Origin of the sequence: Arenimonas sp. (assembly GCF_035312645.1) — a bacterium.
Taxonomy (GTDB): domain Bacteria; phylum Pseudomonadota; class Gammaproteobacteria; order Xanthomonadales; family Xanthomonadaceae; genus Arenimonas.
In genome coordinates this window covers 57672-100736 of the sequence record NZ_DATGBO010000042.1, presented here as the reverse complement: position 1 = coordinate 100736, position 43065 = coordinate 57672, and the positions used below count along the sequence as shown (strand labels likewise).

40 protein-coding genes (1 of these 40 cut by a window edge) are annotated in these 43065 nt (G+C 64.9%); 19 read left to right on the top strand and 21 right to left on the bottom strand.

Annotation, left to right across the window (positions count from 1 at the left end):
* The 3 genes from VKM35_RS03745 to rsmG form a co-directional block, all read right to left on the bottom strand.
* Positions 1-872, bottom strand: an 872-nt coding sequence (locus VKM35_RS03745; protein WP_324318497.1) for a ParB/RepB/Spo0J family partition protein, incomplete at its 3' end; no start/stop codon positions are given.
* Positions 872-1654, bottom strand: a complete 783-nt coding sequence (locus VKM35_RS03740; protein WP_324318495.1) for a ParA family protein — start codon at positions 1652-1654, stop codon at positions 872-874. The genes VKM35_RS03745 and VKM35_RS03740, both read right to left, overlap by 1 nt.
* 109 nt (positions 1655-1763) lie before the next feature.
* Positions 1764-2399 carry a 16S rRNA (guanine(527)-N(7))-methyltransferase RsmG gene (rsmG, locus tag VKM35_RS03735; RefSeq protein WP_324318493.1) on the bottom strand — a complete coding sequence of 212 codons (636 nt, stop codon included), beginning with the start codon at positions 2397-2399 and terminating at the stop codon, positions 1764-1766.
* Between the two features lie 108 nt (positions 2400-2507).
* On the opposite strand from rsmG, the gene VKM35_RS03730 reads away from it, so the two are divergent.
* Entirely contained in the window at positions 2508-3479 is a 972-nt protein-coding gene (locus tag VKM35_RS03730) for an NAD-dependent epimerase/dehydratase family protein (RefSeq protein WP_324318491.1), read from the top strand.
* A 3-nt stretch (positions 3480-3482) separates the two neighbouring features.
* On the opposite strand, the gene VKM35_RS03725 is transcribed toward VKM35_RS03730, so the two are convergent.
* Genes VKM35_RS03725 through VKM35_RS03710 form a run of 4 tightly spaced genes read right to left on the bottom strand, consistent with a single transcriptional unit; the run spans position 3483 to position 9472 of the window.
* Complete coding sequence (locus tag VKM35_RS03725; RefSeq protein WP_324318489.1) at positions 3483-4037, bottom strand: DUF4166 domain-containing protein; 555 nt, start codon at positions 4035-4037, stop codon at positions 3483-3485.
* A gap of 43 nt (positions 4038-4080) precedes the next feature.
* Positions 4081-7035, bottom strand: a complete 2955-nt coding sequence (locus tag VKM35_RS03720; protein WP_324318487.1) for a bifunctional diguanylate cyclase/phosphodiesterase — start codon at positions 7033-7035, stop codon at positions 4081-4083.
* A gap of 11 nt (positions 7036-7046) precedes the next feature.
* The gene (gene nikE, locus VKM35_RS03715) at positions 7047-8630 is read right to left on the bottom strand and encodes an ABC transporter ATP-binding protein (RefSeq protein WP_324318485.1); all 1584 of its coding nucleotides are present in this window, start codon (positions 8628-8630) and stop codon (positions 7047-7049) included.
* A complete protein-coding gene (locus VKM35_RS03710; RefSeq protein WP_324318483.1) occupies positions 8627-9472 on the bottom strand; it encodes an ABC transporter permease in 846 nt (281 codons plus the stop codon). The genes nikE and VKM35_RS03710 overlap by 4 nt, the downstream gene beginning before the upstream one ends.
* A gap of 46 nt (positions 9473-9518) precedes the next feature.
* On the opposite strand from VKM35_RS03710, the gene hemB reads away from it, so the two are divergent.
* From hemB to VKM35_RS03685, 5 genes are all read left to right on the top strand, one after another.
* Entirely contained in the window at positions 9519-10505 is a 987-nt protein-coding gene (gene hemB / locus VKM35_RS03705; protein WP_324318481.1) for a porphobilinogen synthase, read from the top strand.
* Between the two features lie 134 nt (positions 10506-10639).
* Entirely contained in the window at positions 10640-11482 is an 843-nt protein-coding gene (gene aroE / locus VKM35_RS03700) for a shikimate dehydrogenase (RefSeq protein ID WP_324318479.1), read from the top strand.
* A gap of 25 nt (positions 11483-11507) precedes the next feature.
* Positions 11508-11840 carry a DUF952 domain-containing protein gene (locus tag VKM35_RS03695; protein WP_324318477.1) on the top strand — a complete coding sequence of 111 codons (333 nt, stop codon included), beginning with the start codon at positions 11508-11510 and terminating at the stop codon, positions 11838-11840.
* 127 nt (positions 11841-11967) lie between these two features.
* Entirely contained in the window at positions 11968-12441 is a 474-nt protein-coding gene (locus VKM35_RS03690) for a hypothetical protein (protein ID WP_324318475.1), read from the top strand.
* A gap of 150 nt (positions 12442-12591) precedes the next feature.
* On the top strand, positions 12592-13095 hold the full coding sequence (locus tag VKM35_RS03685) for a hypothetical protein (RefSeq protein WP_324318473.1): 504 nt from the start codon (positions 12592-12594) through the stop codon (positions 13093-13095).
* Positions 13096-13190: 95 nt separating this feature from the next.
* Here the strand turns inward: VKM35_RS03685 and VKM35_RS03680 are convergent, their stop codons facing one another.
* The 7 genes from VKM35_RS03680 to VKM35_RS03650 are packed head-to-tail and all read right to left on the bottom strand — an operon-like array spanning position 13191 to position 20386.
* Entirely contained in the window at positions 13191-14495 is a 1305-nt protein-coding gene (locus tag VKM35_RS03680) for a DUF58 domain-containing protein (RefSeq protein ID WP_324318471.1), read from the bottom strand.
* Complete coding sequence (locus VKM35_RS03675; RefSeq protein WP_324318469.1) at positions 14492-15478, bottom strand: MoxR family ATPase; 987 nt, start codon at positions 15476-15478, stop codon at positions 14492-14494. Before VKM35_RS03675 ends, VKM35_RS03680 begins: the two co-directional genes overlap by 4 nt.
* The gene (locus tag VKM35_RS03670) at positions 15475-16611 is read right to left on the bottom strand and encodes a DUF4350 domain-containing protein (protein ID WP_324318467.1); all 1137 of its coding nucleotides are present in this window, start codon (positions 16609-16611) and stop codon (positions 15475-15477) included. The genes VKM35_RS03675 and VKM35_RS03670 overlap by 4 nt, the downstream gene beginning before the upstream one ends.
* Positions 16608-18182 carry a DUF4129 domain-containing protein gene (locus VKM35_RS03665; RefSeq protein ID WP_324318465.1) on the bottom strand — a complete coding sequence of 525 codons (1575 nt, stop codon included), beginning with the start codon at positions 18180-18182 and terminating at the stop codon, positions 16608-16610. The genes VKM35_RS03670 and VKM35_RS03665 overlap by 4 nt, the downstream gene beginning before the upstream one ends.
* Positions 18172-19176: a stage II sporulation protein M gene (locus VKM35_RS03660; RefSeq protein WP_324318463.1), complete on the bottom strand. Its 1005-nt coding sequence runs from the start codon at positions 19174-19176 to the stop codon at positions 18172-18174. Before VKM35_RS03660 ends, VKM35_RS03665 begins: the two co-directional genes overlap by 11 nt.
* Positions 19173-19871, bottom strand: a complete 699-nt coding sequence (locus tag VKM35_RS03655; protein WP_324318461.1) for an RDD family protein — start codon at positions 19869-19871, stop codon at positions 19173-19175. The genes VKM35_RS03660 and VKM35_RS03655 overlap by 4 nt, the downstream gene beginning before the upstream one ends.
* Positions 19871-20386: an RDD family protein gene (locus VKM35_RS03650; RefSeq protein ID WP_324318459.1), complete on the bottom strand. Its 516-nt coding sequence runs from the start codon at positions 20384-20386 to the stop codon at positions 19871-19873. The genes VKM35_RS03655 and VKM35_RS03650 overlap by 1 nt, the downstream gene beginning before the upstream one ends.
* Positions 20387-20530: 144 nt before the next feature.
* Between VKM35_RS03650 and VKM35_RS03645 the strand changes: the two genes are divergently transcribed.
* Genes VKM35_RS03645 through VKM35_RS03635 form a run of 3 tightly spaced genes read left to right on the top strand, consistent with a single transcriptional unit; the run spans position 20531 to position 21747 of the window.
* Entirely contained in the window at positions 20531-20812 is a 282-nt protein-coding gene (locus VKM35_RS03645) for a YkgJ family cysteine cluster protein (protein ID WP_324318456.1), read from the top strand.
* 56 nt (positions 20813-20868) lie between these two features.
* On the top strand, positions 20869-21114 hold the full coding sequence (locus tag VKM35_RS03640) for a hypothetical protein (RefSeq protein WP_324318454.1): 246 nt from the start codon (positions 20869-20871) through the stop codon (positions 21112-21114).
* Positions 21115-21120: 6 nt separating this feature from the next.
* Positions 21121-21747, top strand: coding sequence for a hypothetical protein (locus VKM35_RS03635; protein WP_324318452.1), 627 nt, complete (start codon positions 21121-21123; stop codon positions 21745-21747).
* 6 nt (positions 21748-21753) lie between these two features.
* Here the strand turns inward: VKM35_RS03635 and VKM35_RS03630 are convergent, their stop codons facing one another.
* Positions 21754-22287, bottom strand: coding sequence for a gamma carbonic anhydrase family protein (locus VKM35_RS03630; RefSeq protein ID WP_324318450.1), 534 nt, complete (start codon positions 22285-22287; stop codon positions 21754-21756).
* Positions 22288-22446: 159 nt separating this feature from the next.
* Here VKM35_RS03630 and VKM35_RS03625 point away from each other — a divergent pair, with 159 nt between their 5' ends.
* From VKM35_RS03625 to VKM35_RS03605, 5 genes are all read left to right on the top strand, one after another.
* A complete protein-coding gene (locus VKM35_RS03625) occupies positions 22447-23865 on the top strand; it encodes a coniferyl aldehyde dehydrogenase (RefSeq protein WP_324318448.1) in 1419 nt (472 codons plus the stop codon).
* Positions 23866-23916: 51 nt separating this feature from the next.
* Complete coding sequence (locus VKM35_RS03620; protein WP_324318446.1) at positions 23917-24312, top strand: DUF6491 family protein; 396 nt, start codon at positions 23917-23919, stop codon at positions 24310-24312.
* A gap of 127 nt (positions 24313-24439) precedes the next feature.
* A complete protein-coding gene (locus VKM35_RS03615) occupies positions 24440-24820 on the top strand; it encodes a DUF6491 family protein (RefSeq protein WP_324318444.1) in 381 nt (126 codons plus the stop codon).
* A 50-nt stretch (positions 24821-24870) separates the two neighbouring features.
* Positions 24871-26967 (top strand): M3 family metallopeptidase, encoded by a 2097-nt coding sequence (locus tag VKM35_RS03610; RefSeq protein WP_324318442.1) that lies wholly within the window; start codon positions 24871-24873, stop codon positions 26965-26967.
* Positions 26968-27070: 103 nt separating this feature from the next.
* Complete coding sequence (locus VKM35_RS03605) at positions 27071-28471, top strand: MFS transporter (protein WP_324318440.1); 1401 nt, start codon at positions 27071-27073, stop codon at positions 28469-28471.
* A gap of 3 nt (positions 28472-28474) precedes the next feature.
* Here the strand turns inward: VKM35_RS03605 and ltaE are convergent, their stop codons facing one another.
* The gene (gene ltaE / locus VKM35_RS03600; RefSeq protein WP_324318439.1) at positions 28475-29488 is read right to left on the bottom strand and encodes a low-specificity L-threonine aldolase; all 1014 of its coding nucleotides are present in this window, start codon (positions 29486-29488) and stop codon (positions 28475-28477) included.
* Between the two features lie 119 nt (positions 29489-29607).
* Here ltaE and xth point away from each other — a divergent pair, with 119 nt between their 5' ends.
* On the top strand, positions 29608-30375 hold the full coding sequence (xth, locus tag VKM35_RS03595; RefSeq protein ID WP_324318437.1) for an exodeoxyribonuclease III: 768 nt from the start codon (positions 29608-29610) through the stop codon (positions 30373-30375).
* A gap of 114 nt (positions 30376-30489) precedes the next feature.
* Here the strand turns inward: xth and VKM35_RS03590 are convergent, their stop codons facing one another.
* Complete coding sequence (locus VKM35_RS03590) at positions 30490-31455, bottom strand: pteridine-dependent deoxygenase (RefSeq protein WP_324318435.1); 966 nt, start codon at positions 31453-31455, stop codon at positions 30490-30492.
* 75 nt (positions 31456-31530) lie between these two features.
* On the opposite strand from VKM35_RS03590, the gene hemF reads away from it, so the two are divergent.
* On the top strand, positions 31531-32439 hold the full coding sequence (hemF, locus tag VKM35_RS03585) for an oxygen-dependent coproporphyrinogen oxidase (RefSeq protein WP_324318432.1): 909 nt from the start codon (positions 31531-31533) through the stop codon (positions 32437-32439).
* A 332-nt stretch (positions 32440-32771) separates the two neighbouring features.
* Here hemF and polA read toward each other — a convergent pair whose 3' ends face one another.
* Entirely contained in the window at positions 32772-35528 is a 2757-nt protein-coding gene (gene polA / locus VKM35_RS03580) for a DNA polymerase I (RefSeq protein WP_324318430.1), read from the bottom strand.
* A 124-nt stretch (positions 35529-35652) separates the two neighbouring features.
* On the opposite strand from polA, the gene VKM35_RS03575 reads away from it, so the two are divergent.
* Both VKM35_RS03575 and VKM35_RS03570 read left to right on the top strand, forming a co-directional pair.
* Positions 35653-36102, top strand: coding sequence for a GNAT family N-acetyltransferase (locus tag VKM35_RS03575; protein WP_324318428.1), 450 nt, complete (start codon positions 35653-35655; stop codon positions 36100-36102).
* A gap of 375 nt (positions 36103-36477) precedes the next feature.
* Positions 36478-38328, top strand: a complete 1851-nt coding sequence (locus tag VKM35_RS03570) for a serine/threonine-protein kinase (RefSeq protein WP_324318427.1) — start codon at positions 36478-36480, stop codon at positions 38326-38328.
* Positions 38329-38373: 45 nt separating this feature from the next.
* Here VKM35_RS03570 and uvrD read toward each other — a convergent pair whose 3' ends face one another.
* The 3 genes from uvrD to VKM35_RS03555 all read right to left on the bottom strand — a co-directional run bounded on the left by uvrD (position 38374) and on the right by VKM35_RS03555 (position 42527).
* Positions 38374-40539 carry a DNA helicase II gene (gene uvrD / locus VKM35_RS03565; protein ID WP_324318425.1) on the bottom strand — a complete coding sequence of 722 codons (2166 nt, stop codon included), beginning with the start codon at positions 40537-40539 and terminating at the stop codon, positions 38374-38376.
* A 120-nt stretch (positions 40540-40659) separates the two neighbouring features.
* Positions 40660-41718, bottom strand: coding sequence for a saccharopine dehydrogenase family protein (locus VKM35_RS03560; RefSeq protein ID WP_324318423.1), 1059 nt, complete (start codon positions 41716-41718; stop codon positions 40660-40662).
* 8 nt (positions 41719-41726) lie between these two features.
* The gene (locus tag VKM35_RS03555; RefSeq protein ID WP_324318421.1) at positions 41727-42527 is read right to left on the bottom strand and encodes an SDR family NAD(P)-dependent oxidoreductase; all 801 of its coding nucleotides are present in this window, start codon (positions 42525-42527) and stop codon (positions 41727-41729) included.
* A gap of 80 nt (positions 42528-42607) precedes the next feature.
* On the opposite strand from VKM35_RS03555, the gene VKM35_RS03550 reads away from it, so the two are divergent.
* Positions 42608-43065, top strand: partial view of a glucose 1-dehydrogenase gene (locus tag VKM35_RS03550; RefSeq protein ID WP_324318419.1) — the 5' portion only. It continues 307 nt past the right edge of the window; the window shows 458 of its 765 coding nt (coding positions 1-458); the start codon lies at positions 42608-42610; its stop codon lies off the right edge, out of view.

Here is a 43065-nt window from a genome sequence, read left to right as displayed (position 1 = left end):
CTCTCCAGGATGCCTTCGAGCGCTTCCAGCCCGTGATAGGCGATCACGAGCTTGCCGCGTCCGCCGCGGCCATGCTGCACGGCGACTTTCGCGCCGAGGCGCTCGCCGAGTTCGCGCTCGAGCAGGGCGATGTCGGCGTCGGCTTTCTTGGCGGGAACGGCGGCTTTCTTGCTCGGAATCTTGCCCTGCGCGAGCTGCTGCGCACGACGCTCCACTTCGCGCACGGACAAACCGTTTTCCGCCGCGTCCTTCGCCAACGCAATCGCCGCCTGCGGCACCAGTGTCAACAAGGCGCGGGCATGGCCCATCTCGAGTTTCTTGTCTTCGAGCAGTTTGCGGATTTCCTCGGGCAACTCGAGCAGACGCAGCAAGTTCGACACCGCCGCGCGCGAACGGCCGACCGCTTCCGCTGCCTGCTGGTGCGTGAGCGAGAATTCGTCGATCAGTCGCGACAACGCCAGGGCTTCTTCCAGCGGATTGAGGTCTTCGCGCTGGATGTTCTCGATCAGCGCCATCGCGATCACCGCGCGGTCGTCGACCTCGCGCAGCACCACCGGGATTTCCGTCAGCCCGGCCTGTTTCGCAGCGCGCCAACGGCGCTCGCCGGCGATGATTTCGTATTTGTGCTTGCCGATCTCGCGCACGACGATCGGCTGGATCACGCCCTGCGCCTTGATCGATTCAGCGAGCTCGGCCAAGCGCTCCGGATCCATGCCGGTACGCGGCTGGTACTTGCCCGGCTGCATCAGATCGATCGCCAACGTGCGCATCGCGTCGGAACGGATTTCTTCCGGCGTTGCGGCAGCCGCCGCCTTGCTGGTGCCGAGCAGGGCATCGAGCCCCCGGCCCAGGCCGCGCTTCTTCAAGGACATTACGCGGTCTCCTTACTTGCTTTCTTTTCGCGCCGGATGATTTCTCCGGCCAGGCCCATGTACGCGATGCCGCCGCGCGAGGCCTTGTCGTAACCGACGATGCTTTGGCCGTGGCTGGGTGCCTCGGCGACGCGCACGTTGCGCGGGATGATCGAGCGGAACACCTTGTCGCCGAAATGCGTGGTGAGCTCGCCCGATACCGCGTTGGCGAGGTTGTTGCGCACGTCGAACATGGTGCGGACGATGCCTTCGATCTGCAGCGTCGGATTGAGTCGCTGCTTGAGCGCATCGATGGTGTTGACCAGCGCCGACAAGCCTTCAAGCGCGAAATATTCGCATTGCATCGGCACGATCACGCCGTCGGCCGCGGCCAGCGCATTGAGCGTGAGCAGGGACAGCGAGGGCGGGCAGTCGATCAGGATGTATTGATAGTTGCTGCGGATCGGCGCCAACGCGGCCTTCAGCCGCTGCTCGCGCTCGGTTTCGTCCATCAGCTGGATTTCGGCGGCGGTGAGGTCGATGTTGCCCGGCAGCAGATCGTAGCCCTCGGCGGTTTTCACGATCGCGGTGGCGGCGTCGCATTCGCGCAGCAGCACTTCGCAGGTGGAATTTTCCAGGTCGCGCTTGTCCACGCCCGAGGCCATGGTGGCATTGCCCTGCGGATCGAGGTCGATCAGCAACACCTTGCGTGGTGTGGCTGCGAGTGCAGCGGCCAGGTTGACGGCCGTCGTCGTCTTTCCGACGCCGCCCTTCTGGTTGGCAATGGCGATGATGCGACCCATGAACGGTTCCTTGCAGGCGGGGCTCGGGTCTGGCCTGGCCGAGCCCGAGCGGGCAATTATGCCGGTTCGGGTCGGCTTTGGATGGCCCGGATCGCGACCGGCGACCCGATCACGGGTTTTTCCGTGACACCACCACCAGATGACGTTCGCCATCGAGGCCCGGCACGGTCAGCTTGTGGACCGCGGCCAACGCCCATCCCGCTGGCAATTCCGCGACCTCCTCGTCGACGCGCGGCCCTTTCATCGCCAGCAGCTGGCCATCGGCCGCGAGCAGATGGCCGCCGACCGCGAGAATTCCGGCGAGCCGGTCGAGCGCGCGCGCAGTGATCAGATCGAAGGCGCCGGGCTCATCGACCTCCTCGGCGCGCGACTCCAGCACGCGGGCATTGTCCAGTTGCAGCTGACGCACGGCCTCGCGCAGGAAACGCGCCTTCTTGCCATTGCTCTCGACCAGCGCGACCTGCAATTCCGGTTTGGCGATCGCCAGCGGAATGCCCGGCAGACCCGGGCCGGTGCCGAGATCGGCGAGCCGGCCGGGTTCGACATGCGCATGCATCGCCAACGAATCGAGCAGATGCTTGACCAGCATTTCGCGCGGATCGCGGATCGCCGTGAGGTTGTAGGCCTTGTTCCAGCGATCGAGCAGGGCCAGGTAATCGAGCAGGCGCGGCGCCAGTGTCGTCGGCAGTGCCAGCGCATCGAGACCGGATTCAAGCTGGGGCTGCAGGTGGGCGAGGGAATTCATGACGGTATTGTCCACTGGCGCGTGAGCGGTCGCCAGCAAGCTGGCTCCTACAACGTCGATCCGTAGGAGCCAGCTTGCTGGCGACAAGACCTACGGTAAGCTGCGGCCATGACGACTGTCCTGCTTACCGGTGCCAGCGGCTTCCTGGGTCAGCACGTACTGCGCGAACTGGTCGCGGCCGGTGCCGAGGTGCGCGCGCTGTCGCGCCGCGAGGAAACCGATGCGGTGATCGGCGCGCTGGGCGGCACGCCGGTGCGCGCCGATGTCACCGATGTCGCGTCATTGACCGCGGCGATGACCGGCGTCGACGCGGTGTTCCATACCGCCGCCGACACCAACACCTGGCGCCCGCACAACGACGCGCAGACGCGCACCAATGTCGGCGGCGCGGAAAATCTGCTGGCTGCGGCGAAAGCAGCCAGCGTGCGCAGTTTCATGCACACCTCCAGCGTCTCGGCGTATTCGCATCTGGTGCACGGCATGCTGCGCGAAGACGTGGCGCAGCGCGGCGGCGACAGCTGGATCAACTACGAGCGCACGAAATTCCTCGCCGAACAGGCGGTGCGCGCCGCAGGCATCCCCTTCATCATCTTCCAGCCCTCGCACATCCTCGGCCCGGGCGATACCCGCAACTGGTCGCGGCTGATCGCGATGATCGACCAGAATCGTCTGCCCGGCGTGCCACCGGGATCGGGCGCCTTCGCCGACGTGCGTGAGATCGCCAAGGCGCAGGTGCGTGCCTGGCAGCGCGAAAAATTCGGCGAGGCCTATCTGCTCGGCGGCGAACACGCGAGCTTTCTCGAACTGGTCACCCTGATCGGCGGGCAGCTCGGTCGCAAGACACCGAAGCGCGCGCTGCCGCTGCCATTGCTGAAAATCTTCGCGCAATTCAAATACCGCGTCTCGCTGATCACCCGCAAGCCGCCCGACATCACGCCGGAGTCGGCGATGTTCACCTGCCACGACCTGGCCGTGGATTCGTCGAAAGCCATCCGCGATCTCGACTACCGCGCCACGCCGCTGCCGGCGCTGCTTGCCGACACGATCGCGTGGATGCGCAGCGTGCAGATGCTGCGCTGATTTTCAGTCGCCGATCTTCGCCGTCAGCAACCCGCCGTAAGACAGCACCAAGCCAAACAGCGGCAGCGAAAATCCCACATGGAAGCGATAGCTTCCGTTTTCGATGCGTTTGTAAGCCTTGCTTTGCGGCAGCAACCATAGCGGCAGCGGTATGCCACGAAATTTCGCGCCGAGTAATCGCCAATACCAGCCGCCATCAAGAACATCGACGCTGAGGCGCAGTTCGATCGGGCCGGTTTGTTCCAGCCAGTAACCCTCGGGCCAATGGCCGACCGGGCGGAACACCGACGCCATGCGCGAGCCCTGGTCGAAGCGGCGATCCCAATACAGCGCGGCGCCGTCGTGACTGATGTCGACCTCGAGTGCGTGCGTGCCGGCGGCGTCGGGAATGCCCAGCCTGCGTGCGAGACGGCGGCCGAACACGCCCGCCAGGCTGCGACCGAAAACGATGTCCACCGCGCCGTGCAACACGCCACCGTCGCGATGCAAGGACTGCAGTTGCGGATGCAGCAGCGCAAACTGCGCGCCAAGCCAATCGGAAACCGGTTGATCTGTCATCGCGAATTCGAAACGCCGGGACGCCGCGAGCCGCGTGCGCGCATCAGGCCTGGCGATCGCGCACGAGAACTTTCGTGCTGATCTCGTTCATCGAAACCGGTTTGGAGAACAGGTAACCCTGGCCCAGCGTGAGGCCGAGTTCGGTCAGCTGCTCGCGTTGCGCGATGGTTTCGATGCCTTCGGCGACGACTTCCAGGCCCAGCGAATCGGCGAGCAGGCGGATCGCGCGCACGATCGCCGTGGTGCCGCCGCTCTCGCCGGACTTGAGCGCGGCGACGAAGGAGCGATCGATCTTGATGCCCTGCAGCGGGAAGCCGTGCAGGTAGGACAGCGAGGAATAGCCGGTGCCGAAATCGTCGAGGAAGGTCTGCACACCGGCGTCGCGCAGGCGATGCAGGCAACTTTGCACCTGCTCGGGACTTTCCAGCAGCGCACCTTCGGTGACTTCCAGGCGCAGATGTTTCGGATTGACCTGGTGTTCGTTCAACAGGTACAGCAGGCGCTCATCGAAATCGGCGACGCGCAGATGGCGTGGTGAAACGTTGATGGTGACGTAGCGATCGCCGGCGCTGAGCACGCGGATGTCGCTGCAGACCTGTTCGTAGATCTGCCAGTCGATCTGTTCCAGCGTGCCCGATTCCTCGGCGGTGGCGAGAAACACCCCGGGTGCGAGGATGCCGCGCTCGGGATGCATCCAGCGCATCAGCGCCTCGAAACCGATCACTGCTTCATCGGCGAGCCGAATGATCGGCTGGTAGTAGGGCACGAATTCGTTGCGCTGCAGGCCGCGGCGCAGGTCGCCTTCGAGCTCGAGCTGGCGCAGCGCGTCCTCGTGCAGGGTTTCGTCGAACAGCGCGAAACGCTGGCGACCGGCGGCCTTGGCGCGATACATCGCGACGTCGGCATCGCGCAGCAGTTCTTCCGGGTTGCGGTAGCGTTCGTGCGCGAGCGCGATGCCGATGCTGGCCGAGGTGTACAGCTCCTTGCCGGCGATGCGCATCGGTTCGGACAGGCTGCGGATCACGCGTTCGGCGACCATCACCGCGTCGGCCGGATCGTGGATGCGATCGATCACGATCGCGAATTCGTCACCGCCCAGGCGGGCGACGGTGTCCGGTTCGCGCACGCAGCGGCTGATCCGCAGCGCGGCTTCCTTGAGCAATTCGTCGCCGACCAGGTGGCCGACGGAATCGTTGACCACCTTGAAGCGGTCGAGGTCGAGGAACAGCACCGCGAACACATGCTCGCCGTTGGCGCGGTAGCGCGCCAGCGACAGGCCTAGCGTTGCCAACAATTGGCTGCGGTTGGGCAGGCCGGTCAGAGTGTCGTGCAGGGCTTCATGCTTGAGTTTGTATTCGATGCGTTCGCGCACCGAAATCTGGTCGCGCAGCTCGCGGTTGGTCACCGCCAGCTCGCTGGTGCGCGCTTCCACGCGCTGTTCCAGGTCGGCGTAGGCCTGGCGCAGCGATTCGTGCGCCTGCCGGCGCTCCAGCGCATTGGCGATGTGGAAGGAGACGAAGCTCAGCAATTCCTCGTCGCGTGGCGTGTACAGATAGTCGGGCGTGTAGCTCTGCAGCGCGATCAGGCCGTTGGCCTTGCCCTCGACCATCAGCGGCACGCCCAGCCAGCACACCGACTTGGTGCCGACCGAAATCACCTCGCCGGCAGCTTCCAGCGCTTCGACGCCGTTGCGATCGGTGAGCAGCGGCTTGCCGGTGCGCAGTACGTATTCGCTGAGGCCGCGGCCAAGCTTGCGGCCTTTCTGGCGCTGGTCGCGTTCGTCGACCGAATACGGAAATTCGAGTTCGTTGCCATCGGCCGTCAGCAGTGCGATGTAGAAATTGCGCGCGTCCAGCAGCTCGCCGACGATTTCGTGCACCGAGGCGAAAAACGATTCGACGCTGTGACTGCTGCCGGACAGTTCCGCAATCCGGTACAGCGCGCGTTGCAGGCGTTCGCTGCGCTGGCGTTCGTGGACTTCCTGGCGCAGCTCGGTGGTGCGCTGTTCGACACGACGCTCGAGTTCTTCCTGCGCCTCGCGCCGCGACAGCGCGCCGAGGATGTGCTGGGCGACGTAACTGAGCAGGGCCTGGTCGGATTCGCTGTAACGCACCGCCGGGTCGTAACTTTGCACCACCACCGCGCCGCGCACGACGCCGTCTTCGATGATCGGCACGCCCAGCCAGTCGATGCTGTCCGGGCCGAGGTTGCCGTCATGCACGACGCCGAGGGTCTTGCGCACCGTCTCGGACGAATCGCGGATCGGCTTGCCGTAGCGCAGCAGGCCGAGGGTGAGACTGTTTTTCATCTCGTCCGGGCCGAGCAGCTTGTTCGGATCGGGAATGTCCGGGTCCTGGCTGTCGGCGAAATACAGGAAGCGGATCGTCTCGTGTTCGGGATCGAAACGGACGATGTAGAAATTTTCCGCGTACATCAACCGGCCGACGATCTGGTGCAGGCCGTGCAGGACCTCGGACGTGTCGCGATCGGAACTGGCAATATCGCTGATCGCGAACAGCGCGCGCTGCAGGCGCTCGGCGCTTTCCAGCCGCTCCACATCGACCTGCAGGCGCTGGGTGTTGAGCAGCGACTGCGAGCGCAGCGACAGCGATGGCAACACGTCGCGCCAGTTGCTGTCGACCTTGCCCGGCGTGAACCGGCACAGCAGCGCGGCCCAGAAGCCGGCGCTCTGCGCCAGCACCACTGCCATCTGCACTTCGCCCGTGCGCGGATCGATCTCCTCGGCGCTGCCGCCTTGGCGACGCGCGCTCTGCAACAACGCCAGCAGCGTCGGCCCGGGCAACAGTTCATTGGTCGAGTGCAGGCGGCGCGGATCCTCGGGCTGGTGGTTCCAGACCATCGCCGCCAGGCTCAGGCCCTTGCCTTCGAGGTAGTCGCCGACCATCGTCGCGAGGCCCATCATGTCCCGCGCGCCCAGCAAGGCATGCACGAAGGATTCCGGTTCGCTGAGCAGCAGCGGCGTGTTGGTTATCGCCATGAACCGATTGTTCAGCAAATCCCCGGCCTTGGATAGCCGGGGCCGCGGACTGCCTCCGGACCCAGCAAGGCCCGGGTCGCGGCATGGGCCGGCGCAGCCAGCACCTGCGCGCAAGGACCTTGTTCGACGATCTCGCCGCGGTCCATCACCGCGATGCGTTCGGCCAGCGCCCGCGCTGCGCCGAGGTCGTGGGTGATGAACAGCATCGCCAGGCCGCGCTCGCGCTTGAGGCGCGAGAGCAGGGCGAGGATCTCGGCGCGGTGCTGCGCATCGAGCGCCGACACGGCTTCATCACAGACCAGCAGTTCGGGCGCACAGGCCAGCGCGCGTGCGATCGCGATGCGCTGGCGTTGGCCGCCGGAAAACTGGTGCGGATAACGATCCAGGCAATCCTCATTCAGGCCGACCTGGGCGAGCAGGGCGGCGGCGCGAGCTCGGCGCGCGGCGGCGGAAAGATTTTCGTGGATGCGCAGGGGCTCGGCGACGATCTCGGCGATGCGCTGGCGCGGATCGAGCGATGCATACGGGTCCTGGAACACCACGCCGATGCGCCGGCGCAGCGCGCGCAGTCGCGGCCGTGTGGCCTGCAGCAGATCCTCGCCATCGATGAGGATGCGGCCGCTGACGCCATCGCGCAGCAGCCGCAGCAGCGCCCGCCCCAACGAACTCTTGCCGCTGCCGCTTTCGCCGACCAGCGCCAGGCACTCCCCGCGATGCAATTGCAGTTGCGCTTCCTTCACCGCCGGCTGCGTGCTGCGGCGATAGCGGATCTGCAACGCATCGACCTGCAGTATTTTTTCGCCACGCTCGCCGGCGACGGCTTCCGGAAGATGATCGGCCGCGAGCAGCGTGCGCGTGTAGTCGGCGGCGGGCGCGGCAAACACCGCGCGGGTCTCGCCGTGTTCGACGCTACGTCCGCGCTGCAGGATCGTCACCTGCCGCGCGTACTGCCCGACCAGGGGCAGATCGTGGCTGATCAGCAGCAGCGCCAGGCCACGCTCGCGGCGCAGGCGTTCGAGCAGCGCGAGCATTTCGTGCGCCAGGCGCGGATCCAGGGCCGAGGTCGGCTCGTCGGCGATCAGCAGCGCCGGCTCGCCGGCCAGCGCCAGCGCCAGACCGATACGCTGGCGTTGGCCGCCGGAAAGTTGGTGCGGATAGCGCCGGAAACACTCGGCGGGTTCCGGCAACTCCAGTTGCGCGAACAAATGCAGCGCCTCGCGTTTCGCGGCAGCGCCATCGAGACCGCGCAAAACGCGCAGCGATTCGCACAGTTGGTCGCCGACGCGGCGCAACGGATGCAGGCTGGCGAGCGGGTCCTGCGGCATCCACGCGAGGTGGCGGCCACGCAGCGCAATATGCTCGCGCGATCCCAGAACGATGACGTGGCCGTCGAAATGCAGTTCGCCGCGCGCCGACAAACCCGCCGGCAACAAACCAATCAGCGCGAGCGCGGTGAGGCTCTTGCCACTGCCCGATTCACCGACCAGTGCGCTGAAATCATCGGTATCGACATTCAGGTCCAGTGGACCCAGCAGGGGCTCCGCCCGGCCCGCGAGATGCACTTGCAAGCCGCGTGCGCACAAGAGCGCAGTCATGCGCCATCCGCCGATCGCGGTACGCGCCGCACGTCCAGCCAGTCGCGCAGGCCGTCGCCGAGAAACTGGAAACTGGCCAGCGTCGCGATCAGGAAAACCGCCGGAAACAGCAATGTCCACGGCGCGCTGTCGAGTTCCTGGCTGCCTTCGTAAAGCAGCGTGCCCCAACTCGCCGACGGCTCATCGACCGACAGGCCGAGAAAGCCGAGAAAACTTTCCACGAGGATGGCCTGCGGCAGAATCAGGCCCAGATACACCAGCGCCAATGGCAACAGGTTCGGCAGCAGATGCCAGCGCAACACCTGCGAAAAGCCCGCACCGGCGGCGCGCGCGGCGAGTACGAACGGCGACTCGCGCAGGCGTGCGGCTTCGGCGCGCATCACCCGCGCCAGATCGATCCATACGTAGCCACCGATCGCGCACAGCAGCAGCGGCAGCGAACGTCCGAACAGGCTCAGCAGCAGGATGACGATCAACAGGAAAGGCAGCGCCGACAACACGTCGAGCGCGCGCACCATCACGCGCTCGATCCAGCCGCCGGCATAACCGGCGATCGCGCCGTAGCCAAGTCCGACAACCAGCGCGATCGCGCTGGCAATCGCACCGATGGTCAACGACAACCGCCCGCCGGCGAGCGTGCGCGACAAGACGTCACGACCGATCGCATCGGTGCCGAAGCCGTGGCCGTCACGCAACGACGGCGCGCTGGAAAGATGCTGCCAGTCGGGCCGGTGCGGATCCGGCAGGCCCACTAGCGGCAGCAACCAGCAAAGCAGCACCAGCATCGCCAAACCGTAGAGACAGGCACGGACCAGGCGCGGCAGGGGCGGCATCGACGACATGGCCCCATCCTATCCGGCGTTATCATGTTGGCAAAGGAGTGCCCTCATGACCTTCCCGATGTCCCGTCCCCGGCGTCTGCGCCGCGATGATTTTTCCCGGCGGCTGGTGCGCGAGACCGTGCTCACCACCAACGACCTGATCCTGCCGGTGTTCGTGCACGAATTGTCCGGCCGTGCGGCGATCGCCTCGATGCCGGGCGTCGAACGCCTGTCGATAGACGAATTATTGCGTGTCGGCGAGCAGGCGATGACGCTGAAGATTCCCGCGATCGTGCTGTTTCCGGTCACCGATCCGCAGGCGAAATCGCTGGACGCCACCGAAGCCTGGAATCCCGAAGGCCTGGCGCAGCGCGCGATCCGTGCGCTGAAGAAGAATTTCCCCGAGCTCGGCGTGATCACCGACGTCGCGCTCGATCCGTACACCACGCACGGCCAGGACGGCCTGATCGACGCCAGCGGTTACGTGGTCAACGACGAAACCGTCGCCGCGCTGGTCGCGCAGGCGCTGTCGCATGCCGAGGCCGGCGCCGACGTGGTCGCGCCCAGCGACATGATGGATGGCCGCATCGGTGCGATCCGCGAATCGCTCGAAGACGCCGGCCACGTCAACACGCGCATCCTCGCCTATTCGGCGAAATACGCCTCCAGTTTCTACGGCCCGTTTCGCGATGCCGTCGGCTCGGCCGGTGCGCTGGGCAAGGGCAACAAGTACACCTACCAGATGGACCCGGCCAATTCCGACGAGGCCCTGCGCGAAGTCGCGCTCGATCTCGAGGAAGGCGCCGACATGGTGATGATCAAGCCGGGCCTGCCGTATCTGGACATCGTCCGCCGCGTGAAGGACCACTTCGGCGCGCCGACCTTCGTCTATCAGGTCAGCGGCGAATACGCGATGCTCAAGGCCGCGGCGCTCAACGGCTGGATCGACGAACGCGCCTGCGCGCTCGAAGCCTTGACCAGCATCAAGCGCGCCGGCGCCGATGGCGTGCTGACGTATTTCGCGCTCGACGCAGCACGCTGGCTGTCGGAATGACGTGACAGCGCGCACCCGGCAAGTCGCGATGGCGGATGAAACTTGCAGGTGCGGTTCGGCCGGCGACGGGAGTAGAGTCTGGCTTCAGTGGTTGCGGACGCGGTACTCGTCATTTTCTGCCAGGGAGAGTTGCGATGACTTCACGCTACGCCGTCTTCGGTCATCCGGTCGCGCATTCCCTGTCGCCGAAGATCCACGCCGCGTTCGGCAGGCAGACCGGTATCGCGCTCGATTACCAGGCGATCGATGTCGCCGTCGATGATTTCCACGACGCGCTCGAGGCCTTCGCCCGCGCCGGCGGCCGTGGTGCCAACATCACGTTGCCGCATAAACAGATGGCACTCGTGCTCTGCGAACACCTCAGCGAGCGCGCCGAGCGCGCCGGCGCGGTCAACACGCTGATCCGCACCGAACACGGCTGGGATGGCGACAACACCGATGGCGCCGGTCTGGTCCGCGACCTCACCGAGCGTCGCGAATTCGACCTGCGTGAACGTCGCACGTTATTGCTCGGCGCCGGTGGCGCGGCGCATGGCGTTGCGCCCGCGCTGCTCGATGCAGGTATCGGCGAGTTGTTCATCATCAACCGCAGTCCAGCCAAGGCCGATGCGCTCTGCGATGCGCTGGGCCAGCCCGGCCGCGTGCATTCGCGCTACTGGAGCGATCTTGGCAACCAGGGCGCGTTCGATCTGATCATCAACGCCACTTCGATGGGCCGCGATTCGTTGACGATGAACCTGCCGATGGCCTTGTTGGCGCCACGCGCGCTCGCCGTCGATCTCAGCTATGGCGAAGCCGCGATCGCCTTCCTCGCCTGGGCGCGCAGCGCCGGCTGCAAGCACGTGGTCGATGGTCTCGGCATGCTGGTCGAACAAGCCGCGGAAAGTTTTGAACGCTGGCACGGCGTACGTCCGGAAACCGATCCGGTGTTCGACTCGCTGCAGCAGCGCTCGGCGGCATTGGCGACGGCGGACTAAGCCGGTCGCATCGCGGCGATTGCACGTGAATGATTCCGCACCCGTCGAACGCCCCGCGCTGATCCATCACTTCGCCGACGCCGAGCAGTGGATGGCGCAGAAAGACAGCGGCGTGTACGCGCCCATCGGCTGGCAACGCGAAGGCTTCATCCATTGCGCCACCGCAGCGCAGATCGCCGGCGTCGCGCAGCGACACCTGCAGGGCCGGACGAATTTGCTGCGGCTGACGCTCGATTCGGCAGCACTGGGCGACGCAGTGCGCTACGAATGGAGCGCAGCGAGTGGCGACTGGTATCCGCACGTGTACGGGATGATCGCGGTCGCGGCAGTGACGGCCGTCGAGGCGTTCGTGCCGTGAACGCGACTCCGTCTGGCGGTCTCTTTCCTGCAAAAGATTGATTCGATCAGGTGGAGAACCTGAACGGGCAAGTCGGTTTCGCCTGGGTCTAGAATGCGCAACCCCATCACGACATGCTGGCATCCCCATGATCAGGAAAATTCTCGCTGCCGCTGCGCTGGCGTCGATCGCCTCGCCCTGTTGCGCCGCCGTTGCACCCGCCGACATCGCCGGGCAATGGAAATGCGGTCAGTATTCGATCAAGGGTCCGGACACGACGGTGAATATTGTCGATGAGCCGGCGTATGCGAAGGACGGCTCGTTCTCGGAGCTGTCGACCGCGACGATGATCCAGGGCGGCCTGTCGGTGACCACGCGCACGCGCCTGCAGGGCAGTTGGAAATTGGCCGATGGCATCATCGACATCCATTTCGATTCGGCGAAGTTCATTTCCTCGGACAGCCGCGACTACACCCTGGCGATGGGCCAGGAAGATGCGAATGCCCGCCTGAAGCGCAAGAATTGGGCGAAGAAGAAAGTGCTCGAAGCCGGCAAACACCTGGTCACGCAACCGGTCGAGGCGACCACAACGGATGCAGTGACTTGCACGCGGGCCGGCTAGCTCCTCCCTGCAGGCAAAGGAGGAGGGGATGACGTGCGCGACGAGTAATCGTACGTTCCGGATACGCCTCCGCAATCATTTCCGCACACGTCGCTGAATCACCAGCATGACCTTCCGACTGCTTTCCTCGCGCCCCTGAGAATCACGACCATGAAAAAAATATCGTTATCCGTTGCGTTGATCCTCTGCGCGCTCACCGGCGTCGCCTTCGCCAAGACGGCGGCTCCCAGCGCCGCTGCCAATGAAGCCGCGGCGATCTGTCCGCACCTGCCGGCGAAATCCGGGCTGACCTGGAAGCACACGACAGGCCCCGATTTCGATGTCTGCCGTGCGATGCGTGGCGACCAGCAAGTGTTCGGCGTGTATCTCGGCCAGCACCCGAGCTATCTGCACGAAGAAAAGAACAAGGCCGAGACCAGTCATATCGGCCCGTATGAAGTCACCTGGTACAACGCTTCGCCGGACGAAAAGCAAGGCGCCTACGCGCGCGATACCTTGATCAGCTTCGGCGAGAGCGAAAGCGATGGCGTCGCGCATGTCTGGATCAGCGCCGCGAACGCCGAGGAATTCGCCGCGACGCTGAAGATCCTCGAAGGCGTGACGTTCGACGTGAAGGCCACCGCCGAAAAGAAGCAGGACGCGCCCGAAAAATAATTCGTAGGAGCCAGCTTGCTGGCGACCCGCCGGTATCGCCAGCAAGCTGGCTCCTACGCCTACGCCTACGCCTACGCCTACACCTACACCTACACCTACAAGCGGCCCTGGCGCTTGATCGCGAGATAGCGTTCGACCAGCGCGGCCGGCAACTCCGCGCAGGTGACGTCGAGCACGGTGATGCCGTGCTGGCGCAGCGCATCGTGGGCGCGGCGGCGTTCGTCGAGATAGTTGGCGACAGCGCCGGCGCGGATCGCGCCGGACAGATCGTTCACCGGCTGCTGCAGGGTTTCGTCCAGCGCCTGTTCGCGCAGGCTGGCGACGCAGACCAGGTGTTTCTTGCGCAACAGGTTGACGGCGGCGAGCAGGTCTTCGATGTCTTCGTCGCGCCCGTTGGTGATCAGCATCACCAGTGCGCGGCGACGCTGGCGCTGCGCGAGCCGGGTCGCGGCCTCGAGATAGTCGGTGGCGACCGGCTGCGCCTCGAGATCGTACAGCGTCGCCATCAGCGCATCGATCGTGCCCAGACCGCGCTGTGGCGGCAGCCAGCGCGCCGCGCCGCCGTGCGCCATCAGGCCGACGGCATCGCCTTGGCGCAACGCGAGATACGACAGCACCAGCGAGGCATTCAACACGTGATCGAAATGGGCGATGCGACCATCGTGCGCGAGCATGCGCCGGCCGGTGTCGAGCAGCAGCACGACCTGCTGGTTGCGTTCTTCCTGGTACTCGCGCGAGATCAGCCGGTGCGCGCGCGAGGTCGCCTTCCAGTCGATCTGACGCAGGCTGTCACCGACGCGGTATTCGCGCATCTGGTGGAAATCGGTGCCGTCGCCGCGGCGGCGCTGCAGATGCGCGCCGACCATGCGCGAGGCCTGTTCGGCACTGAACAGCGCGTACTTCGCCAGCGGCGCGAAATTCGGATACACCTTCACCGGCGAACGCAGCGGCAAGGTGCGTTGCCGCGTCCACAAGCGCAGCGCCGACCACAGACGCAAATGACAGCCCTCGAAGACGAAAGCGCCGCGGCGCATCGGCAACACGTGATAGGTGAACGCCGATTCCTTGCCCGGATGCAGGCTCACCGCCCGCGGCAGGCCGCGCACCGGCCAATCGCCCGGATGCAGGTCGTGCACGCTCACGCGTTGGCCGAAGCGCGAATCACTGCGCAGGCGCAGTGTCACTTCGCGTTCCGGACCCAGCGGCAGGATCGCCGGCAGATCGCGCTCAACCTGCGGCGTCGCGCGCGACAACAACTGCCAACCATCGAGCACAGCCAGCACCAGCAACGCCGCGCCGCTGATCAGCCACGCCGCCATCGGCAGGTAACCCCAGGCGACGGGAATGCCGAGCAGCGCCAGCAGCAGGAACGCCCAGACGAGGGCGGGCGCCGGTCTCATCGTCGTGGCGCATCCACTTTCGCGAGCAGCGCATCAAGCACCTGATCGACGCGCTGGCCTTCGATCTGCAGCTCCGGCGCCAGCGCGAGACGATGCCGCAGTCCGGGTTTGGCGATCGTGCGCAGGTCGTCGGGCGTGACGAAATCGCGGCCGTCCATCACTGCCTGCGCGCGCGCCAGTCGCACCAACGCCAGTGAGCCGCGCGGCCCCGCGCCCATCGCCAGCCCCGGCCATTCGCGCGTGGCGCGCACGATGCGCACGGCGTAGTCGATCACCGCCTCATCGATCGTCACCATGGCGGTGCCGCGTTGCATCGCGACGATATCGGCAGGCCCGAGCACGCGCTTGACCTTGGACAGATCGAAATCGGTGGCCGTGCGCCCGGTGCTGACCTCGGCGACCATGCGCACTTCGTTGGCGAGGTCCGGATAATCGAGCAGTACCTTCACCAGGAAGCGGTCGAGCTGCGCCTCCGGCAACGGATACGTGCCTTCCTGTTCGACCGGGTTCTGCGTGGCGATCGCCATGAACGGCGGCGACAGCAGAAAGCTTTTTCCTTCGATGGTGACCTGCTGCTCCTGCATCACTTCCAGCAACGCCGCCTGGGTTTTCGCCGGCGCGCGATTGATTTCGTCGGCGAGCAGGAGATTGGTGAACACCGGGCCGCGGCGGATCTTGAAGCTCTCGGTTTTCGGATCGTAGACCGCATGGCCGCTGACATCGCTGGGCATCAGATCGGGCGTGAACTGCACACGGGAGAAACCACAGTCCATCGCTGCCGCGAGCGCGCGTACCAGCAAGGTCTTGCCGAGCCCAGGCACGCCTTCGAGCAGCACGTGGCCGCCGGCGAGCAAGGCCATCAAGACCTGGTCGAGCACCTTGGGTTGGCCGACAAAAGCCTGTTCGACTTCAGCGCGTACCGCCGCGATGCGTTCGCCGAGTTCGGCGGCGGTGAAGAAAGCGACGGGAGTATCGGTGGTCATATGCGGAGTCCCAATTGGATGAGCGTGGCCATGGCCTCGCGGAAACTTTCGGCGTGGAAGATCGGTGGCGGCACCAGCGCGTTGCGCACGCGCAGCGTGCTGGTATCGAGTTTTTTCGCGAGGTAGTCGATGCGCGCTTCGCCCTGCAGCGCGATCGCCATCGGATCACGACGGCGCAGGCGTGCGAGAAACGCATCGCGCAGCGCGGCATGCAGGCCGCGCGCGGCACCGCGTCGCCAAGCGTGTTCGCCGGCGGCCTGCACGTGTTCGAGCAGCGCGCGTCGCGGTGGCGCTGCCGCTGGTTGCAGCGGCCCGAAACGTTGGCTGCGCATCGCGATCCAAGTCGCGATCATCAACGCGAGACCGAGAAGAACCTGCCAGCCATGCGCCAGCACGATGCGCCAGAACGAGGGCACGTCGGCGTTGTAGACCAGATGCAGTCGGCCTTTCGGAAACGCCGGCGCGAGCACCTGATAGGCAAGTTGCCAGTTGAGATCGCGATCTAGATGATCGCTGTCGAGGAAATCGAGATCCGCCAGTACGTCCACGCTGCCGCGCCCGCGCGCAAAACGGGCATAGGCATAGCCACGTTCGTCGTTGCCCCAGGTCGCCAGCACGCCATTTTTTGGCGGAAGAAAACGGCTGTCGCTGCAGAGCATGTCCCGCGCGGATGCGCCTCGATTCATCGTGAGCGACTCGCAGGATGAAGACGCAAGTCCGCCGGCATCCTCGTCGTATCCGAAAGCGCTCACGCCGATATCTTCGAGCAATGCGCCAGGTTTGCCACCGTCATTGGGCGGCATGGTGACGACCAGATGGCCGCCGTTGTCGACCCAGGCGAGTACGGCCGCGGCCTGCGCTTGGCTGAGCAGGCGCGGATCGGTGTAAAGCAGCAAGCCGTCGCCGGGCTGCAGTTTCATCGCCGCCAGTTCCAGCCGACGATGCGAGTGCGCGTCGATGCCGTGCGCGACCAGGCTGCGCTCGAGCGCATACAACGGGTTGTAGCGGCCCGCGCCGGTCGGCGGCGAACGCAGCGTCTGCGGCACCTGCTCGAACAGCACCAGAAAGGCCGTGACGGCGACTGCGATCACGGCAACGATCAGCAAAGGGAACAGCCAGCGGCGGCGATTCATCGCGCACCGCCGAAATGTCGCGGCCAGTCGCCGAGCAGGGCATCGAGTTCGTCGTCGCTGGGCCAGCGGCCGGCGTACGCGGCGTACTGCCAGGTGCGCACGATGTCGCGCAGGCGCTGCTCGCTGTCGTTGTCGTTGAGACCGCGCGCGCGCCGCAGGCATTGTGCCTCGGTGGTGCCGGGCGGCAGCGGCGCGCCGAGGCGTTGCGCGAGGCCGACCACGCAGGCGCGATAGAGCAGGGCCAGGGCTTCGCGACGCTGGCCTTCGCGCCAGAGTTTGCGCACGCCGGCGGGAAGATCGTCGGGCAGCTTCACCGGCAATTCGATGCGTTGCTCGCTGACCGGATCGACACTCTGGCGCTGGAATTTGTCGCGTACCCAGGGGAACCAGCGCGGCAGATTGAACAGGATGAAGATCGCGATGACCGCGACGATCAGCCACAGGCCGTATTCGCCGATCATGCCGAACACTTCGCCCAGACCCTTGAGCCAGGCGGGCGGTTCGCGTTCGCTCTTGTCGGGCTTGAATTCCCAGCGCTTCTTGAGCTGCCAGGACGTCACGGTCTTGTTCTCGCCGAGCAGCGGATCCTGGAAGCCCTTCTTCACTGCGCTGCCGAAGGCTTCGGAGCCGTCACGATATTCCGCTCCGAAGACCTGCTGATACGACCGCGCCGACGTAGTTTTTTCCGCTGCGGCGGTTTTGCTGTCGGCGATCTTGGCGGGTACGACTGCCGCCGTTGCCGGCATCGGCAGGCCCACGCATACGAGTAGCGAGAGCATCAGCAATGCCGCGACGCCGAGGCCTTGCGTGGCATCGCGCAGGCGCGCGATCAGGCGCCGGAAACCGAGTTCCAGATCCCAGGCCTCGATATGGATGCGGCGGTTGAGATACAGGCCGAATCCGCCGCCGACATAGAACGGTTCCACCGCGGTTTCCGCCAACCACAACACGCCGTTGCCGACCAGCAACGCCCAGGTCGGCGGCGAGGCGAAGAAGGTTTCCCACAACTCCTTGGCCGAATCGCTGAGCAATTCGCTGGGCACGAACATCAGCACCAACATCCAGAACGAGGCGAACAGCGCCAGCACGAACAACAGCAGCATGAAGGTGAGCACGAGCGCAGGCCCGGACACCGCCGAGCGCAACACGCCGCGCCGTTGCGAACGTCGCGCGCCCTGCAGGCCTTCGAGCTGATCGATCGGCAGGTGCAGGCTGCGCAATGGATCCAGACGTCGCCACAGCAGCGTCGGCCAGAGCGCACGCCACCCCCAGTTCGCCTGTGCGCGCAGGGTTTCGCGCCAGCCCGGTGCCGGGCCGAACACCGCGCGCGACAACACGTAAAGCGGCACGCGATCGAACACTGGCTTGAGCCACCACATCAGCACCAGTGCCAGCCAGGGCGTATCGATCCACCAGGCCAGCGCATTGAGCACAAGCAGCACTGGCAGGCTGACCAGCAACCACGGCCCCCAGATCGCGCCAGCATGCTGGCGCACCAGGCTCAGGCCGAGATCGATGGCTTCCCAGGGCATGCGCGGGCGCAGCGCGATGCGGACCGAATCAATGCGCATCGACCACGCCCCGGCCGCCACGCCACAACCAGAACAACACGATCGACCACAACACGGCGCCGACGCTGTATTTCACCACTGCCGGCAAGGCGCCGTTCGACGACCAGAACGCTTCGATGAACGCCGCGCAGACCAGCATCGCGAATCCGCCCATCGCCAGTTGCGCGCCGACGACACCGGCCTCGACCAGGGCGCGGCCGCGGGTCTGGCGGCCGGGCGCGATCAGCGCAAGCCCGAGGCGCAGGCCGGCGCCGCCGCAGATCACGACGGCGGTGAGCTCGAACGCCGAGTGTCCGACCACGAATTTCCAAAACGGCGCGCCATAGCCGATCGCCTGCAGGTGTCCGGCGACGGCACCGATGCTCACGCCATTCATCACCAGCACGACGATCGCGCCGATGCCAAAAACCAGGCCGCTGGCGAACGTGCGGAAGCCGATGCTGACGTTGTTCCAGATGTACAGGCCGAACATTTCCATGTCGCCGCTGGCTTCGCGATCGCGGCCGACATGCGCGGCGGTCGGGTCGTACATTTCCTCGAACTGCGCCTGTTCGGCCGGACTGAAAAACGCATGCGCGAGTTCCGGATACACCTGCATCGCGCCGATCATCGACAGCATCGGCACATACAGCAGCAGTGCCGCCAGCAGCATGCAGCGCGCGTTAGCGCGCACCAGTCGCGGAAAACCCGCGAGCACGTAATCGGCGACGGTGCGCCAGCGCGGCGCTGGCGGCCGGTACATCACGCCGTGGCCGCGCTCCATCAGCGCCTGCAGGCGATTGACCACCAGCGGGCTGTAACCGCGACCGCTGGCGATCGCCAATTGCTGGCAAAGACGACGGTAGCGCGCGGGGAATTCCAGTTCGGTGGGGCCGTCTTCGGAAGGCGAGAGCCGCGACTTGCTGCTGCGGCGCGAACCCTCGTAGCGGTCCAGCCAGCGCTCGAGCGTGGCCCATTCCTGGGCGTGGCGGGCGATGAAAACTTCCTGCTTCATCGCCGCCCCAGCAAGCCGTTGGCGTAGCCGAACAAGCGCTGCACGCCCAGCGAACCGGCAGCGCCGGTCAGCGGTGCCAGCAGGTTGGCGAGTTCTTCCTGGCGCTCACGGGTGATCAAAGGCGCGCGTTCGGCGAATGCGACCAGCGCCGATTGTTCTTCGCGCAACAGCAGCACTGGCAGCGGCAGCGGCGGAACCTCGGGGGCATACAGCACGCGCTCCGGCGGATCGACATGCACGACCAGGGTGCCGGCGACAATGTCGCCGAGCCGGCGCGCGTGACGATCGATCAGGCAGCTGGCGAGGCCGAAACCGTACATCGCCGGAAACATGTCGACGCTACGCATGAGGTTGCGCACGATCGACGGGATCCAGCCGATCGGCGCGCCGTTGTCGCGGATCACGCGCAGGCCCATCACGCGCTTGCCCAAGGTCTGGCCGTTGAACAACACCTCGAGCGCGATCGGATAACCCCAGTAGACCAGGAACACGATCACCGCCATCACGCCATTGCCGGCATGGCCGAGCAGGGTCGTGATCATTGCCACGACCCAGACAATGCCGAGCCGCAGCGTGAAGTCGATCAGCCAGGCCAGCGCCCGCGGCACCGGGCCGGCGGCACGCAAGGTCAGCGCCACGCCTTCCGGTGTTTCGACTTCGCGCAAGGTGTCGAGCGGCGGTGCAGCGGTCGGCATCAGCTCTTGACGACCTTGGTGTCGGCGATGCGGTCATGCAGGCAGCGGCGGTCGTCGCTGAAGATCATCAGGATATCGACGAGGGAGAACATCGGGCCGAGCAGGGGCACGATACCGATCAGGGCGGGAACGAAGTTGCGCAGCCAGAAGCTGCGGCCCAGTCCGATCGGCGAGTCATCGCCGCGGACGACCTTTATGTCGAGCGCGCGCTTGCCGATGGTCTGGCCACGTTGGCTCACCAGTTGCACCGTGTAGACGATCAGGGCGATCGCGCCGACGACGGAAATCAGGCCACCGATGATCAGCGCCACCGGAGTTTCATGCGCATCGCCCTGCCTGCCATCGGAAACGAGCACGCCGATCAGCAGTGGCAGGTAGAGCGCAAAGGTGATCAACGAATCGACGATGACGGCGGCGAGGCGACTGCCGCGCTCGGCCAGCGACAGGCCGGAGACGGATGCAGCACGAAACACCTGTGCCGCGGGCGCGGCATAGGGATTATTGATGTCTGACACTGGATTTCCCCTGGATTGCACCCGGTACTTTTCACCAGCCGGGTGTTGCAGTGCAAGACCAAAAGCCGGTTTATTGATGCATTCCCCGGTTTCGGGCGGCGGTTTTGAGCGGAACGGGCGCGATGATCGGCTAGTCTGACGGACATGCCCGTCCCTGATTTCGCCTGCCGCGCCGGTTGCGGTGCCTGCTGCATCGCCCCGTCGATCAGTTCGCCGATTCCTGGCATGCCCAATGGCAAGCCGGCGGGAGTGCGCTGCGTTCAGCTGAGTGAGGACAACCGCTGCCGGATCTTCGGCCAGCCGGAGCGCCCCGTCGTCTGCGTGCAATTGCGCCCGCATCCGGATATGTGCGGTGATTCGCGCGCGCAGGCGCTGGCGTATCTCACCGCGCTGGAGTCGGCGACGCGACCGGAACCGGCGCGCTGATTTTTGTCGCGGCGGCGGTGATTTTCCGGTCCCGGCGTCTGGAGTACGATCAGGCCATGAAAAAGAAACCGGCCACCAATCCCGTAGTGATCAAGAGCCTCGGGAAATATTCCGGGAATATCGACACGGCGAAGCTGCGCGCGGTCATTCGCGAGATCCGCGCCAGTTCGCCGCTTGAGAAAAAGTCTGGCCCGTTGCGCATCGAGGATACGGCCAGCGGCAGCGGCCATATCGGTTTTGCTTTCGGGGAAAGCAAGGCGCACGGCAAGACCAAGTCGTCGCGCAAGCGTTCCGTCGGCTGATCGTTCGTGGCGAAGAAACGCGCGTACGAAGACAGCGTCTTCATCAATTGTCCGTTCGATCCCGCTTATTTTCCGTTGTTCGAGGTGATCGTGTTCACGGTGTCGGCCTGCGGGTTCGTGCCGCGCTGCGCGAAGGAAGAAGCGGACTCGGGCGATGTCCGCGTCGAGAAGCTGGCGCGGTTGATCGAGGGCTGTCGCTACGGCGTCCATGACATTTCCCGCATCGGACTCGAGCACGACAGCGGCTTGCCGCGCTTCAACATGCCGTTCGAGCTGGGCATGGATCTGGGCTGCAAGAAATTCGGCAAGACGCGCAATCGCCAGAAACGCCTGCTGGTGCTCGACGCCGAGCCGCATCGCTACCAGGCCTTCCTTTCGGATATCGCCGGGCAGGACATCCGCGTCCACCGCAATGCGCCGGATCAGGTTATCGGCATCCTGCGCGACTGGTTGCGCACGGCATCGACGCGGGAAAACATTCCCGGTGAGCTGGTCATCCGCCGGCGCTTCCAGGCATTCGCGCAGGCGCTGCCGAAAATATGCGAGGCGCTCGGCGTCGACCGTGGCAACCTCAATTATCTCGATTACGTCGCTTTCGTCGTCAATTGGCTCAAGGCCGCCGAAGCCGAATAGCGGCGATCACGCCGCGAGGTAGCGATCCTTCAGGCGCACGTAATGCTGCGCCGAATAATAAAGCTGCTCGATCTCCTTGTCGCTGAGCCGGCGCACGCACTTGGCCGGATTGCCCAGCCACAACTCGCCGCTACCGACGATCTTGCCCGGCGGGATCACTGCGCCGGCGCCGACGAAACCATTCGTCTTCACCACCGCGCCATCGAGCACTGTGCTGCCCATGCCGATCAGGCAGGCGTCTTCGATCACGCAGGCATGCACGATCGCGCCGTGGCCGATGGTGACGTCGGCACCAATCACCGTGGCGAAGCCGCCGGGTTTTCCGTACGGGCCGTCGTGGGTGACGTGGATGATGGTGCCGTCCTGGATATTGCTGCGCGCACCGATGCGGATGTAGTTGACGTCGCCGCGGATCACGGTGCCGGGCCAGACCGAGACATCGTCGCCGAGCACGACATCGCCGATCACGGTCGCGGCGGGATCGACGAAGACGCGTTCGCCGAGACGGGGCAGGATATTTTCGAAGGGACGGATATTCATGCCGGCATTGTAAACAGGGAAGCGCCGGTCAATCCCTGCTGCACCGCCCGAATGGCGAAAATCCACGGAATCGGGCCAGTGAATGAATCGCGGCAGCGATCGGCTAACCGATGACGCGGCTTTGACGCCGCGACGAGGTCATCGCGCTAGACTCCGGCCATGGATACTCCGTTCAGCCCCATCGACAGCCTCCGCCCCTCCTTCGAGCGCCTGCGCGCCGCACAGCTTGCGCACATTTCCACGTACGCCGAACGCCGCGAAGCGCTGGATCGTCTCGGGCTCGCCGTGCGCCGGCATCGCGATGCACTGGTACAGGCCTGCTCGGAAGATTTCGGCCGGCGTGCGCCGCTGGAAACCCTGGGCGCGGATGTGATGGTGACGCTCGACGAGATCAAGCATGCGCGCAAGCACTTGCGTCGTTGGATGCGCCCGACGCGACGTGCGGTCAACCTCACCTTCAAGCCGGCGCGGGCGGAAATGCGTTATGCGCCGCTGGGCGTGGTTGGCATCGTTTCGCCGTGGAATTATCCGTTCCAGCTCGCATTGGTGCCGATGGTGAACGCACTCGCCGCGGGCAATCGCGTGATGATCAAGCCGTCCGAGTTCACGCCGAAAGTCAGTGCATTGATGGCGCGACTGCTGGCCGAGGTCTTTCCGCCCGACCAGGTCGTGCTGGTGCAGGGCGATGCCGATCTCGCCGCCGCATTCACGCAATTGCCGTTCGACCATCTGCTGTTCACCGGCTCCACCGCCGTGGGTCGCCATGTCATGGCTGCGGCCGCGCCCAACCTTACGCCGGTCACGCTCGAACTTGGCGGCAAATCGCCGACGCTGATCGCACCCGACTATCCGGTCGAGCACGCCGCTGACCGCATCGCCTTCGGCAAATGTTTCAACGCCGGCCAGACCTGCGTCGCGCCCGATTACGTACTGGTGCCGCGTGCGAAACGCGATGCCTTCGTCAGCGCGCTGATGGCGAGTTTCGCGCGCCGCTATCCGACCCTGGCCGACAATCCTGACTACACCGCCGTGGTCAATTCGCGCCAGGCCACGCGACTGCGCGACTGGATTGCCGAGGCGCGTGCCCGCGGCACGGAAGTGCTGCAATACCTGCCTGCCGGCGAAACCTTGCCGACCGGCGTTGAGATCGTTCCGCCGACCGTGCTGCTCGATCCGCCGTTGGATTGCCAGGCGATGCAGCAGGAAATTTTCGGCCCGGTCCTGCCGGTGATCAGCTACGACTCGCATGACGCGGCGCTCGCTTTCATCCTCGCGCGCGACAAACCGCTGGCGTTCTATCCGTTCGATCGCGACAAGACGCGGCTTGCACGTTCGCTCGACCGCATCAGCGCCGGCACCGTCTGCGTCAACGACGTGATCATCCAGTTCGGCCAGGACGAGTTGCCGGTAGGCGGCGTCGGTGCCAGCGGCATGGGCCATTACCACGGCCATGCCGGCTTTCTGACGTTCAGCAAGTCGATGCCGGTAATGTACCAATCGCGGCTCAACGGCATGTTCCTGTTCGACGCGCCTTACAGCGACCTGGCCCGACGCGCGGTCGCCTGGTTGACCCGTTGAGTCGACGGTGTTGCAGTGTGTCCCCCCGAAAGCAACCAAGGAACGATGACGATGAAAATCCGAACGATGATGTTTCTAAGCCTCTGCGTCGCATCCAGCGCCTGCCTCGGCGCGCCGGCTGGCAAGGCCAAAGCGCACCTGGACTATCGCGACTACGCCGGCGCGGAAGTCAGCGTGGTCAACTACACCAATCTCTACAACTGGCAGCGCACCGGCGACAAGTCGGTCGTGGTCTGGACCAAGCCGAGCACGGCCTATCTGTTGACGCTGAAGAATCGCTGCGATGCGCTCGATAGCCAAGTGAAGATGCAGATCGGCGGCGTCGACGGCATCAGCGGCAAGCTGCGTGCTGGCAGCGACGATGTCGTGATCGGCCAGGTCCGTTGCCGCATCACCACGATCCAGCCGATCGACCTGGTGAAGATGAAACACGACCGGCACGCCTGATCGCATCGCGGGTGTCGCGGAAATTCCCGGCACCCGCGCGACCTGATGATGTCGCGCCAAACGGTTCGACGCGCGTCGGCTTTGCACCGGCGTCGCGTCGGCCGCATCCACCGCAATGGAGCCGGCAATGAAAATCCGATGGATTCCGATGCTTGGCCTGTCCCTGTTGGCGGCGGCCTGCGCCGGCAACGGCCATCGCAGCGACGCTCGGACGGCGACGCGCTACACCGAGCACGCTGGCGCCGAGATCGCCGAATTCAGTTTCGTCACTCTGTACAACTGGGAGAAGGTCGACGACGGCTTGGTGGCGGTCTGGACGCGCCCGGATACCGCCTACCTGCTGCGCCTGCGCAACAACTGCACGAGCCTGGATTTCCAGCGCACGCTCGCTCTCGATGGTTTTGGCGGTCGATTGCGCGCCGGCAGCGGTGATGTCGTCGCCGGGCAGGTGCACTGTCGCGTCATGAGCATCCAGCCGCTCGATCTCGCGGCGATTGGCGGGCACTGAGGGGCATCGTCGCGCTTGAAAAGCCATGTCTTCCCCGCCATCTTGAGGGCATGACCACGACCGCCAACCCCTTGCTCGCCGATGGCGAGCTGCCACCCTTTTCGGCAATCACGCCCGACCAGGTCCTCCCCGCCATCGACTCCGTGCTCGCCGACTATCAGGCCGCGGTCGATGACCTCACCGCCGATGCGCGGGCGCGCGATTTCGCCGCGCTGGTCGCGCCGCTGGAAAGTCTCGAGGAAAAACTCGGCCGCGTGTTCGCGCCGGTATCGCATCTGCATGGCGTGAAAGATTCACCGGCCCTGCGTGAGGCGTACTCGGCCGCGCTGGAAAAGATCACCGAACACAGCAGCGCGCTGGGCCAGAATCACGCGTTGTTCGAGGCGGTGCAGGCGGTGCGCAATGCGCCAGCGTTCGCGAATCTCGAGCGCGCGCAGCAGACTCTGGTCGAGGACAGCCTGCGCGGCTTCCGTCTCGCCGGCGTGGCGCTGGAAGAGCCGGCGCGCACGCGTTTCCGTGACATCCAGAACGAACTGAGCAAGGTCGCGACCGGTTTCGAGGAAGCCGTGCTCGATGCCACCGACGCCTGGACGCGATCCGTCAGCGAAGCCGAGCTCGCCGGATTGTCGGATTCGGTGCGTTCGATGCTCGCACATGCGGCCAAGGACAAACGCGTCGACGGTTGGCTGGCGACGCTCAAGGGTCCTGTGGTGCAGGCGATCCTGACTTTCGCCGATGATCGCGCGTTGCGCGAGGAAATCTACACCGCCTACAACACCCGCGCCTCCGACCAGGGCCCTGGCGACCACGCGTACGACAATTCCGCACGCATCGGCCAGATCCTCGCTTTGCGTCACGAAAGTGCACAGCTGCTCGGTTTCGCCTCGAGCGCGCATCTTTCGCTGGTCGACAAGATGGCCGGAACGCCGGAGCGCGTGCTGAAATTCCTGCACGATCTCGCCGCGAAAGCGCGACCGGTCGCAGCACGCGAACTCGCCGGTCTGCGCGCCTTCGCCGCCAGTGAGCTCGCGATCGCCGACCTGCAACCCTGGGACGTGGCCTACGCCAGCGAGAAACTGCGCGAGCGCCGTTTCGATTTTTCCGAGGAAGACATCAAGCCGTATTTCCCCTTGCCGCAGGTGATGACCGGCCTGTTCGAGCTGACGGAAAAAATATTCGGCGTGCGCATGGTCGAGCGCGCAGGTGTCGATGTCTGGCATCCGGATGTGCAGTTCTTCGATCTCGTCGACGCCGACGGTTCCGTGCGTGCCGGCGTCTATCTCGATCACTACGCGCGCAGCGGCAAGCGCGGCGGCGCCTGGATGGATATCTGCCGCACACCGCTGGGCGAGGGCACGGACGCGCGCAAGCCGGTCGCGTTTCTCACCTGCAACTTTTCGCCGCCCATGGAAGGGCAAGTGCCGCGGGCGCAGGATGCGCAGGAGCGGCCGCCAACGAGCGACGGCAAGCCATCCTTGCTCACGCACAACGAGGTGCTTACGTTGTTCCATGAGTTCGGTCACGGCCTGCATCACCTGCTGACCGACGTGCGCTGGCCCAGCGTCGGCGGCATCAATGGCGTGGAGTGGGACGCGGTCGAGTTGCCCAGCCAGTTCATGGAGAACTACGGCTGGCAGCGCGAGGCGCTCAATGCGTTTGCGCGGCACTGGCAGAGCGGTGAAATCCTACCGGAAGCGCTGTATCAGAAGATGCTCGCGGCCCGGCATTTCCACGCCGGCCTGTTCCTGGTGCGACAGCTGGAATTCGCGCTGTTCGATTTCCGCCTGCATCTGGAATTCGATGCCGCGCGCGGGCCGCGTACGCTGGAAATCCTCGCGCAAGTCCGCGACGAAGTCGCGGTGATCGTGCCGCCGGCCTGGCATCGTTCGCCGCAGGCATTCACGCACATCTTCAGCGGCGGCTATGCGGCTGGCTACTACAGCTATCTGTGGGCGGAAGTGCTCAGCGCCGATGCGTTCGCAGCATTCGAGGAGGCCGGCGTGTTCGATGCCGAAACCGGCGCGCGGTATCGTCGCGAAATCCTCGCCGTCGGCGGCTCGCGACCAGCGCTGGAGAGCTTCGTCGCGTTCCGAGGTCGCGAGCCAGAGCCGGAGGCCTTGCTGCGCAGTCACGGCTTGGCGGCATAAGCGCGGCGCGAATCGCCTTGCATCGTGGCAGCCGCATCGGCGACGCTAGCCGGATGCTGATGTCCCCGATCCGGTTTGTGGCAGGCCTGCGATGAGCCGGAAAATGCTGCTGCCGTTGATCGTCGCCTGCGCGTTGTTCATCGAGAACATGGATTCGACGGTGATCGCGACGTCGCTGCCGGCGATCGCCAGCGATCTGCATGTCGAGGCGATCGCACTCAAGCTCGCGTTGACGACCTATTTGATCAGCCTGGCGATCTTCATTCCGGTCAGTGGCTGGGTCGCCGACCGTTTCGGCGCGCGCAACATCTTCACCGTTGCGATCGCGGTGTTCCTGCTCGGCTCGCTCGCCTGCGCCGGCAGCAATACGCTAGCGCAGATGGTCGCCGCGCGATTTTTGCAGGGCCTCGGGGGCGCGATGATGGTGCCGGTCGGGCGACTGGTATTGCTGCGCACCGTGCCGAAATCGGAACTGGTGCAGGTGATGAGTTACCTGACGATTCCGGCGCTGGTCGGCCCGATGGTCGGGCCGCCGCTGGGTGGTTTCATCACCACGTATTTCGATTGGCGCTGGATCTTCCTGATCAATCTGCCGATGGGCTTGGTCGGCATCGCGCTGGGCCGGCGCTTCATCCCCGATGTGCGCGAGCCGCCACCGCCGCTGGACTGGCTGGGTTTTGCCTATTCCGGGCTTGGTCTGGGCATGACGCTGTTCGGATTTTCCACGCTCGGCCGGCATCTGGTGTCGACGCCGCTATCGGTCGCCTGCCTCTGCGCCGGCCTCGGCGCGCTGGCCGGATATGTATGGCATGCACGCCGGCATCCGCATCCGCTGCTTGATCTCGACTTGTTTCGCCTGCCGACATTTCGCGCCGGCGTGGTCGGCGGCAGCCTGTTCCGGATCGGCATCGGCGCGACGCCATTCCTGTTGCCGTTGATGCTGCAGCTGGGTTTCGGACTCAATCCATTGCAGTCGGGCCTGCTGACTTTCGTGTCCGCGGTCGGCGCGATGTTCATGAAGACGATCGCTACACGCATCCTGCAGCGCTGGGGATTCCGGCGCGTGCTGACGATCAACGCACTGATCGCATCGGCATTGCTGGCGATGTACGGATTGTTCCGCGCCGACACGCCGGCACCGCTGATCATGTCGGTGCTGTTGCTCGGCGGCTGCCTGCGCTCGCTGCAGTTCACCAGCCTCAACGCGATCAGCTATGCAGAAGTGGCATCGCCGCGCATGGGCCACGCCAGCAGCCTGACCGGCATGATGCAGCAGCTGTCGCTGAGTCTGGGCGTGGCGATCGGCGGTTACGCTTTGCAGCTCGCCGGCGATTTCACCGGCACGCGCATCACCGCGCCGACGAACTTCATGATCGCCTTCGTCGTTGTCGCGGCGATCTCGGCAAGTTCCGCCTGGTTGATGTGGCGCTTGCCGCGCGATGCCGGTGCGGAGATGGCGCGTGGCAAATCACGCGAGCCCGAGCCGGAGCCCGGCATCATCTGATTTTCAACCCGGAAAGCTGCGGAACGCGGCGATCGCACGTTGCAGACCGGCGTCGTCGATATCCAGATGCAGCACCAGGCGTTTGCTGGCACCGCCGGGGAAAACGCGAATGCCTTGCGCGGCCAGGTGCGCGTCCAGCGCCGGCATGCGCCCAGCAGCGGGCGTGACGAACACCATGCAGGTATGCGGGCCTTCGACGCTGAAACCGGGAAGCTCGCGCAGGGCATCGGCGAGTTCGCGGGCGCGACGATGATCGTCGGCGAGGCGTGCGACGTGATGATCGAGCGCGTGATTCGCCATCGCCGCGAGTCCGCCGGCCTGTCGCCAGCCGCCGCCGACGACCTTGCGCCAGCGTCGTGCTTTCGCGATCAGGGCTTCGTCGCCGAGCAGCATCGAGCCGATCGGCGCGCCCAGCCCTTTCGAAAAACACACCGACACACTGTCGAAATGCCGGGCGATCTCGCGCGCGTGCACGCCATCGGCGACCGCCGCGTTGAACAGCCGCGCACCGTCGAGATGGATCGCCAGGCCTTTGCTGTGCGCGAGCGCACGCGCTTCGGCGAGATAGCTGCGTGGCAGCACACGACCGCCCCAAGTGTTTTCCAGCGCCAGCAGTTTTGAACGTGCGAAGTGCGGATCACCTATCGGCTTCACCGCCTTCGCGACCAGATCCAATGGCAGCGTGCCATCCGGTGATTGCGGAATCGGCTGCGGCTGGATCGAGCCGAGCACCGCCGCACCGCCGCCTTCGAACTTGAAGGTATGCGCCTCGCTGCCGACGAGGTATTCGTCGCCGCGTTCGCAATGCGCGATCAGCGCGAGCAGGTTCGATTGCGTACCACTGGCGACGAACAGGCCGGCAGCGAAGCCAAGCTCATCCGCAAGACGTTCCTGCAGCGCGTTGACACTGGGATCCTCACCGAAGACATCGTCGCCGACCGGCACGTTTGTGCCTGCTGCCAACATCGTCGCGGTCGGACGGGTGATGGTGTCGCTGCGCAGGTCGATCCAGTTCATGTGCGACGGTCCTCGGTGTGCAGGCGGCCATTGTTGCCTTGTTCTGCGTCGCGGTGAAGCCCGTGATCATGGCCGGTGCCGCAGGTACACTCGCCGGCAAGTCATCGTCGGGCCCTGCCATGAAGATCGCCAGCTGGAACGTCAACTCGCTCAACGTGCGCCTGCCACATCTCGAGGAATGGCTCAAACTGCGCGCCCCCGACGTGGTCGCGTTGCAGGAAACCAAGCTCGAGGACAGCCGCTTTCCCGACAGTGCGCTCGCCGAGCTCGGTTATCGCAGCGTGTTTTCAGGGCAGAAAACCTACAACGGCGTGGCAATCCTGAGCCGAACGCCGGCGACCGAGGTGCAGATCGGCATTCCGGGCTTCGAGGACGAACAGAAACGCGTGATTGCCGCGACCGTCGCCGGCATCCGCATCGTCGATCTGTACGTGGTCAACGGCCAGGATATCGGCACCGAGAAATACGACTACAAACTGCGCTGGCTGGATGCCGTGCATGGCTGGCTGGCGCAGGAAATCAAGGCACATCCCGAGCTCGTGGTGCTCGGCGATTTCAACATCGCCCCCGATGACCGCGACGTGCATGACCCCGCCATCTGGAACGACGACAGCATCCTGACCTCGACCGCCGAACGCGCTGCACTGAGCCGCTTGATCGATCTCGGTCTGCACGACAGCTTCCGCCTGCACAGCGGCGAGGGCGGGCATTTCAGCTGGTGGGATTACCGCGCCGCGGGCTTCCGTCGCAATCTCGGACTGCGCATCGATTTCGCGCTGATCAGCGAGGCGCTGAAGTCGCGCTGCATCGGCGCGGTGATCGATCGCGAGCCGCGCACCTGGGATCGTCCAAGCGATCACGCGCCGGTGTGGGTCGAGTTGAACTGAAGATTTGCTTCGCAGGAACGGGCATGACCGCGATTTCTTCACGACAATGAAATCGAAGGGATAGTGATGGTCGGGCTTTCAGACCCATCGAAATCGAAATGGCCATCGACGCCATCACGCCGCGACGAACACGCCTTCGATTTCCACGTCCAGCTCGCGTCGACAGACGTCGCCACGCAGGTAAAGCACCTGCTCGGCAGGAATGCCCGAATCACGAATGACAGCCTGCGCGAGCACCAGGTCGTCGCTATGGCGCAGATAGACGCGTAGCGTTTCGCAATTGACCAGCGGAAACGCGCGGCCGCACTTCTTCTCGCCCTCGGCAAGCAACGAATCCAGGTTGGCGAGGCTCTCGCGCAGTTGCGCGGCGACGTTGCCGACATGCTGCGAGACATGGCCGACGATGCTGGCCGTGCCCGAGGCGAGCAGGCGTGGACGATCAGTGTCGGCATCGAGCAGAGCGCCACGCGAGAAACCCGGCGAGACCGGTCCGAATTCGCGCGGATAACGCCAGGCCGGCGTCTGTCGCGGATTTTCCAGCGCGATCGCCGGCGCGCGTGCGCATAGCGCGATGACCTGCACGCACGCCGCGCCATCGGGGTCGATATCGCCGCCGATCGCGGTCGCGGCCGGTGGCGGATCGTTGAACATGCCGTCGACACCGCGCGCGCGGCCGACGCAGAAACGGCGATAACGTTCGCCATCACCATCGCCGTCGTTGATCGCACCGAAATAATTCCAGATGCGCAGCAGGAACGGATGCGCCGAGGGCCGCACGCAGGTGAGCAGGCGCTCGTAGGCGAGTTCGGCGGCGTGCTCGACATCGCCCCCGACCTCTTCGACGCTGATCGCGACCAGAGCGTAGTGCTCGCCATGCGCCCAAGCGGCGCCGCAGGTTTCCGCCGATTCGGTGATCTCGCCGCCATGCCAGGTTTCGCACAGTCCTGACGCGCCAAGGGCGGGGCAGGGAATGCGCAGGGGCGAGGCCGGGCCGGATCCGAAATCGAAGCGGATGAGGGCGTCGCCGTCGTCGGTGTGGGTGATGCGCAGGCGGGCGCTGGCGGCAGGTGGACTGGTCATTGATTGCCGGGATTATAGCCAGTGCGGCAGCGGCTATCATGCGCGGGCATTCCGCTGCCCGGTGCCGAGCCCGTCATGAGCCAACTTCAGTCCGTCCACGATTTCCTGCGCGACCTGCAGGATCACCTCTGCGCGGCACTGACCGCTGCCGATGGTAAGGGCGAATTTGTCGAGGACACGTGGCAGCGTGCCGAGGGCGGCGGTGGCCGCTCACGGGTGATGAAGGAGGGCGCGGTGTTCGAGCAGGCCGGCGTCGGTTTTTCCGACGTCAGCGGGGCGACGCTGCCACCGTCAGCGACCGCGCATCGGCCCGAACTTGCCGGCGCGCCCTGGCGCGCGCTCGGTGTATCGCTGGTGATGCATCCGCGCAATCCGTACGTGCCGACCAGTCACGCCAACGTCCGCTATTTCGAAGCGCAGCCGCCGGGGCGTGCGCCGATCTGGTGGTTCGGTGGCGGTTTCGATCTCACGCCCTTCTATCCGTTCGATGACGATGTGCGGCACTGGCATACGGTGGCGCGCGATCTCTGCCGGCCTTTCGGCGAGGATCGTTACGCCGCGCACAAGGCCTGGTGCGATCGTTATTTCTTTCTCAAGCATCGCGGCGAGGCGCGCGGAGTCGGCGGCTTGTTCTTCGATGATTTGAGCGGCGACGATTTCGAAAAATGCTTCGCCTATCAGCGCGCCGTCGGCAACGGGTTTCTCGATGCCTATCTGCCGATCGTGGAGAAGCGCAGGAACACGCCCTTCGGCGAGCGCGAGCGCGAATTCCAGCTTTACCGCCGCGGTCGCTACGTCGAGTTCAACCTGGTCTGGGATCGCGGCACCTTGTTCGGGCTGCAAAGCGGCGGCCGTACCGAAAGCATCCTGATGAGCCTGCCGCCGCGCGTGCGCTTCGAATACGGCTACCAGCCCGAGCCCGGCAGTGCCGAGGCGCGACTGGATGCCTATCTGCAGCCGCGCGATTGGCTCGCAGACCCGTAGGAGCGGCGTAAGCCGCGATTTCTGCAGCTTGCGACGCGCAACGGAGAAATCGCGGCGCGTGCCGCTTCTACAGACAGGAAAAATCGCGGCAATAAAAAAGCCCCGCAAGCCAGGGGAAGCTTGCGGGGCCCGGGGGTTGAAGCGGGCTGGGGAAAGCCGGCTTCATCAGGATCACCTCAGGGGAGGGAGTTGATCCAACAACGGACGTTGCATCCGTTGCGGCTCATATGAACACCCGCGCGATGAGAAGTTCGTGAATCGCATCGTTAAGATTTCGTGCGATTCAGTCAGCGTTTAGAGACTAGACGCGCGCCGTGGTGTAGGCGGTTTCATCAATGCGCTTCGTCCCAATTTTCGCCGACGCCGACATCCACGACCAATGGCACACGCAATTGCGCCGCGGACTCCATGCGCGATCGCACCGCGGGCAATAGCGTATCGACGAAATCGCCGTCGACCTCGAACACCAGTTCATCGTGAACCTGCATCAGCATCAGCGCGCGCGCTGAATGCGGCTGCAGCCATTCGTCGACGCGGACCATCGCGCGCTTGATGATGTCGGCGGCGGTGCCTTGCATCGGCGCGTTGATCGCCGCGCGTTCGGCGCCGGCGCGCTGGCCCTGATTCTTAGAATGGATCTCGGCCAGATACAGGCGGCGGCCAAATACGGTTTCGACAAAACCATCGGCGCGCGCCTGTTGCCGCACGCGTTCCATGAAGTCGCGCACGCCGGGATAGCGGGCGAAATAAAGCGCGATGTAATCCTGCGCCTCGCCACGACCGATGCCGAGCTGGCGCGCCAGCCCGAAGGCACTCATGCCATACATCAGCCCGAAATTGATCGCCTTGGCGGCGCGGCGCTGATCGCTGGTGACGGTTTCCAGCGTGGCGCCGAATACCTCCGCCGCCGTCGCGCGGTGTACGTCCTGGCCGCTTGCGAAGGCTTTCAACAAACCGGGATCTTCGGACAGGTGCGCCATGATTCGCAGCTCGATCTGCGAGTAGTCGCAGGCGACGATCTTGCGCCCCGCAGGTGCGACGAAAGCCCGGCGGATGCGGCGCCCATCCTCGGTACGGATCGGAATGTTCTGCAGGTTCGGATCGTTCGAGCTCAGGCGACCGGTGGCGGCGCCGGCCTGGTGATAGCTGGTGTGCACGCGACCGGTCACAGCATTGACCATCTCCGGCAATTTGTCGGTGTAGGTGCTGCGCAGTTTTGCGAGACCGCGGTAGTCGAGGATCAGGCGCGGCAATTCGTGCTGGTCGGCGATCGCTTCCAGCGCCTCTTCATTGGTCGAGGGCGCGCCGGTCGGTGTCTTCACCAGCGCCGGGAGTTTGAGTTCATCGAACAACAACGCGCCGATCTGCTTGGGCGAATCGAGATTGAAGGTGCGGCCTGCCAGTTCGGTGGCGCGCTGTTGCGCGACCAGCATGCGCTGCGACAGGTCGACGCTTTGCCGGCGCAACTCCGTCGCATCGATCATCACGCCGGTCGCTTCCATGCGTTCGAGCACCGGCACCAGCGGCATCTCGATCTCACGGTAGACTTTTTCCAGCGACGGAACGCTTGCCAGTTTCGCCGACAACACCTGGTGCAGACGCAACGTGATGTCGGCATCCTCGGCCGCGTAGGCTGTCGCTTCTTCCAGAGCGACCTGCGAGAACTTGATCTGCTTGGCGCCCTTGCCGGCAACTTCCTCGTAGCGGATGGTTGTGTAGCCCAGGTATTTTGTCGCCAGCGAATCCATGTCGTGACGCTGGATGCCGGCGTTCCAGATGAAGCTTTCCAGCATCGTGTCTTCGGCGTAGCCCTGGACGGCGATGCCGTGGCGACGCAGCACATGCAGATCGTATTTTCCGTGTTGACCGACCTTACGCTTGCCGGCGTCTTCGAGAATCGGCCGCAACGCATCCAGCGCTTCAGCCATCGGTAACTGCGTCGGCGCGCCGGGAAAATCATGGCCAAGCGGCAGGTAGGCGGCGCGACCGGTTTGAACACAGAGACTGATGCCAACGAGATTCGCGCGCATCGGATCCAGCGCGTCGGTTTCGGTGTCGAAGGAAATCAAATCGGCATCGCGAATTTTTTCCACCCAGGCATCGAGCTGCGCGAGCGTAAGGATGGTTTCATACTCGCCCTTGACCGACAGCGCGGCATCCGGCGTTTCGGCTTCCGTTGAAGTTGTCGCGGCCTGGAACGATGGCTTCGGCTTGCCGCCGGCCGCTGCGCCACCGCCCGTCGCTGTGCCACCATCGAGCTCGCGCAGCGCGGCGTGAAATCCGTATTGCGTGAACAGCTCACGCAACGCGACCTGGTCGCGCTCGCGAAGTTTCAGTTGTTTTGGCGTGAGATCGAGTGGCACGTCGGTCTTGATCGTCACCAGATCACGGCTCAGCGGCAGACGCGGCAGCGCCGCGCGCAGGTTCTCGCCGATCTTGCCGCTGATCTTGTCGGCATGCTCCATCACCGCCGCCAGCGTGCCGTATTCGGCCAGCCATTTCGCGGCGGTTTTCGGCCCGCATTTGTCGACACCGGGCACGTTGTCGACGGTATCGCCCATCAGCGACAGGTAATCGATGATCTGGTCGGGGCGCACGCCGAACTTCTCGAAGACCTTGGCCTCGTCATACAAGCTGCCGGTCATCGTGTTGGTCAGGGTGATGCCCGGGCGCACGAGTTGCGCGAAATCCTTGTCGCCGGTCGAGATCATCACTGGAATGTTTTCGGCGTGCGCCTGCAACGCCAACGTACCGATCACATCGTCGGCTTCAACGCCGCCCACGCGCAGGATGGGGAAGCCGAGTGCCTCGACGATCTTCATCATCGGCTCGACCTGCGCGCGCAGATCGTCGGGCATCGTCGGGCGATTCGCCTTGTACTCGGGATACATCGCATCGCGGAAGGTCGGACCGGAAGCATCGACGACGAAAGCGGCGTAGTCGGGGTTTTCCTTCAGCGTTGCGCGCAGCATGTTGACGATGCCGAACAGCGCGCCGGTCGGCGAACCGTCAGGCGCAGTCAGCGGCGGCAGCGCATGGAATGCGCGATACAGATAGGAGGAGCCGTCGATCAGGACAAGGCGGGTCATGGCGGTGCTCGTTGCGGCGATATCGGGATTCTAAGGCTCTTGAGGCGGCTGGCGGCTTTTGCGATGCTTCCGGCTCGTCGGGAGCATCGCCGATTCGGTCCGACGCCAGGAAGCGATCACGCCCATGACAGCGAATGCGATGACGATGACTGCGGCTCTGCGTATCAGCGTCGATGCCGCCGACATCGATATCGACGTCGTGCACGATTTCCTCAGCAAGGATTCGTATTGGTGCCGTGGCGTGCCGCGTCCGGTGGTTGAAGCGGCGATCGCAAACTCGCTGTGTTTCAGTGCGTTGCTGGACGGGAAGTTCGTCGGCTTTTCGCGTGTGGTCAGCGATCGCGCGACCTTCGCCTATCTTTGCGATGTTTTCGTGCTGCCCGACGCGCGTGGTGTGGGCGTGGGCAAGGCGATGCTGCGGGCGATCGATGCCCATCCTGACCTGCAGGGCCTGCGCCGCTTCCTGCTCGCCACCGCCGATGCGCACGGGCTCTATGCGCAGCATGATTTCGCTCCGTTAAGCCGACCCGAGCGCTTCATGGAGCGCTACCGGCCGGATGTCTATCAGCGCTGAGGAGAATATTCGCGCTGCTTTGCGTTGCGAGCGTTGCGTGCGTGCCGCCGCCGGCACACTCAGCGGCCTTCCGATGAGTTCAGCCGCACTCTTTTCGGCTCGACTGGCGGGTCGGGAGTGGTGGATCCCCCATAAAACACTCTGTGACGTGCGTCACAAATTTGGATAGGGTCGCGTTCTCCTGTCGCGGCAAAGGCCGGTTTTTCGACGCCGCAGTGGGAAAAAGGTCGCGAAAACGGCCGTCCAGGGCATTCGAATGCGTAACAGCACATGTCGCCGGAAGCACTTTTCCGGCCCACTCGCGGGGTTCCGGCCCTTGCTTCCCGTGCAGGGAACGCGGGTCTACCATGCGGTCAACGGGAAGGGATGCAGTTCATGAAGACGCGGGTTGGTCATTACGAAATTGTCGCCGAGCTGGGTCGGGGCGGAATGGGCGTGGTTTACAAAGGCTATGAGCCGGCGTTGACGCGCTACGTCGCGATCAAGGAGCTGGCGCCGTCGCTGGCCCACGACGCTTTGCTGGTCGAGCGCTTCCTGCGCGAGGCGCGCTCGATGGCCTCGCTCAACGATCCGCACATCATCCAGATCTATTTCATTGGCCAGGAAAACGAGCAGCCGTTCTTCGTGATGGAGTTCGTGGACGGCGAATCGCTTTCGGGGCTGCTCAAGCGCGAAGGTCGCCTCACCGTCGGCGACGCGCTCAAGATCCTGCATCAATCCGCGCAGGGCCTGTCGGTCGCCCACGACCGCGGCGTGATCCATCGCGATATCAAGCCCGCCAACCTGATGCTCAGCCAACGCGGCCAGGTGAAGATTGCCGATTTCGGCATCGCGCTCGCCAATCACGATTTCAACAGCAAGCTCACCGGCACCGGCGAATTCGTCGGCACGCCCGGCTATCTCTCGCCGGAAGTCTGCCTGGGCAAGGCCGTCGACCAGCGCTCGGATATTTTCGCTCTCGGCATCGTGCTGTTCGAGTCGTTGACCGGCCGCACGCCGTTCTCCGACGAGAGCCCGCTCAAGCTGATGCTCGATGTCGTGCAGTCGGAAATTCCCGATGTGCGTGAAATCAATTCCACCGTCGATCCGGAAGTCGCGGCGATTCTCGCCAGGATGCTCGCCAAGGATCCCGCCGATCGCTACCAGAGCACGCATGAGCTGATCGCCGATCTGGAAAAGCACCCGCTGGTTTCCGTCGGCGGTCCGCTCAGCATCAAGACCGCTGCTCCCAGCGGCCCGGCCGCCACCTTGATCGGCATGGCCACGCCGGTCACTCCCGGCATCGGCATGCGCGCACCGACGCCGCCGCCTTCGGTGGGTGCGCCCACCGTCGCGCCCGCAGTTGCGACGGCGGCGGTTGAAAACAAGACCCAACCCGGCATCACCCAGCCGCCCTCGGTATCGCCGCCGCCCGCGAGGCCTTCGCGCGCGCCATTGTGGGCCGGGTTGAGCCTGTTGCTCCTGCTGCTGGCTGGCGGCGCCTGGGCACTGCGCGGAAAGATTTTCGGCACCAGCGCGACGCCGCCCGATGTCGTCGCGACCGCACCGGTACCGGTGGTCGATACCAGCGCGGCATCGGCGATGCCCGCAACGACCGCATCCGCGACCACCGCTGCGACAACATCGGCTGCCACGCCGGCCGTGCCCGCACCACCGGTTCCGCCTGTGACGGATGCTACCGCTGCGGCGAATACGACGACGGCGCAAACCCCAGGCACCGGAAACACGGCGACAGCCGCGATGACGCCATCGCTCGCGGCAACGCCGGTCGGCGAGCGTCCGCATCCGCTGCGTGATGCCGTGGCGCAGCGCGGCGAAGAGCGCGCCGAGTTGCGCGACGATGCCGCCGGCGCCGCCCTGACCGGTGCGCGTACCTTCATCGTGCAAAGCTCGGGCGATCCCGCGCTGGTCATTCCCGCCGAACAGATGATCGAGGAAAAACTCTCGGGCGCTGGCCTGCATCTCGTGCAGAGCGCGGGCCGTGCCGACGTGGTCATCCGCGTGCGTGCCGAGGGCATCGGCAGCCAGGACATCAGCTTCTACGGCCAGACCGCCAGCCTTACCTCCGCGTATCTCAGCGTGCGTCCATTCGGTCGCGGCGGTCGTCCGCTGAGTACCGGCATCCGCTCGAAGATCGACTACACCACGCTCAATGCCGAAGCCAAGGTGCAGCAGGCACTGGAAAGCAATCTCGACCGCGTGGTCGAGAGCATCGGCAAGAAATGATCGCGCCTCGCTACCGGACGAGTTCGCGCTCGTCCGGTACGCGAATTACGCCGGCGCCAGATTCGCGTAGGCGAGCACCAGCCACTTCGGGCCGGCATCCTCGAAATTGACCTGCACGCGCGCATGCGCGCCGCTGCCTTCGCTGTCCATCACGATGCCGTTGCCGAAACTCGCGTGATGAACGCGCTGGCCCAGACGGAGGGCGCCAGCGGCAGGCGATTCTTCGTAACGGGGTGAAAATCCGGGACGTGAGACGTTCACCTTCGGTCGCACTTCATGCAGCAGCGCCGCGGGAATTTCCCGCAGGAAACGCGACGGCATGCCGATCATTTCCATGCCGTGCAGTCGCCGCGATTCGGCGTAACTGAGCGTGAGCTTCTGGCGTGCACGGGTCAGGCCGACATAGGCGAGACGGCGTTCCTCTTCGAGTCGTCCGCTTTCTTCGCTGGAGCGGTTGCTCGGGAACAAACCTTCTTCGAGCCCGACCAGAAACACCAGCGGAAACTCCAGGCCTTTCGCGCTGTGCAAGGTCATCAGCTGCACGCCGTCCTCGCCATCCTGGGCCTGACCTTCGCCGGCTTCCAACGCGGCGTAGGCGAGGAAGGCGACGAGTTCGCTCATGCTCTCGCTGGCCTCGTCGTCGCGGCGCTCGAAGCGACTCGCGACCGATACCAGTTCATCGAGGTTGTCCGTGCGCGAATCGAGCTGGCCTTTCGATTCGGCCGTGTAGTGCGCGCGCAAGCCCGAGCGTTCCAGCACGTGATCGAATTGTTCGTGCAACGGCAGCGTCGGCGTTGCCTGCGCAAGCACGGCGATCAGTTCGAGAAAGCCCTTGATCGCGTTGCGCGCGCGACCGGCGAGTGCGCTGCCATCGGCCAACTGCTCCGTTGCCCGCCATAGCGAAATCGCATTGGCGCGCGCCACGCGCCGCACCTCGTCCAACGTGCGATCGCCGATGCCGCGCGTCGGCGTGTTCACCGCGCGCTCGAATGCCGCATCATCGTCGCGATTCGCGACCAGACGCAGATACGCCATCGCGTCCTTGATTTCCATGCGTTCGAAGAAGCGCTGGCCGCCGTAGACGCGGTACGGCATGCCGGTCATCTGCAACTGCTCTTCCATCGCCCGCGATTGCGCATTGCTGCGGTAAAGAATCGCGCATTCGGCAGCGTGGCCGCCGTCGCTGACATGCGCGCGGATGCGCTCGACCACGAAGCGCGCTTCGTCGACTTCGTTGTAGGCGGCATAGAGATCGATCAGCTCGCCTTCGCCGTCGGCTGTCCACAGTTGCTTGCCGAGGCGCTCGGGGTTGTGGCCGATCACCGCGTTCGCGGCGGCGAGGATGTTGCCGCTGGAGCGGTAATTCTGCTCGAGCTTGATCGTGCTTGCGTTCGGGTAATCGCGCAGGAAACGCTGCATGTTCTCGACCTTTGCGCCGCGCCAGCCGTAGATCGACTGGTCGTCGTCGCCGACCACGAACACTTGCCCGGTCTCGCCGGCGAGTACGCGGATGAAGGCGTACTGGATGCTGTTGGTGTCCTGGAATTCGTCGACCAGGATCTGCCGGAAGCGCTGCTGGTAGTGCTGCAGCAGGACCGGATGTTCCAGCCACAACTCGTGCGCGCGCAGCAGGATCTCGGCGAAATCCACCAGGCCCGCGCGCTGACAGCGCTGTTCGTATTCCTCATAGACGCGCAGCATCGTCTTGGTGAAAAAGTCGCCGCCCGGCACCTGGATGTGTTTCGCGCGGTGGCCTTCGTCTTTCTGGGCGTTGATCCACCACACCAGTTGCCGTGGTGGAAAACGACCATCGTCGAGTTCGAGATCGTTGGCGATGCGCTTGATCAGGCGCAATTGATCGTCGCCATCGAGCACCTGGAATGACTCCGGCAATCCGGCTTCCTGCCAGTGCAGGCGCAGCAGTCGATGCGCGAGGCCGTGGAAGGTGCCGACCCACATGCCGCGCATTCCGCCATTGAGCAGCGCATCGACGCGGACGCGCATTTCCGCTGCGGCTTTGTTGGTGAAGGTGACCGCGAGAATGCCGTGCGCCGGCACGCCGACGACCTGGTTCAACCAGCCGATGCGATGCGTGAGCACGCGCGTCTTGCCCGAGCCCGCACCTGCGAGCACGAGGTAGTGGCCGGGGGTCGCGGAAACCGCCTCGCGCTGGGCGGCATTGAGATCATCGAGCAGATAGGAAACATCCATCCGGCCATTTTACGGGATGGCGCCAGCGAGGATGGTTGTTTGTAGGAGCGGGCATGACCGCGACCATGATTGCCGCGGCAACCGTTCAAATCGCGGCCAAGGCCGCTCCTACAAAACCGCTCAGCTCGCGACGAAGGCCGAGCCCGTCACGCCAGGCAGCGACAGCACATAGTCCGCACCCATCAACAGCGATGGCGTGTAATAGCCGCCCTCGGGGCGCGCGCCGGTGAGCAGGCGCTGTGCGATGCCCAGCGAAGCGGTGACGGTGAGTTCGTAGCCGTTCGGTGTGCGCAACTGGCCGAAGACCTGCTTGCCGGCGGCATCGCGGACTTCGCCCCAGACCACGGTACCGCTGTCGGCACGTTTTTCCGCGGACGGCCCGAGCACGGTCTTGGCGACCTTTTTCTTCAGATACGACTGCACCGGGCGCGTGCCCAGCAGCGGCCCCAGCCAGCGGATGCGGCGCAGATTTTTCGCGGTCGCCGGCGGCACGCCCATATAGGTTTCGATGTTGGCGATGCCGGTCGAGACGAATGCAGTGTAGACATCGCCCCAGGGAATGGTCATCGCGAAACGCGCCTCGCCGTCCTTGTCGAACGTACGCGTCTTCCAGGCCAGCGGCACGCGCCTGACCCCGCCATCGATGCGCGCACGACCACCTTTCCCCAGGCCTTCTACACTGGTCAGCGCGGTGCCCGGACTCGGGCCGCCGCCGGCTTCGAACGCCAGCACCAGCGAATCGGCATCGGGCAGTTCGCGCTTGAGCTGCGCGGCCAGGCAATCGGTTGGCACCACGTCGAAGCCGCTGCCCGGCAGCACCACGATGCCGCTCTTTTGCGCGCGCGCATGCTGGGCATGACAGTGCGCGAAGACATCGATCTCGCCGGTGATGTCGAGATAGTGCGCCTTGAGATCGAGGCAGGCTTCGAGCATCGGTGCGCTGGTCGCCGAAAACGGCCCGGCGCAATGCAGCACCAGACCGATGCCGTTGAGGCCGGCGCGGACCGCCGCGGGATTGTCGAGCGCGAACGCACGCACCGGCAGCCGGTATTTCTTTCCGAGGGTTTCCAGTGCATCGGCATTGCGGCCGGCAAGCACCGGACGCAGGCCGCGGCGTACGGCCTCTTCGACAATCATCTTGCCGGTGTAACCATTGGCGCCGTAGATCAGCCAGTCCATATGCGTGCTCAGGCCGCGCGCACGCGCGCGGCGACCATCTTCAGCAACTGCCGGAAATACAGCTCCGGGAACCAGCGCTTCATGCGCCAGCGCATCGGCTCACGCAGGGTCGGGATGATCATGAACTCACCGCGCTCGGCCGCCGCGAACACCTTGTCGGAGACGCTGTCGATGGTATCGGGCGCGGTGTCCATCAACTTCACTGCGAGGTTTTTCACCTTCTCGCTGCCGATCGCCGTGTCGCAAAGATTGGTGCGGAAGAAACTCGGGCAGATCACGCTGACGCGGATGCCCTGGTCGTGCACTTCCGCGCGCAGCTGTTCGGAAAGCGCGACTACGCCGGCCTTGGAGACGCCATAAGTCATCATGCCGGGCGCACCGGCGAGACCAGCGAAGCTCGCGGTGCTGATGATCTGGCCGCTGCCGGCGGCGATCATTCCGGGCAGAAACAGGCGACAGCCGCGCACGACGCTGAGCAGATCGACTTCAAGCAGTTGCCGCCACTCGCTCATCGTGGTCTCGATCATCGGGCCACCCGAGGCGATGCCGGCGTTGTTGATCAGTACGTCGAGACCGCCCCATTCGCGCATCACGGCTTCGTGCATCTGCTCCATCGCCTCGTCGTTGCCGACGTTCGCGACCAGGGCGAGATGGCCGCCGCCGGACAACATCGCGCGGGTGATTTCGGCGCGCTCGTTGTCGAGATCGACACAGGCGACGCGAGCGCCAGCGCGGGCATAACGTAGCGCGAGCGCCTGACCCAGGCCGCTGCCGGCACCGGTGATCAAAACCCGCCGTTGACTGCTCATCCTGTCCCCCGAGACGGCTGTGCTAGGCTCCAAAGCCTTGGCAATCCGTCGAGTCTAGCCCGCTTTTTCGGAGAAATAGTGTGACCGAAGACACATTTGGCCTTTCGGGGAAAACCGCGCTCGTGAGCGGAGCCTCGCGCGGCATCGGCGAGAGCATCGCCCTGCTGCTGGCCGCGCACGGCGCCCATGTGATCTGCACCAGCCGCAAGCTCGAAGGCTGCGAAGCCGTTGCCGGAAAAATCCGCGCCGCCGGTGGTTCCGCCGAAGCGCATGCGATGCACGTCGGCGATCCCGCGGCGATTGAAGCGCTGTTCGCGCAACTCGACGCCGAGGGCAAGACGGCCGACATCCTGGTCAACAACGCCGCTGCCAATCCGTATTTCGGTCCGCTGATCGACATGGACCTGGCCAGCTACGAAAAAACCGTCGAAGTAAATCTGCGCGGCTATTTCTGGTGCACGGTGCAGGCCGCCAAGCGCATGAAAGGCAAGGGCGGCGGCGCGATCGTCAACATCGCTTCGGTCAACGCCAAGCGTCC

Excerpts from the sequence above, each read along its gene's own strand:
- VKM35_RS03740 (WP_324318495.1), bottom strand. The coding sequence starts at position 1,654 with ATGGGTCGCATCATCGCCATTGCCAACCAGAAGGGCGGCGTCGGAAAG.
- rsmG (WP_324318493.1), bottom strand. The coding sequence starts at position 2,399 with ATGAATTCCCTCGCCCACCTGCAGCCCCAGCTTGAATCCGGTCTCGAT.
- VKM35_RS03730 (WP_324318491.1), top strand. The coding sequence starts at position 2,508 with ATGACGACTGTCCTGCTTACCGGTGCCAGCGGCTTCCTGGGTCAGCAC.
- VKM35_RS03725 (WP_324318489.1), bottom strand. The coding sequence starts at position 4,037 with ATGACAGATCAACCGGTTTCCGATTGGCTTGGCGCGCAGTTTGCGCTG.
- VKM35_RS03720 (WP_324318487.1), bottom strand. The coding sequence starts at position 7,035 with ATGGCGATAACCAACACGCCGCTGCTGCTCAGCGAACCGGAATCCTTC.
- nikE (WP_324318485.1), bottom strand. The coding sequence starts at position 8,630 with ATGACTGCGCTCTTGTGCGCACGCGGCTTGCAAGTGCATCTCGCGGGC.
- VKM35_RS03710 (WP_324318483.1), bottom strand. The coding sequence starts at position 9,472 with ATGTCGTCGATGCCGCCCCTGCCGCGCCTGGTCCGTGCCTGTCTCTAC.
- hemB (WP_324318481.1), top strand. The coding sequence starts at position 9,519 with ATGACCTTCCCGATGTCCCGTCCCCGGCGTCTGCGCCGCGATGATTTT.
- aroE (WP_324318479.1), top strand. The coding sequence starts at position 10,640 with ATGACTTCACGCTACGCCGTCTTCGGTCATCCGGTCGCGCATTCCCTG.
- VKM35_RS03690 (WP_324318475.1), top strand. The coding sequence starts at position 11,968 with ATGATCAGGAAAATTCTCGCTGCCGCTGCGCTGGCGTCGATCGCCTCG.
- VKM35_RS03685 (WP_324318473.1), top strand. The coding sequence starts at position 12,592 with ATGAAAAAAATATCGTTATCCGTTGCGTTGATCCTCTGCGCGCTCACC.
- VKM35_RS03680 (WP_324318471.1), bottom strand. The coding sequence starts at position 14,495 with ATGAGACCGGCGCCCGCCCTCGTCTGGGCGTTCCTGCTGCTGGCGCTG.
- VKM35_RS03675 (WP_324318469.1), bottom strand. The coding sequence starts at position 15,478 with ATGACCACCGATACTCCCGTCGCTTTCTTCACCGCCGCCGAACTCGGC.
- VKM35_RS03670 (WP_324318467.1), bottom strand. The coding sequence starts at position 16,611 with ATGAATCGCCGCCGCTGGCTGTTCCCTTTGCTGATCGTTGCCGTGATC.
- VKM35_RS03665 (WP_324318465.1), bottom strand. The coding sequence starts at position 18,182 with ATGCGCATTGATTCGGTCCGCATCGCGCTGCGCCCGCGCATGCCCTGG.
- VKM35_RS03660 (WP_324318463.1), bottom strand. The coding sequence starts at position 19,176 with ATGAAGCAGGAAGTTTTCATCGCCCGCCACGCCCAGGAATGGGCCACG.
- VKM35_RS03655 (WP_324318461.1), bottom strand. The coding sequence starts at position 19,871 with ATGCCGACCGCTGCACCGCCGCTCGACACCTTGCGCGAAGTCGAAACA.
- VKM35_RS03645 (WP_324318456.1), top strand. The coding sequence starts at position 20,531 with ATGCCCGTCCCTGATTTCGCCTGCCGCGCCGGTTGCGGTGCCTGCTGC.
- VKM35_RS03640 (WP_324318454.1), top strand. The coding sequence starts at position 20,869 with ATGAAAAAGAAACCGGCCACCAATCCCGTAGTGATCAAGAGCCTCGGG.
- VKM35_RS03630 (WP_324318450.1), bottom strand. The coding sequence starts at position 22,287 with ATGAATATCCGTCCCTTCGAAAATATCCTGCCCCGTCTCGGCGAACGC.
- VKM35_RS03625 (WP_324318448.1), top strand. The coding sequence starts at position 22,447 with ATGGATACTCCGTTCAGCCCCATCGACAGCCTCCGCCCCTCCTTCGAG.
- VKM35_RS03620 (WP_324318446.1), top strand. The coding sequence starts at position 23,917 with ATGAAAATCCGAACGATGATGTTTCTAAGCCTCTGCGTCGCATCCAGC.
- VKM35_RS03615 (WP_324318444.1), top strand. The coding sequence starts at position 24,440 with ATGAAAATCCGATGGATTCCGATGCTTGGCCTGTCCCTGTTGGCGGCG.
- VKM35_RS03610 (WP_324318442.1), top strand. The coding sequence starts at position 24,871 with ATGACCACGACCGCCAACCCCTTGCTCGCCGATGGCGAGCTGCCACCC.
- VKM35_RS03605 (WP_324318440.1), top strand. The coding sequence starts at position 27,071 with ATGCTGCTGCCGTTGATCGTCGCCTGCGCGTTGTTCATCGAGAACATG.
- ltaE (WP_324318439.1), bottom strand. The coding sequence starts at position 29,488 with ATGAACTGGATCGACCTGCGCAGCGACACCATCACCCGTCCGACCGCG.
- xth (WP_324318437.1), top strand. The coding sequence starts at position 29,608 with ATGAAGATCGCCAGCTGGAACGTCAACTCGCTCAACGTGCGCCTGCCA.
- VKM35_RS03590 (WP_324318435.1), bottom strand. The coding sequence starts at position 31,455 with ATGACCAGTCCACCTGCCGCCAGCGCCCGCCTGCGCATCACCCACACC.
- hemF (WP_324318432.1), top strand. The coding sequence starts at position 31,531 with ATGAGCCAACTTCAGTCCGTCCACGATTTCCTGCGCGACCTGCAGGAT.
- polA (WP_324318430.1), bottom strand. The coding sequence starts at position 35,528 with ATGACCCGCCTTGTCCTGATCGACGGCTCCTCCTATCTGTATCGCGCA.
- VKM35_RS03575 (WP_324318428.1), top strand. The coding sequence starts at position 35,653 with ATGACAGCGAATGCGATGACGATGACTGCGGCTCTGCGTATCAGCGTC.
- VKM35_RS03570 (WP_324318427.1), top strand. The coding sequence starts at position 36,478 with ATGAAGACGCGGGTTGGTCATTACGAAATTGTCGCCGAGCTGGGTCGG.
- uvrD (WP_324318425.1), bottom strand. The coding sequence starts at position 40,539 with ATGGATGTTTCCTATCTGCTCGATGATCTCAATGCCGCCCAGCGCGAG.
- VKM35_RS03560 (WP_324318423.1), bottom strand. The coding sequence starts at position 41,718 with ATGGACTGGCTGATCTACGGCGCCAATGGTTACACCGGCAAGATGATT.
- VKM35_RS03555 (WP_324318421.1), bottom strand. The coding sequence starts at position 42,527 with ATGAGCAGTCAACGGCGGGTTTTGATCACCGGTGCCGGCAGCGGCCTG.